44 protein-coding genes (1 of these 44 cut by a window edge) are annotated in these 57671 nt (G+C 37.7%); 4 read left to right on the top strand and 40 right to left on the bottom strand.

The features are described from left to right. The first annotated feature begins 238 nt into the window (after positions 1–238). From JOE23_RS08645 to JOE23_RS08655, 3 genes are all read left to right on the top strand, one after another. Positions 239–715, top strand: coding sequence for a GbsR/MarR family transcriptional regulator (locus JOE23_RS08645; RefSeq protein WP_204437625.1), 477 nt, complete (start codon positions 239–241; stop codon positions 713–715). Between the two features lie 479 nt (positions 716–1194). Further along, positions 1195–2100 (top strand): peptidylprolyl isomerase, encoded by a 906-nt coding sequence (locus JOE23_RS08650; protein ID WP_204437627.1) that lies wholly within the window; start codon positions 1195–1197, stop codon positions 2098–2100. 414 nt (positions 2101–2514) lie between these two features. Then, the gene (locus JOE23_RS08655) at positions 2515–3744 is read left to right on the top strand and encodes a hydrolase (RefSeq protein WP_204437630.1); all 1230 of its coding nucleotides are present in this window, start codon (positions 2515–2517) and stop codon (positions 3742–3744) included. Between the two features lie 134 nt (positions 3745–3878). Here the strand turns inward: JOE23_RS08655 and JOE23_RS08660 are convergent, their stop codons facing one another. From JOE23_RS08660 to JOE23_RS08785, 26 genes are all read right to left on the bottom strand, one after another. After that, the gene (locus JOE23_RS08660) at positions 3879–4436 is read right to left on the bottom strand and encodes a GbsR/MarR family transcriptional regulator (RefSeq protein ID WP_204437632.1); all 558 of its coding nucleotides are present in this window, start codon (positions 4434–4436) and stop codon (positions 3879–3881) included. Between the two features lie 303 nt (positions 4437–4739). Next, positions 4740–7673 (bottom strand): ATP-binding protein, encoded by a 2934-nt coding sequence (locus tag JOE23_RS08665; protein WP_204437634.1) that lies wholly within the window; start codon positions 7671–7673, stop codon positions 4740–4742. Further along, on the bottom strand, positions 7663–8901 hold the full coding sequence (locus JOE23_RS08670) for a metallophosphoesterase family protein (RefSeq protein ID WP_204437637.1): 1239 nt from the start codon (positions 8899–8901) through the stop codon (positions 7663–7665). The genes JOE23_RS08665 and JOE23_RS08670 overlap by 11 nt, the downstream gene beginning before the upstream one ends. A 496-nt stretch (positions 8902–9397) precedes the next feature. Then, entirely contained in the window at positions 9398–10666 is a 1269-nt protein-coding gene (locus JOE23_RS08675) for an ABC transporter permease (RefSeq protein WP_204437639.1), read from the bottom strand. Beyond that, a complete protein-coding gene (locus JOE23_RS08680) occupies positions 10659–11558 on the bottom strand; it encodes an ABC transporter ATP-binding protein (RefSeq protein WP_204437641.1) in 900 nt (299 codons plus the stop codon). The genes JOE23_RS08675 and JOE23_RS08680 overlap by 8 nt, the downstream gene beginning before the upstream one ends. A 391-nt stretch (positions 11559–11949) precedes the next feature. Beyond that, on the bottom strand, positions 11950–12207 hold the full coding sequence (locus JOE23_RS08685) for an HPr family phosphocarrier protein (RefSeq protein ID WP_204437643.1): 258 nt from the start codon (positions 12205–12207) through the stop codon (positions 11950–11952). Between the two features lie 836 nt (positions 12208–13043). Beyond that, on the bottom strand, positions 13044–14009 hold the full coding sequence (gene whiA / locus JOE23_RS08690; protein WP_204437651.1) for a DNA-binding protein WhiA: 966 nt from the start codon (positions 14007–14009) through the stop codon (positions 13044–13046). A gap of 7 nt (positions 14010–14016) precedes the next feature. Continuing rightward, positions 14017–15000: a gluconeogenesis factor YvcK family protein gene (locus tag JOE23_RS08695; RefSeq protein WP_204437658.1), complete on the bottom strand. Its 984-nt coding sequence runs from the start codon at positions 14998–15000 to the stop codon at positions 14017–14019. Positions 15001–15004: 4 nt separating this feature from the next. Continuing rightward, complete coding sequence (gene rapZ, locus JOE23_RS08700; RefSeq protein ID WP_204437663.1) at positions 15005–15886, bottom strand: RNase adapter RapZ; 882 nt, start codon at positions 15884–15886, stop codon at positions 15005–15007. A 21-nt stretch (positions 15887–15907) separates the two neighbouring features. Then, positions 15908–16366 carry an 8-oxo-dGTP diphosphatase gene (locus tag JOE23_RS08705; RefSeq protein WP_204437665.1) on the bottom strand — a complete coding sequence of 153 codons (459 nt, stop codon included), beginning with the start codon at positions 16364–16366 and terminating at the stop codon, positions 15908–15910. A 339-nt stretch (positions 16367–16705) separates the two neighbouring features. Beyond that, positions 16706–17659, bottom strand: a complete 954-nt coding sequence (gene trxB / locus JOE23_RS08710) for a thioredoxin-disulfide reductase (protein ID WP_204437666.1) — start codon at positions 17657–17659, stop codon at positions 16706–16708. 91 nt (positions 17660–17750) lie between these two features. Then, the gene (locus JOE23_RS08715) at positions 17751–18770 is read right to left on the bottom strand and encodes a tetratricopeptide repeat protein (RefSeq protein WP_204437667.1); all 1020 of its coding nucleotides are present in this window, start codon (positions 18768–18770) and stop codon (positions 17751–17753) included. 252 nt (positions 18771–19022) lie between these two features. Continuing rightward, on the bottom strand, positions 19023–20633 hold the full coding sequence (locus tag JOE23_RS08720) for an FAD-dependent oxidoreductase (protein WP_204437669.1): 1611 nt from the start codon (positions 20631–20633) through the stop codon (positions 19023–19025). Positions 20634–20853: 220 nt separating this feature from the next. After that, positions 20854–21372: an acyltransferase gene (locus JOE23_RS08725; RefSeq protein WP_204437670.1), complete on the bottom strand. Its 519-nt coding sequence runs from the start codon at positions 21370–21372 to the stop codon at positions 20854–20856. After that, positions 21373–22014 carry a pyrophosphatase PpaX gene (gene ppaX, locus JOE23_RS08730; RefSeq protein ID WP_204437671.1) on the bottom strand — a complete coding sequence of 214 codons (642 nt, stop codon included), beginning with the start codon at positions 22012–22014 and terminating at the stop codon, positions 21373–21375. Further along, positions 22004–22951, bottom strand: a complete 948-nt coding sequence (locus JOE23_RS08735; RefSeq protein WP_204437672.1) for a nucleoside recognition domain-containing protein — start codon at positions 22949–22951, stop codon at positions 22004–22006. Before JOE23_RS08735 ends, ppaX begins: the two co-directional genes overlap by 11 nt. A gap of 435 nt (positions 22952–23386) precedes the next feature. Continuing rightward, positions 23387–24214, bottom strand: a complete 828-nt coding sequence (lgt, locus tag JOE23_RS08740) for a prolipoprotein diacylglyceryl transferase (RefSeq protein ID WP_204437678.1) — start codon at positions 24212–24214, stop codon at positions 23387–23389. A 193-nt stretch (positions 24215–24407) separates the two neighbouring features. After that, positions 24408–25361 (bottom strand): HPr(Ser) kinase/phosphatase, encoded by a 954-nt coding sequence (gene hprK, locus JOE23_RS08745; protein WP_204437680.1) that lies wholly within the window; start codon positions 25359–25361, stop codon positions 24408–24410. A 314-nt stretch (positions 25362–25675) separates the two neighbouring features. After that, the gene (gene pabB, locus JOE23_RS08750) at positions 25676–27439 is read right to left on the bottom strand and encodes an aminodeoxychorismate synthase component I (RefSeq protein WP_204437683.1); all 1764 of its coding nucleotides are present in this window, start codon (positions 27437–27439) and stop codon (positions 25676–25678) included. Positions 27440–27800: 361 nt separating this feature from the next. Continuing rightward, positions 27801–28163 (bottom strand): phage holin family protein, encoded by a 363-nt coding sequence (locus JOE23_RS08755; RefSeq protein ID WP_204437684.1) that lies wholly within the window; start codon positions 28161–28163, stop codon positions 27801–27803. 2 nt (positions 28164–28165) lie between these two features. Further along, the gene (locus JOE23_RS08760; protein ID WP_204437686.1) at positions 28166–28363 is read right to left on the bottom strand and encodes a PspC domain-containing protein; all 198 of its coding nucleotides are present in this window, start codon (positions 28361–28363) and stop codon (positions 28166–28168) included. A 275-nt stretch (positions 28364–28638) separates the two neighbouring features. Next, complete coding sequence (gene bshB2, locus JOE23_RS08765) at positions 28639–29310, bottom strand: bacillithiol biosynthesis deacetylase BshB2 (protein WP_204437696.1); 672 nt, start codon at positions 29308–29310, stop codon at positions 28639–28641. A gap of 19 nt (positions 29311–29329) precedes the next feature. Beyond that, a complete protein-coding gene (locus tag JOE23_RS08770) occupies positions 29330–29683 on the bottom strand; it encodes a YojF family protein (RefSeq protein WP_204437699.1) in 354 nt (117 codons plus the stop codon). Positions 29684–29685: 2 nt separating this feature from the next. After that, positions 29686–32565 carry an excinuclease ABC subunit UvrA gene (gene uvrA, locus JOE23_RS08775; RefSeq protein WP_204437701.1) on the bottom strand — a complete coding sequence of 960 codons (2880 nt, stop codon included), beginning with the start codon at positions 32563–32565 and terminating at the stop codon, positions 29686–29688. A 6-nt stretch (positions 32566–32571) separates the two neighbouring features. Continuing rightward, positions 32572–34554: an excinuclease ABC subunit UvrB gene (uvrB, locus tag JOE23_RS08780; RefSeq protein ID WP_204437703.1), complete on the bottom strand. Its 1983-nt coding sequence runs from the start codon at positions 34552–34554 to the stop codon at positions 32572–32574. A gap of 307 nt (positions 34555–34861) precedes the next feature. After that, positions 34862–36448 (bottom strand): peptide chain release factor 3, encoded by a 1587-nt coding sequence (locus tag JOE23_RS08785; RefSeq protein WP_204437705.1) that lies wholly within the window; start codon positions 36446–36448, stop codon positions 34862–34864. 200 nt (positions 36449–36648) lie between these two features. On the opposite strand from JOE23_RS08785, the gene JOE23_RS08790 reads away from it, so the two are divergent. Further along, complete coding sequence (locus JOE23_RS08790) at positions 36649–39837, top strand: DEAD/DEAH box helicase (RefSeq protein WP_204437708.1); 3189 nt, start codon at positions 36649–36651, stop codon at positions 39835–39837. Positions 39838–39930: 93 nt separating this feature from the next. Here JOE23_RS08790 and JOE23_RS08795 read toward each other — a convergent pair whose 3' ends face one another. The 14 genes from JOE23_RS08795 to JOE23_RS08860 all read right to left on the bottom strand — a co-directional run. Next, complete coding sequence (locus tag JOE23_RS08795) at positions 39931–41109, bottom strand: PDZ domain-containing protein (RefSeq protein ID WP_204437710.1); 1179 nt, start codon at positions 41107–41109, stop codon at positions 39931–39933. 292 nt (positions 41110–41401) lie between these two features. Further along, positions 41402–42877, bottom strand: a complete 1476-nt coding sequence (locus JOE23_RS08800) for a S41 family peptidase (RefSeq protein ID WP_204437718.1) — start codon at positions 42875–42877, stop codon at positions 41402–41404. Positions 42878–43111: 234 nt separating this feature from the next. Continuing rightward, positions 43112–44479, bottom strand: coding sequence for a murein hydrolase activator EnvC family protein (locus tag JOE23_RS08805; protein ID WP_204437719.1), 1368 nt, complete (start codon positions 44477–44479; stop codon positions 43112–43114). 136 nt (positions 44480–44615) lie between these two features. Further along, complete coding sequence (gene ftsX, locus JOE23_RS08810; RefSeq protein WP_204437720.1) at positions 44616–45512, bottom strand: permease-like cell division protein FtsX; 897 nt, start codon at positions 45510–45512, stop codon at positions 44616–44618. Beyond that, positions 45502–46188 carry a cell division ATP-binding protein FtsE gene (ftsE, locus tag JOE23_RS08815; protein WP_204437721.1) on the bottom strand — a complete coding sequence of 229 codons (687 nt, stop codon included), beginning with the start codon at positions 46186–46188 and terminating at the stop codon, positions 45502–45504. Before ftsE ends, ftsX begins: the two co-directional genes overlap by 11 nt. A 230-nt stretch (positions 46189–46418) precedes the next feature. Continuing rightward, on the bottom strand, positions 46419–47285 hold the full coding sequence (locus JOE23_RS08820) for a YitT family protein (RefSeq protein ID WP_204437722.1): 867 nt from the start codon (positions 47283–47285) through the stop codon (positions 46419–46421). Between the two features lie 269 nt (positions 47286–47554). Further along, positions 47555–48659, bottom strand: a protein-coding gene (prfB, locus tag JOE23_RS08825) for a peptide chain release factor 2 (protein WP_204437723.1) whose coding sequence is annotated in 2 segments (ribosomal slippage) — positions 47555–48586 and positions 48588–48659 — 1104 coding nt in all. Because the reading frame shifts where the segments join, the coding sequence is not laid out codon by codon here. A gap of 394 nt (positions 48660–49053) precedes the next feature. Beyond that, on the bottom strand, positions 49054–51561 hold the full coding sequence (gene secA / locus JOE23_RS08830) for a preprotein translocase subunit SecA (RefSeq protein WP_204437729.1): 2508 nt from the start codon (positions 51559–51561) through the stop codon (positions 49054–49056). 318 nt (positions 51562–51879) lie between these two features. After that, positions 51880–52143, bottom strand: coding sequence for a solute carrier family 23 protein (locus JOE23_RS18080; protein ID WP_275581466.1), 264 nt, complete (start codon positions 52141–52143; stop codon positions 51880–51882). Beyond that, positions 52049–53170 (bottom strand): solute carrier family 23 protein, encoded by a 1122-nt coding sequence (locus tag JOE23_RS08840; protein WP_204437731.1) that lies wholly within the window; start codon positions 53168–53170, stop codon positions 52049–52051. The genes JOE23_RS18080 and JOE23_RS08840 overlap by 95 nt, the downstream gene beginning before the upstream one ends. 40 nt (positions 53171–53210) lie before the next feature. Further along, positions 53211–54461 carry a citrate transporter gene (locus tag JOE23_RS08845; protein WP_204437732.1) on the bottom strand — a complete coding sequence of 417 codons (1251 nt, stop codon included), beginning with the start codon at positions 54459–54461 and terminating at the stop codon, positions 53211–53213. A 106-nt stretch (positions 54462–54567) separates the two neighbouring features. Further along, positions 54568–55677: a cyanuric acid amidohydrolase gene (gene atzD / locus JOE23_RS08850; RefSeq protein ID WP_204437733.1), complete on the bottom strand. Its 1110-nt coding sequence runs from the start codon at positions 55675–55677 to the stop codon at positions 54568–54570. A 299-nt stretch (positions 55678–55976) separates the two neighbouring features. Further along, positions 55977–56912: a carbamate kinase gene (gene arcC / locus JOE23_RS08855; protein WP_204437740.1), complete on the bottom strand. Its 936-nt coding sequence runs from the start codon at positions 56910–56912 to the stop codon at positions 55977–55979. After that, positions 56905–57671: the 3' portion of a YlbE family protein gene (locus JOE23_RS08860; RefSeq protein ID WP_204437741.1), read on the bottom strand. Its footprint extends 664 nt past the window's final position; only the last 767 of its 1431 coding nucleotides appear in the window; its start codon lies off the right edge, out of view; the stop codon is at positions 56905–56907. The genes arcC and JOE23_RS08860 overlap by 8 nt, the downstream gene beginning before the upstream one ends.

The raw sequence follows: 57671 nt of genomic DNA on the forward strand, positions 1-57671 counted from the left end.
CATTTAGCTACTCTAATACTATACCCTGTTTTAACACGATGATTCAAATAATAAAATCACTTGATTTCGGACATATTTTACGTACAGTTTAAACTGTACGAATCATATAAGTTTTTTTCTTAGAATAACGGCAAATAGCTTTAATTTGCTAGTCAATCCCACATTTCCAATTTAAGCAAAACTTGTGTAAGCTATGTTATAAGTTCATCATCTAATCGAGAAGGGAGCAAGATTCACCATGACGTCGGAGCAAACCATCACAGATAACCTTATTCATGAGTTCTCAAAAACAATTGAGATGTTTGGTCTCTCACCCGCAGATGCTCGGTTATTCACCACCCTCTATTTAAACCACCGACCAATGACTTTAGACGAGATGAGTCAAACAACTGGCAAAAGTAAAACTTCTGTAAACACGGGTATCCGTAATTTATCCGATCTAAATTTAGTCAAACAAGTATGGAAAAAAGGGGTCAGAAAAGATCTTTATGCTGCCGAAGACGATCTATTTAATCGCTTTATGCACACGTACCTCGATAAATGGATTGGACACATTAATTTGCAAAAGCGATCCCTTGATCATCTTAAGAAACACGTATATAAGCGTCCACAAGGCGAATTAATAGAAGAGAAATTGGCTAATATGATCACCTTTCACTCTTTAATCGAAAAAACCTTTCATTGTATAAAAGAAGAAACAGATCATATGTTATGAGATCAAAACAAACTTAAGAAAAGCCAACCCATTCGCTCCTCCTTTAGCAAATGGGTTGGCTTTTCTTATACTTGGTACTTAAATTTCAACTTGCTGCCTTTACGCTTTTTTATTAAAATTTCATACTTCTCCTACTGAAATATCAAGGTTAATATATTGAAAGCATATAAACAATAAGTCAATTGATATAACCCGTGATCCATTTATTATTTTGAGCATAGAGATTATAGGGATCACCAGATGATAAAATAAGCCCTTAATCAGCGGGGTTTTACGGACGGTAATCTGCGATAATTTAAATAGACTAGATTGGTGTTTTTTGCTGATTCACCATTGAAGATAACGCTTCTCACTAAAATTATGTAAAAACATAGGAATTTTTAATTTGAATGCTCTATTAGATAAAAAACTATGTTATATTAACATTTGAGAGTAAAATACAAGACAAATGAGTCTGAATAAAGTGGGAGTGTAACAAAATGAAGAAATTAGCTATCGTAGCAACGCTTACAGTTGCATTTATTGGATTAGCTGCATGCTCATCTGATGATTCAGAAGTAGTTGTTGAAATGGATCAAGGTAATATTTCAAAAGAAGAATTTTATGAAGAATTAAAGAGCACAGCCGGTGAGTCGGTCATACAAAACATGGTTTATTTAAAGATATTGGAAGACAGATATGAAATTGATGAATCTGAAATTGACCAAGAAGTCGACAAACTGAAAGAAGAATATGGTGACTCATTTGAAATGGTGCTACAAACGAATAACTTTCAAGATGAAGAGGAGTTCCGAGAAAATCTAAGGTTTCAAATTCTTCAAACAGAAGCTATTACAGAAGATATCGAAGTATCAGATGAAGAAATCGAACAATATTATGAGCGTCTATCAAATGAAATTGAAGCGTCTCATATTCTAGTTGAAGATGAAGAGTTAGCAAATGATTTATATGATCAACTTATGGATGGTGCTGACTTTGCAGAGCTAGCTGAAGAACATTCAACCGATACCCAATCAGCAGCTGAAGGTGGTAACCTTGGTTATTTCTCTGCTGGTCAAATGGTCAGCGATTTTGAAGATAAAGCATATAGTTTAGGCATAGATGAAATTGGTGAACCAGTAAATTCCGATTATGGTTGGCATATCATTAAGGTAACGGATATACGTGAGAGTGAAACTGAGCTACCTGATCTAGAAGATATGCGCGCTTCCATTCGAAGAGATATTGCTACACCAATAGCAATGGCAGATCAAGAGGCCGCAATGAACAAAATGAATGCATTATTAGAAGAAAGTAATATTCAAGTTAATATTGAAGAATTTGAAGCGTTGTTTGAAACAGAACCAGCAATTGAAGTAGAAGAAGAAGAAATAGAAGAAGAATAAACTAAAACTAACTTATATTATTAAAGTTAATTAACCTAGTAAAATCCCTCTTACTGAGGGATTTTATCTTTAACAACAGAGAAAAGGACGCAGCTAATCGCTTTGGTGTAGCACTGTAAAAGGATAATAACCTTATCTTATTTGCATTTGCTTGTCCAAACAAAGCTGTGCCTTTTTCGTTCTATAACCCATTATTGCTCAACAGCGTAGACCATTTGTTAATGCAAGATAAAACGAACCTGTAATCAGGACATTGGCGTCCGTAAACCACCCACCTCAATCGATTTGTTCTACTCTCTATTTTGAAGGGGGGTTTACAGACGGTTATCTGTGATAAACACAAAAATAGGTATTCAATTCAAATTTACTAAGTTACAATGACAATAATGCTAACAAATAAGGAGTGACTTGCCCATGCAAATTCAGTCGCAATATTTTTTTGATGTCATACCGATTCAGATCAATATCGATGATGAGCGCGCGAATAATATATTAAAAAACTTCCCAGCACCTCCTTTACCTAATGGAGAAAAAACCTTTGATATTAATCATCAAAGGGCGGGAGCTAATATTAGCGAACATTTATTACTCAATGACTATGAGGTTAAGCTAACAAGAACGAACAAACAGTTTTTAAAATTATCATTTAGTAATAATAACGGTATCATTTCTGCCAAAATGTGGGATAATCAAGGTGCGATAGAAAAAAACTTGCCACTACTTGAGAAATATGCCGTATTTGAAGTAGAAGGTATAATTGATGCCTATAATGGACAAAAATCAATTACTGTTAATCAATTGACTGCCATCGATGGTGATATGAATCCCTTTAATCTTCTTCCACATACATCAGCATCATATTCGGATTTAACGATCGAACTATTACATTATCTCTATCAATTAAACCAGCCTTATCAGCAATTAGCTGTTGAGACTTTAAAAACATTTTGGCATGATTTCTCTATTGTTCCAGCTGCTAAAAGTCATCATCACAACTATTTAGGGGGATTATTAAAACATACGGTAGGCTTAATGCGTTTTGCTAATTACATTATTAGTTTTGATAAAGGTCATGTTGAAGGGTTATTTGCTTTAATTCAAATTGTCGAAAAAGCATATAAAAAAGAATTATACCTAAATTATAAAGGGGAAAAAGATCCTTATAAACGAGCGACCTGGAATGATACCATTGATCATCTCTATCGGATGACAAAAGGAGCAATGAACTATGAAACCAAACCGAACTACGATATTTTAATATTATCGATATTATTTCATGATATCGGTAAAATGCTTGAATACGATCATGCCGGAAAGTCATATCATGGTTTTGAGCTCCTTTATCCAACTGCCGATAAAACAACTTTACAAAATCGAAAACAAGCAGGGATTACAATGGATCCCTTAGGTGTACTTATTGGTCATATTCCTTATGGCGTTTTACTTTTTAATAAACTTATTGAACAGTTTAATATCACGTTAACGATTGATGCGATACATGAAATCAGTCATTGTATCTTATGCCACCATGGCTTGCCAGAATGGGGGTCTGCCGTTAGAGCTCCATTGACGCTAGACGGTTACCTCATTCATATTGTTGACTACTTAGACAGTCGTTATGAAAATGCAGTTGAACACGAATAGAAGCTAGCAGACTTGATTTCAAGCTAACAGTTCCTCGAAAGATTTCTGAAAACTTTTTGTTCACTATAGCCATTATTCGATGAAATGAGAAAAAACTTGAGTTGTCAGCAACTCAAGTTTTTTTCTTACATTATTTATTGTTTATGATCTTCCTTCGGGACATAGTTAAAGATTTCACCCGATTCGACGACTTGAATAAAACGCATCAACCATCGATAATAATTCTGAGCATAACGCAAACGGTCAATGTCACGCATGATTTTCTGCTGTAGCTCCTGATCTTCAGTTTGGTGATAAAGTCCCTCCAACTCTTGTATCGCCTCATCTGCTTCTTCTATATTCGTTTCTGTATGATGACGCCACCTATTGCCAAATAGAGAAGTGAACGATTTGTACCAATCTTCTTCAGATTTATATAAATCTTTACGTATCCCTTTACGAAAAGCAGGCTCTACCATCTTCATTTCGGATAAAGCTCGAACACCAGTAGACATGCTGGTTTTGCTCATTTCTAATGCATCACGCATATCATCTAGCGTCATTGGCTCTTGATTAAAATAAAGTTTACCATATAAACGCCCGACTGATGGTGCAATCCCATAAAGATTCATATTTTTTGCAATCACTTGAATAAACTTATCAACTGTTTCTTCATATAAATTCCACTCATTTTGACTTGATTGATTATTCATCAAAGTTAAACCCCCGTCACTATCATTAGCAAACTGCACAATTTATAATAAAACGAACCTTCAATCAGAGGGCGGAGGGCTACAGTACATAGGGTTGCCACACGATGTCCGGTTTTAGGCTACGATCTTCCCCGCCCACTGATGATTAGTTAAGTGTATTAAGACATTAGCGTCCGTTATCGTCCGCCTAAATAGATGAGTTCTACTCTCTATTTTGAGGCGGGCGATTTACGGACTACGGACGCTTATCTGTAATAAATCATATCGTACCATTATTTCGGTTAACTTGTGAAGTCCTCTTCTTTATAATGTAATATATTTATCTTCTTTAGCCAATCCCTTATTTATAAAAATATCACTTGACTTTGTAAAAAATATAATTTGATGACTATCTTTCAATTCCTTTATCATTTGATAAATCATCTGGTAACGATGTTGGTCAAAATGAACAAAACCATCATCAATTAAGAAAGGGAGCGTTGCGTGAATAGCTAACCATTCACTAATCGCAAAGCGAATACTGATAAATAACTGATCTAACGTACCCTGCGACAATTCATCCAAGTGATAGCTTACACCTGTAGCTGTTAAAACATGTATTCGCTGCTCCTGATCATCAAAGAATAGGCTTTGATAGTTTTGAGCTGTCACTTTACTAAAATAATAACTGGCTTTTTCTAAGACCGTAGGCAAGTAAGAAATTTGGAATTGTTGCTTTGTTTTTTCAATTTGCTTTAAAGCGACTTGATAGGTAAGCCATTGTTTGGCCTTCCATTCAAAGCTCTCTTTTAAATAATAATAATCATGCTTAACATCAACCAACTGTCTGGATTGCTCTTGTTGCTTTAAAATCGCTTGCTGATCAGCAACTTGTTGACGTAATCGGTTAAGCCGTTCATTTAATGTCTCCAATTTTTCTTGACAGGCAATGATCTCATTTTCAATCGATGATAGCGAGACAGGGGGATCACCTATCTTGAGCCACTCTTTTTGCTGTTCAGGTAAATGCAGTTTAATTTGTTGAGCGAATTGCGTTTGTTTTTCTTTTAATTGATGCCAGTGTTCATATGCTTGAGCTTGTACAATAAAAGCTTCTTCGTCTTCAACAGCAGCTTTTTCTAGTAGTAATTTTATTTCATTTTGAAAGGGGCGCATTTTCGCGGTTAACGTCTTTAACGTTTCCTCTTGATATGTCAAACGTTCCGTCAATGTTTCTTGCTGTTGAAGGAGCTTCTGCTGTTCAATTGAGATTGACTTTAGTATTTCCAGCGCATCAATAAAAGGATAAGACTGAAAATCCAACATACCAGCTAAATCTGTTTTAACCTTCTCCTCAAATTTTTCCTGCTGAGTGATAAGATTTTGCTTCCGTTCCCTTAACTGATCGCGTTTTTCAATCCATTCAATTAAAGTTTGTAATCGATCATAAAGACTTGCCCAACGCTCGGGTGCTAATTGCTTTAGCAATGGGAATAATGACCTTTGTTCATCAATCGACTGATTAAGCATGTGCAATTGTTGCTCGACACGATCCAATTGTTGACTTACCTTTAATTGATCCGTCTGATTCCGTTTGATCGCTTGTTCTAATAACATAAATTGATCACGATACGTATAGTAGTCATTTAATTGATGATCGATCTGCTTTTTCCGTTCTAGATAAGTGTTAATCCCGTTTTGATGTTGATCTTGCCAGTCTTGTGTCATGCTAAAAACGTGACGATCAATCCGTTTGTTATTGATTAACACAGTTGTCCCCAACAAAATAATAATCCCTGATAGCCACCACCAGTCAAAAGAAATGATAAGGGGACTGATTGCAACTAAAATTAAAAATATCGCCACAATATGCTGGACTCTTTTCTGTTTATTTGACAACTGATCAAGTTGTTGTTTAGAAAGCGGTGACTGTGATCGTGTGATTGCATCCATCAACTGGTCTTTTTCATCTTTTAAGGTTTCGAGCTCAAATGATGTTAACATATGGTCTTTCAGTAATTTCCAGTCTTGACTTTGCTCATCGTTCTCTTCTTTCAACTGCGTTAGGTTTTGTTGCAATATCGCCATGTCTTCATTTAATTTAACATGACGCTCGCTAATATGCTGCCATGTTTCTCCCGTTCCATAGCTAAAAGGCAAATTGAGCAATTCTGTCTCTGTAATGGGGAGCCTAAGTTGATTTAATCGTTGGTTAATCTCTTCTGTGTATTCATCGATTTGTTGTTTAAGCTGCTTGATCCACGTTCGTTCTTCTAAATAAGCTTGGCTTTGCTTAAGTATTTGGTTAATTTTTTGTTTGATTTGACTTGTGGTCATCTTGTCTTGAAGCGCATGTAAATCCGTTTTTAGATCTTCTATTTTTTGTGAAGTCACTTCATACTCTGTCTCAAGTGGTTGCAAACCATCCTTTAGCTGTTTAAAACGAACCGCCCCTTGCTCGGGAAATGAAAACGGATCAGGATATGCTTTTAACTGTTCACTGACCAGTTGATAATTCTCTAGTGAAGGATAGAGTCTTTGCTGTTCCTTTAAAGTGACGAGTGAAGAAGTTAAATACTGCAGCTCTTGTTCGGTCTGTTCAACTTGCTTCTGATAGTCCCTTTTTAATTGCTGATGTTGAATATAGATTGGGATATCGTCTTCTAACTGTTTTACCTTGTCTGCTTGGTCAGCTAATGACGCAATCATTTGATTTAATTGTGGCTTTCTACCCTGTGGTTTAAACTGGGTTTGAATCGATTGCTTCAGATTTTTTTCAGCCTGATAAATTCGATCTGAGCCAGTCATACCTACACTAAGTAATACTTGTCCTAACTGGTCTCGCGTTAGTTGCTCCCTTGTTTGTAAGCTAAGTACATCAAAATTAAAAATTTGATCAAAAAGCGCACGCGTCACACCGTTCAATTGCTTGAATAACCAATCCTTAGACAATAATTGCCCGTTTGCGTTGTAGCAAATAGGTTCTGCTTGATTTCGGTCATGGATACGTTCAATCGCATAGTCTTCATTATCAATGATAACGATTAATCGTCCACCTAACGTACCACCTTGTTTAGGCAGATAACGTTGACGCTTCTGTGGAGAGAGACCGAATAAAATAAACAATATAAAAGCTCGTAAAGTCGATTTACCTGTTTCATTATCGCCAATAATAGCTACAAATCCTTTACCTTCAAGATCAATCGACTTATCTTTCCATTTACCAAATCCATATATCTCTATCCGTTTAATCTTCATACGTATCGTTCCCTATCAATTGAAATCTTAATAACTGCTTTGCTTCTTCAGCAATCTGCTGTTTTTCTTCTTCTGTTAGCCCATCAAGGAAACGACGCGCTTTCCTATGGTGCCATAACTCTGACATTGCTTCTTCCCAATCAATCGAATCAAAACCTTGAAGTAATTCCTTCATAAAAGGATCGCGTGCTTCTAATGTTGTGTCGATCGAATCAGCTTGCTTTGTTAACGTCATCTGTTGAATCGATAGCCAATCTGGCTGGTCTTGATATTGCTCATTAAGTACATCAACCAAATCTGTTATTTTCCCTTGATGATAAAGAGATAATAGCGGATCTTGATAATTAAGTAGTTTGATGAATACAATTCGGCGTTGCTTATCTAGCTTCACCAAATGATTAGTAACAAGCTGGTAGAGCTGATCAATCTGTTGACAATGACTCACGTCAATCATTAATTGGTCAAACTGAATCGCATGTAAAGCTTCAAAGTGTACTTGTGCTTTTTTATTTTGATCTAATGATACAAGATAACATCCTTTTTCCCCCAACTCTTTAACTGAACGCCCTTGTGTATTACCCGAATAGACAACAGGCGGATCTTCACTTAAAATGGATCGCTTATGGATATGCCCCAATGCCCAATAATCAAATGGTTTGTTTATTAGATCACTTAGTTGAAAGGGTGCATAATGGTCATGTTCCTTTGATTGTTGGATACTCCCATGAAGCATGGCGATTTGATAAGGTAGATTAGAAACAGGTTGATACTGCTCTGTTTTATTAATTGTGACCGCCCGCTCAAGGTAACTAAAACCATGGATGGCTACTAAAGGTTCACCATCTTTTTCAAAGACTTTAGACGTCACTTGATCGCTATCAAAAAGGTGAACATTATCCGGAAACTGCACAAAGCGTTGTTTTGTTTGATTATAATCATGATTACCAAAAGAAAGATAAATCTCAATACCTGCTTGCTCAAGCTTTTGACAAGCCATTAAAAATTGCATTTCTGCATAAACACTTTGAATCGATTCATCGAATACATCGCCAACGATTAGAATAAAATCAACATTTCTATTAATTGCTAATGCAACTAAGTTATCCAACGCATCAAAAGTGCTCCGCTTTAATTCTTGATATAAATGAGCAGGCAATGTGCTCATGCCTTTAAACGGGCTGTCTAAATGCAAGTCAGCACAATGAATAAAGCTAATCTTCTTTTCCATGAATAGCTCTCCTCGTATACTAGTTTATGGTTGATATTTTGTCTTTTAACTGCTATTAATGTGTTATGATCACTCGGTTACCTTATATACTCTATTTTACCAGACCTTAAAAGCGAATGCACGTTCGTTTTATAAAAAAAACCTTCTATCCGTGGGAATTTTCATTCTTCTCCCACAGATTGTCCGTTGAGTGAATCAGGACATTCGCGTTCGTTGTTTCCCTCCTAAAAATGAGCGCTCCTCTCTATTTTGAGGCGGACGTTTTACGGACGGTTATCTGTGATAAAATAACGCTATTGATTCTAGCTTTTTCAGTCCGTTATAAGAACTTAACTTACTAGACTGCTAGGATCTTAAAAACTGGGATTCACTCCTTTTAGAAATGTGTTAACTTTTCTTATACTATTTGAGTTACCACTTCTTTATTAAAATGCTGTACTTTCTAAAGGCATTATAAAAGCCTGATAATCTATTTAATAGACGATCAGGCTCTTCATTATTTATCTTTTTTTGCTAACTGTAGTGCGCGCTTAAAATCTTTAAGCGAACTTCCTTTTCCGTACATGAGCACTCCACCACGGTATACTTTAGCACCTATATAAGCTAATAGTAGAATCGTCAAGATTAAAATTCCAATACTTAATGCCACTTCCCATACAGGGACCTCTAGTAAACCTACACGCAAAAACATCACCAATGGTGCAAAGAAAGGAATATAAGAAGTAATAGTCACCACACTGGCCTCCGGCATATTGATGCCGAACATGGATAACATAAAGGCAACAACAATCAACAGAATAACCGGCATCATTAATTGATTAACATCTTCCATTCGACTTACGAGTGAACCAAGCATTGCTGATAATGTTGCGTACAATAAGTAGCCGAGTAAAAAGAAGACGACCGCATAGACATAGGTAGATACAGCAATTTCAGAAAAGCCGAATACCTCAAAGAATCCACCGACTAACTCATCTTGTACCCGTTCAATCATATAATAGCCTACTACAAAAAACAAACCGATCTGAGTTAACCCAAGTAAGGCTATACCTATTATTTTAGCAAACATTTGACTGATTGGCGGTGAACTTGAAATTAATATTTCCATCACCCTTGATGATTTTTCATTGGCAATATCCATAGCAATCATATTCCCATAAGTTAAGACGGCGAAATAGAGCACAAATAGCATGACATAGACAAGACCACGAGCCACGCCGATTTCTTCTTCCGATCGAGCCGTACGACCATCTGCTGTTTCTATTGCTATCGTCTCAAATGCTATCGGTTGATAAATGGATTCAATCACTTCTTGATCGATGCCCGCTTCATTTGTGGCTAAAGCTACCTTATATTGTTGTAAATAGTTATCAAGTTGATTTTGAACCGATGGATTGATCAACTGATCAGTGTGATAGTTGGCGATAAAATAATCTTGATCGTCTGCTTGTAATGATAGCAGTCCAACATATTGACCGTCTAAGATATCCGATTCAGCCTGATCGACTGTCCCTTCAAAATCAACTAATTCGAAACCATGTTCACCTTGTTCAACCTGTTCACTTAGCCATGGGTAGATATCTTCTGTCTCATCAATAACCGCTACTTGATCGGCACTTCCATCACCATCAAATAAATTCAAAATGAAATCAAGATTGCCGACAGCCATAATAAAGATTAAAAATAAAGCCGTTGTAATCATAAATGATTTGGATTTCAAACGAGATAAATATGAGTGTAATAAAACGACACCAAATTTACGCATACGATTCACCTACCTTTTCGATAAAAATATCGTTTAAGGATGGTTCCTCTAAAGCAAATTTACGAACAAAACCCTTTTGGTGTAATTGTTCCAAAATAGCTTGAGAAACATCTTCATTTTCAATTTGCAGAATACAACCCTCAGGTGTTAATTTTTGATTGTCTACTCCATCGATCGTTTTTAAGAAGCTTAAATCAAAATCAGCATGAATAAATAAATTCTTTTTACCAAAAGAACGTTTCACCTCTTTTAATGCCCCATGAACGATCGGTTTACCATATTGCATGATACAAAGATATTCGCATAATTCTTCTACTGTTCCCATTTGATGGGAAGAGAAAACAATGGTTGTTCCTTGTTCTTTTAATTCAACCACAGCATTTTTTAGCAACTCAACATTGACAGGATCTAAACCAGTAAAGGGTTCATCAAGAATTAATAATTTAGGTTTATGAATCACCGCTGAAATAAACTGGATTTTTTGTTGATTTCCTTTTGATAACTCTTCTACTTTCTTTTCTAAATAATCAGTAATATTGAAGCGCTCTAGCCATTTATTTAATTCTGTTAGTATCTCCTTTTTGTCCATACCTCTTAAACGACCTAAATAAATAATTTGGTCTTTAACCTTCAATTTAGGATATAAACCACGTTCTTCAGGCAGATAACCAATCTGATCTGTTCGCTGATAATTAATGGGTTCGCCCTCCCAAGTAATCTTACCTTCTGTTGCATCAATCAAACCTAAAATCATTCGAAACGTCGTTGTCTTCCCTGCGCCGTTAGATCCTAAAAAACCAAAAATTTGACCCTCCGGGATGTCAAGGGATAGCTGATCAACAGCTGTAAATTTACCATAACATTTAGTAACATTTTCTATATGTAATGACATCTCCATACTCCCTTCATCATTTTTCCTAAGAAGTCGCCTTCTAATTGATCACTTTGATCATAAAACGTGTTCTTTATCAATCACAGATGATCGACAAAAATAAATGTCATATTGACAACTTTCTTTGTCAATATTGTAACGGATGACAAGAAAAGTTGTCAATAGTTCTGGTCTATATTTTTTGAAAAAATAAAAGCTAACAACTATTAAATCAAGTGGAAATCCAATCGGCGGGATGCTCTGAAGAGCTATCACCCGAAGAGCCTATTCTTAACATTCATATTTGAGACCTTAGCTAAAACTATACGTTATAGAAAACTGCACCCTTCATTGTTAAGTCACTAACAATGAAGGGTGCAGGTGATCTAAAGGTGACTTTGTTTATAGAAAATTACGACGGATTGGATAAAAAATTAGCTAAGACATCAATCGCCTCTTGATCGTCATCTCCATCACTTAGTAATGTAATGGTATCGCCGTTAGTGACGGCTAAGCTTAACAAGCCCATAATACTTTTAGCATTGACACGTCTGTTTGCCTTTTCCAAAAAAATTTCTGAGACATAACTATTTGCCTTTTGTACAAATTCAGATGCGATCCCAGCTTGTAAGCCCGGATTAACAGCAACAACCAATGTTTTTTCTACCATGCCATAAGCTCCTTTCCATTTGACCACTCAAACGATAACAGCATATGTCCCTTGATCGATTTTTATACCTAGCTAATAAGTGTGTAATCCTCCTTTCCGTGCAGATTCTTAACATTAATTTCTACCCCTTTATCACAGATAACCGTCCGTAAAATGCCTAGCTCAAAATATAGATTACAATTAAATCTATTTAAATGGGCGATAACGGACGCGAATCTCCTGATTCACTCAACGACCAATCCGTGGGAGAAGAACGAAAACGCTCACGGATTATACTGAACCCCAAAAGTTAGACTAATTACTCAACTTTCGCACACTGAGAATAGTCATTCAACCTTGATCGTGTTCAATAGACGCGGTATTCAATAGGCTTGTTGACTTTACTTCTGCATGGATGGATGTGCCGCATACGTTTAGAATGTTATGTCGTTCCGAAAAGCAAGGGATTCGCTTTTCGCGGGGCTGGCTTCAGCTAACTTTAGAAGCTAAGAGCGCTTCTAAAGTGGATCTTCAGCTCATCCTATTCCCGCAGAAGTCTCACCTCTTGCTTATCTCCACTAAGACTGGGTGGGGGCCGATGTCTTCATGATCTACATGTGTAAATCTGACGCCCACGGCTAGGGAGACACTGCGTTTACCAAGATGTCTCCCTTGTGCTTGGGAGAGTGAAAGCGGAACATAGCTCACCTGCGCCTCTAAAACGAAAGGTTTATAATCAATCGAAAATCTATATTCAAAGGCAACGCCTATTTTTAATATTAGGTCTACCCTTATGCTATCTTGGCTGAACCTGAAAATTTAGATGAGAAAGTTGAGTAATTATTTAACCGTTCCAATCAAGATTGTTGTGTAGAATTACTTAACATATGATGCTCAGCTCTTAACTGTTCAGCAAATTGGTCGATTTTTTTCAAGCGATGATTAATTCCTGATTTACTAATCTTCGTTCCACTAACAAGTTCACCTAATTCTTTTAATGAGACATCTTGATGCTCGATCCGTAGTCTCGCTATCTCTTGTAATTTATCAGGTAATGCTTCTATACCTACTACTTTCTCAATAAACTTAATATTTTCAACTTGTCTAAAAGCTGCACCAATCGTTTTATTTAAATTTGCAGTCTCACAATTAACAAGGCGGTTAACAGAGTTGCGCATATCTCGCATGATACGGACATCTTCAAACTTTAACAATGCTTGGTGTGCACCTGTATAATTTAAGAATTCAGTGATTTTCTCCGCTTCTTTTATATAAGTGATATAACCGTTACGTCGTTCAAGAATACGGGCATGTAACCCAAACGCATTCATTAATTGGCATAAAGAATCATTATGTTCTTGATAAGCATTGGCTATTTCTAAATGATAAGAAGATGTCTCAGGATTGTTTATTGAGCCACCCGCTAAAAACGCCCCTCTTAAGTACGCACGTTTACAACATTCTTTCTTTAAATACTTGTCAGAAATCGTTCTAATTAATGAAATGGGTTCAGATAAGATCGCTAAATCATTTAATAACGCTTTAGCTCCTTCTTCAATCCGTACAATGTAAACATTATTTTTTTTTAATTTCATTTTTTTCCGAACCAATAACTTAATGGGATAAGGATACAATGATCGAATTAATGTGTACATACGCCGGGCAATAGCAGCATTTTCAGTTTGAACATCTAATAGATAAGATCGTTTAGCAATCGATATCGCACCATTCATTCGTATAAGCGCTGCTAATTCTGCTTGTTGACAACACGGTTTATTATCAATCTGTGTCATTTCCTTTTTAATTTCTGATGCAAAAGACATGGCTTACTCACCTTTCTTTATCATGCTCAGTTTTAGTGATATCAATCAACGAACAGAGTAATTGGGCGACTTTATTGTTATCATGACGTAATAATCGTTTATGGTCATCAATAATGTCAGCTTCAATAATTTCCATACCTAGAAGATCAAGGCGTTCTCGATCATAATCTACAGGCGTTGCATTTTCTTCTGCATATTTGATCCGCATTGACTCCGTAATGTCTTGATTATGAACCAAGATCTTATCGATACACCCTTCACCAACATGATCAATAATAGCCTGAGCATGGTCAGCGGCTGAATAATCATCAGTTTCTCCCGCCTGTGTCATAACGTTACACACGTAGACAACTTTTCCTTCTGCTTCTCTTAATGCATCAGCAATTTGAGGCACAACAAGGTTCGGTAATGTGCTGGTATACAAGCTTCCTGGTGATATAACAACTAAATCAGCTTCTCTTACTGCTTTGACCGCTTCAGGCAAAGGTTCAACAGCTTCAGGTTCAATAAATACGCGCTTAATTCTTTTCTTAGCTAAAGGAATTTTTGATTCACCAGAAACAATTTCACCATCTAACATTTCAGCATGTAAAAACATATTTTGATTGGCAATCGGATAAATTCGCCCTTTCACATTAAAGACACGGGCTATCTCCTTGATTCCATTATAGAAATCTCCGGTTACCGCAGTCATTGCGGCCAAGATTAAATTGCCCATTGTATGTCCCATTAGACCATTACCATTTTGAAAACGGTGTTGGAAAAATTGTTCCATTATCGGCTCAACTTCTGCTAGCGCTGCAATTACATTTCGGATGTCACCAGGTGCGGGCATCGCCATTTCTGTTCTTAGCCGACCAGAGCTTCCCCCGTCATCTGCTACCGTTACAATAGCAGATAAATGGATTGGATAATGCTTTAACCCCCGTAAAAGGACAGGCATCCCAGTGCCTCCACCTAGTACAGCAACTGTTTTTTTATCTACTTGCATTTATCTAATGTCCCTTTCTTTTATCAATGTCACGATGTGCAACATGGGTAATATATTGATTGGAGAAATGTTTAGCAATGTGCTCCGCTAAGGCGACGGATCGATGTTGTCCTCCTGTACAGCCAATTGCAATAACGAGCTGAGACTTTCCTTCTTTCTTATATTGAGGAAGCATAAAAGCAAGCAAATCAAGTAGCTTTTCAATAAATTTCTGTGTTTCCGTCCATTTAAATACATAATCTACGACATCCTTTGTTAACCCAGTTAATGGTTGAAGATGCTCAACATAGTGAGGGTTCGGTAAAAATCGGACATCAAAGACGAGATCAGCATCAATCGGCATGCCATATTTAAAACCAAATGACAGTGTATGAATCGAAAAGATCTGTTGTTCTTCTTCCCCGTATTTCTGCACAATTTTTTCCCTAAGTGCTTTCGGTTTTAAAGTTGTCGTATCAATAAAATGTTGAGCCCGACCCCTTAATTCACTTAATATTCTTCGCTCCTGTTGGATACCTTCTAACGGTAATCCTTCAGGTGCTAACGGGTGTTGACGTCTCGTTTCTTTATATCGTGATACAAGTACTTTATCTTGAGCATCGAGAAACAGGATATGTTCTTCTAACCATGACGAATCTGTTAAATGATCAAGGGCATCAAATAAAGAGTCAAAGAATTCTCTACCTCTTAAGTCCATAACAAGTGCTACTTTGTTAATATTATTCGTTGCATCCTTCATCAACTCTAAAAATTTAGGTAATAAAGCAGGGGGCAAATTATCAACACAGTAATAGCCTAAATCTTCGAAACTTTGAACAGCAACCGTTTTCCCTGCACCTGACATTCCTGTAATAATAACGAGTTTCGTCTCATCTTTTCCAATCATTTCATCACTTCCTGTCTTTAATTAACTTTGATTAACACGATAGTTAATTAATTGATCATGTTGATCTAATGCAAAGCTTGCAAAGATCTGTTGATTAAGTTCAATCACAGCTCTATGGATGACTTTATCACTTGGGGCAGTGGGAATGGTAGCTAATTCAGCGATATCAATCCATTCAAGCTCCCCTTCTGAGCACTCTTCCACTAACTCACCAGAAAACTGATCCGCTTTAAAAGTAAACATCATCCACTCATTTGTAGGAGACTGCGCTGATTCTTTTATCATCGTTGCGACACTGTATAGTTTAGGGTTAATCAAGAGCAACCCTGTTTCTTCTCTAACTTCTCTAATCACAGCTTCTTGAATCGATTCACCAACTTCCATCTTTCCACCTGGCATCGCATACCAACCGTAGCGTGGCTTTTTCAATAAGAGAACCTGATGATTATTCATAATTAAGCAATTGGTGACACGCTGCAAATCTATTCACTCTCTTCGTTTATATTCATCATTCATTATACTATAACCGTTAGACGCTGACTAGTGAACATGCTTTAACATGATGCGAGTATTTCCTGCTACTTGAGAATAAATACTCACAAATCATTTAACCATATATTCCTATCTTAAAATACAAAAAAAAGACACAGACCATGTCTGTGCGTCAATTCATATATTTAAAAAAGGGGGTTAATTAATTATTTATAGTATACCCCATTCGTGTTTCATCCGTGTTACAGTGGCATTAAGTTCAAGTAAAGATTGGTTAATTTACACTTAAACGCTACTTTCACTCATTTAATCTTATTACAACAAGAATTATGAGTTAACTTTTGCTAATTTTTCTTCTAATTCTTCAATAAATGCTTGTGCACTTTGAGCAGCTATACTGCCATCACCAGTTGCTGTTACAATTTGGCGTAATTCCTTCTCGCGAATATCGCCAGCTGCGTATATACCCGGGATCTGTGTCTCCATCTTTTCATTTGTTGGAATGTAGCCATCTTCATTCGTAATACCTAATGATTTAAAAGGATCACTTAGTGGTTCTAACCCTATATAGATAAATGTTCCATCAGCAGGGTGATCATATGTTTCTTTCGTTTTAACATGCTCTAAAGTAACCGAACCGACTTTACCATCCTTGCCATTGATGGCTTTAACAACACTATCCCAAATAAAGTCAACTTTATCATTTTTGAAAGCTCGATCTTGCAGTATCTTTTGGGCGCGGAGTTCATCACGTCGGTGAACAATCGTTACTTTGCTAGCATAGCGTGTTAAATAGACACCCTCTTCAACTGCGGAGTCTCCTCCACCAACAACAATCAATTCCTTATCTTTAAAGAATGCTCCATCACATACCGCACAGTAGGACACCCCTCGTCCGGACAGTTCTGCTTCTCCTGGTACGCCTAACTTTTTATACTTAGCACCGGTTGCAATAATAATCGCTTTCGTTTTATACGTTTTATCTCCAGCCTTAATGATTTTGTAGGCTTCGCCATCAATGACTTCTGTAATGTCACCGTATCCATATTCCGCTCCGAATTTTTTAGCATGTTCAAACATTTTATTTGATAGGTCAGGGCCTAAAATGCTCTCATAGCCCGGGTAATTTTCTACATCTTCTGTGTTTGCCATTTGACCACCTGGGATACCTCTTTCGATCATTAATGTATCTAAATTCGCGCGGGAGGTATAAACAGCAGCTGTCATTCCTGCGGGGCCAGCGCCAATAATAATAACATCATATATCCGTTCATTTGTCATTTTATTATCATTCCTTTACTCATTTTTTCATAATTGCAATGGTCACTATACCCATTATCGTATTTTTCAAACAAATCGTCTATTTATCTGCTCATGGATTTTGGATCTTAAACCATGGGACGTTTTCTTTAGCTAATTCAGGGTGAAGTTGACAACCTTCTAACCAGATCTGATTTGCATAATCTCTATTATTATTTAAATATGCAACTTTAGCAAAAGCACGAAAGTAATCCAAATGATGGGTTAACTTGGATTTTGTTAATGATTTGAAACGCTGATAAGCTTGGGTCAAATACGTGGTATAAGATAAAGCAATCGCAATCCGTAATGATTGTTCGACTTGCACCGGATATACATTAATTAAGGCTTTTTTAAATGCTTCTACTATATTAATATGCCCTTGTTCTGCATGAAAAATCAATAAATTAGTTTTTGACAAAATCGACGTGGGTTCATTTTGATAAAGTGCTTCAGCTAAACGAATCGCCTCGTGACGTTCCCCGGAAAAGAATAGTGCATAGTGATACTGATGTTCTGCCATCGTATAACTAGGAAATCTCGTCATCATTTCTTGTAAAATCGACAATGCTGAGATCCACTCATGACGTTGGAGATGGTAAAAAGCTGTTTCTTGATAGATCAGCCATTCATCTTCCTCAACAAATGGTTCATCACTTTCTTCATCTTCTAAACTTAGTTCTAACAATGTTAATAATTGTTCTGTTTCATCGCGAAACTCGCCATCGGGATCTTTTTCTAAATAAAGCGAGGCATATTTATGGGCATCTTTTAATAAGCCCAAATGCGCATAATTATTTGCAATCAGATAATAACAATCAAAATAGGATTCACCATGTTCTTTAATGATTGTAGTTAACACTTGATTAGCCGCATGATAAGCACCAATTTCTGTGTATATAATCGACATTTGCGCTTGATACAAGGCTTCTTTCGGATCAGTTTCAGCTGCTTTTTTTAGCCATTTTAGTGCAATATCAAACTTTCTTTTATAAAAAGCGTCTACACCTTTAGCGAAATAAAATTCACCTTCTGGAATAAACGGGATCACATTTTTATTTGGTTGATTTTCATAATTGTGCGTTCTCGACATGTGTTTCCCCTTTATACAGGTTTTATAAAACGAACCTTCACTCAGTGGGGGTTGCGTTTTTTGACCATTGAGTGTTAGTTGAGTGAATCAGGACATTAGCGTCCGTTAGGCTCACGCCCCCCTAAATAGATTTACCTTTGAGGTGGCGGTTTGCGGACGGTTATCTGTGATAATAACGCAAGCAGTATAACATATTTTACTGCTTCTTGACAGTTTTATTATCATTTTGTTGTGATAAGCATACGTTAAAATCTATAATTCTAAGCTGGCTTGGTGTGCATTCAACCAGAGACGACATTCACGTTCATAGTAGGAACATTCCTCTTTTGTCCACGCGAGCGCACTAGCTAGCTGTTGTAAAAATGGCTTCAATTGTTGTTGCATGTCAAAAGGTCTGTATAATTGATACCTCAATCTTCTCGATAAGAAATCAATCGGTTTATAAATCCCTTCATGATCTAAAGCATAGCGAAGAAGGAGCGAAAGCATCGGCTCTAGCGGATCATTCTTACTGGTTTTCCCCATTTCATCAAGGTAAGGAAGGAATTGTGATACTTGATTACCATAGCGTGCTAAAATAAACGCGATGTCTTTATCAGAAAGCTGTGTGCTAGATAAATAAGATTTAAAATTTAGTTGATCGCCTTGATCATCTATTATTATTGCCATCGATTTTGTCTCTGATTTAGAATAAAGAATATTATCGGTTCTTTTTAAATCTTTAGCAATCCGATCCACGACTTGGCTAGCATATGATCGATAAAATACAATTGGTGCACCAATTGCTGTTATTAACCCTGACGTGGAAGTAATAATATCGCCTGTTCCCCGACTGTCTTGATTGATTAGATAGGCAACGTGTTGCTCAATGACCTGACTTTTATCCAAGCAAAGATGAGGTATAACACGTTTCAGTGCACGAACAATATGTGTAAACTCATCTTCTGAAACCGTCTTTTGTTGCAAAATTGAAGATGTCGGTTCAGATACCGTTAGCATGGTAAAGTGTTGGTAGGGTGTCAGTGTTATCATTTGCTGACTAACGACATCTGTAAATGAAATCGTATGGTCAATTGCTAAATCTGATTGATTGAAAAAAAGTTGGATTCTTTTTCTATATTGAGCGACAGATTTCAATAAATCATCTGATTTATCTAATTGACTTACCGATTCAACCTGACTTCCTGTAGCATTAACGATCTTACTCGCATAAATAGCCGACACTTCTCCTGTTACTTGATCTTCCGCTAAAACACCCGTTACTTGTTGTTCATCATTATATATGAACTGAACCAGTTTAAGATAGTTGATCATATTTGTACCAAACCGGTAAGCTTTCTTTAATATCTCAATCGTCATTAAGCACTGATCGATAACGCCATCTTGATGACTAAAACCATACTTTAACTTTCTCTCACTAACATTGGCTTCAATCATTTGGACTTCTTTTTTAGAAAGTAACTTTAAGTGTTTTGGAAAATAAGAAGAAATTAAAGATTCAGACAACGTGTGCCGTAACTTACTCAATAATTTTTGTTTTATTTCATGATCGTATACTAACGTTAACATATTGACTGGTTTATAAAATGGTGAGAGATGTTCAGCTAATAACTGCTTTTCAGTGTATGCTTGATGCCAAATTTTCTTCGTTGGGAAATGATGTGTACTTAATAGTGGAGCAAACTGAGCTGATGCTCCATTGCCGTAGTCTTTTTGCTCTATTAAAGCTACCTTCATCCCTCTAGAACTCGCATCTAAGGCAATGCTAGCACCTGTCAAGCCACCTCCAATCACTAATAAATCGTAATCTTGATTTGTTAATTGGCGGTGTGATTCTTCTCGATTTCGATTAGATATCCCCATCCTATCTCCCCCTACCATGATGTGAAATCTATACACTACTATAACTCACTCTAACAAAATACACGGCACTAGCACGCTCAATTTTTTTAAACAGCCACCTTAGCGTGAATCAGGACATTAGCGTCCGTTATCACCCACCTGCTCTACTCCCTATTTTGAGGGGGATACGGACAGTTTTCTGTGATAAAGCGAGGGCTTTAAATCTGTGTATAGTCAGTTGTCAGTTTAAGTCTTTCCTTTTTCTACTTTTCATTTCTTCAGCTGAATAAATCACACGCATCGGATTACCTGCAACGAAACTTCCCGGCTCAACATCCTTATTAACGATCGTACCCGCAGCAACGACTGCTCGATCACCTATTGTCACTCCTGGTAACACTGTACTATTGGCACCAATCATCACTTCATTACCAATATCAAGATGCCCAAGTCGATATTCGTCGATAAGATACTCATGTGTCAGTAACGTGGTGTTATAGCCAATAACAGAATTGTCTCCAACACTAATTCGCTCAGGGAACATTAAATCAACCATAACCATAAGGGCAAAGGCAGTCTTATCCCCAACTGTCATCTTCAACAAATGTCGATAAAGCCAATTTTTTATTGATAAAAAAGGGGTATAGCGTGCAATTTGAATCACAATAAAGTTTTTAACTACTTTAAAGAAAGACACCGTGCGATAGAGTTGCCATAATGAATTAGCACCTTCGACAGGAAAACGATCTGTCTTTCGCATTTATTCCACCTCTAATATCGTTAATAAATCAGACATATGTTCTAGCATATAATCCGGCTGTAATTTAGCTAAAGACTCCCTACCTTTTATCGTCCAGGACACCCCAGCTGTTTGAGTTCCAGCATTTTGTCCCGCTTCAATATCATGATAGTTGTCACCAATCATTATCGCGTCAACTGGCGTACGGTCAAGGGCATGCAATGCTTTTATAATCGGTTCAGGATGTGGCTTAGCGTGCTCAACTTCATCTAAACCAATAATCACATCAAAATAAGGAGCTAAGCCCGTTATTTCAAGTCCTAATTTTGCAGTAGCGGTGATTTTTGTTGTCACAATACCAAGCTTATAACCCTGTTGATGTAATCTCTTAATTGTTTCAACTACAGTAGGATAAGCCTTCACATAAGCATCATGATTCGCCAAGTTATGCTCTCGATATGTATCCATCATCTCCTGAGCCCTCTCTGGATTAACATGCCGCATGGTATCAATGAGTGGCGGTCCAATAAAAGGTAATATCTCTTCCTCTGAATAGTCACGACCTGTATGTTTTTTAAAAGTATGACGAAAAGAATCGATAATCAATCCATTTGTGTCAATTAACGTTCCATCTAGATCAAACAAAAGTGTTTTAATTCCCATAATTAACCTGTTCCTTTCTCTGTTTTATCTCTGCTCTATTCCATAAAAATGCGATGGTAGCGGTGAGAGCAATCGCTGTTGTTAAACGAATGATCAATAGGGGCCAAACTGGTATACCTAAGGGGATAAAAATTAGTGTATCTTCGATGACAGCATGGCAAGCAACAAGGAAAATAAAGGATAAGTACATATCTTTCTTTGCCACCCCGTCTTGTCTTACTGCTTGAACCATCACACCCGCTCCGAACGCTAGACCTATCGTTAAACCCGCCACAAGCGTCATCGATGCATTTGATTTAATACCTAGTAACCTTGTGAACGGGCTTAGTAATAAAGAGATTTTGGCCATCCAACCTAGCTCTCTAAAGTATTGCATAATTACCATTAACGGGATCACAATCGCACCAAGTTGAAAAATACTACTAGTCGCCGTTCGTATACCCTCAATACCAATTTCAATCATACCAGAAGGAGAAGCTTGCGTGGACTGCATAAATCCATATTGTGCAAGTTCCTCGCCACCTGACCAAATCAAGTGAATCAGCAATGCTGAAATACCTGCAAGGGCCAACCTAACACCGATGACAATTGGCCAACGCACACCAACTTTTAACGCAACGGTTGACTCTACAAATAAATTATGTGAAAAAGATAGCATCACAGCCATAATAAAGACTTCTTTTACAGTAAAGTCAAATGAAACAATGGCGGCAATACCCGCATACAAGTTCAATGAATTACCTAGAACTAGCGGCACAGCAGCTTCGCCTGATAGGCCAAAGATCCGCATCACTGGAGAAATCGCTTCAATCAACCACGGTAAAATCGGTGTATATTGGAGAATAGTTACAATTACTGTGATTGGAAAAATAACTTTACTTAATGTCCAAGCCACATGTAAGCCTTGCTTTAACCCTCGAATAAATGTAGCTTTCAAACCAACATCCCCACTTCGTTTTTTTATTTCTAAACTTTCAGCGTCTGTGACGCATGTTAAGGTTGGAAAAGGATACTGCAATTGACACACACATGATCTTAACAAAAGGATTCGCTTCTCTTTCGTTCCAATCATGATACTTAGATAACATGTTGCTACGATAGCTTTACTTTTGCATGGATATGCCGCATACGTTTAGCACGTTATTTCGTTCCGAAAAGCAATGGATTCGCTTTTCGCGGGGATGGCTTCAGCTCATCCTATTCCCGCAGAAGTCTTACCCCTTGCTTATCTCCACTCAGAGGGGTGGTTCATACTGAATGTGATTTCTCCATTTTACGTGCAATCGCGGATTCATGCGATTTCCTGAGTAAGCCTAACCGAACGAAATAAAGCGAAGAAGATGTGACACGACTAGAAAGTTGAGTTATTTACTTATAGCTTCTTGCCATTATAAGCAACATTTACTTGTTTAGCTTTACGTCGATAAATGATTAAAGCGATACTGACAATAATTAATACAATTGATATGACTTGCGCTGTCCTTAACAGACCTAGGATATAAAGGCTGTCCGTCCGTAATCCTTCAATAAAGAAACGTCCAACAGAATACCAAATTACATAATTAAGGAACACTTCACCACGTAAAGGATTTCTTCTTCTTAACCATAATAATCCGACAAAAACAAGTAGATTCCAAATCGACTCATACAAAAATGTAGGATGATAAAGGATCCCATCAATCACCATATGGTTTTCAATGAAGTTAGGCAAATATTGAATAAAATTCTCATAAACTGCATCTGAGACTGGTCCACCGTGGGCTTCTTGATTCATAAAATTACCCCACCGTCCAATCGCTTGACCAATAATAATACTTGGAGCTGCCACATCAGCAACTTTCCAAAAAGGGACATCTCGTTTTTCACTAAATATGTAAGCTGTTATGACAGATCCAATTAAAGCGCCATGAATAGCAATACCACCTTCCCAAACGGCAAATATCTTCCATAATGGTTGCCCGATAAAACGTTGCCACTCAAAGACGACATAGTACAATCGAGCCGAAATAATGGCAATGGGTAACGCCCACATGAGCAAATCGGTATACAATTCTTTTGAAAATCCCAATCGAACCCCTTCTTTTGTTGCTAGCCAAAGCCCAATGACGACACCGGTTACGATAATAACCGCATACCAATAAATAGTTATAGGACCTATCTCGATGAAAATCGGATCTAATGTTGTATTAAGAACTGACACAATATCTCTCCTCGTGAATAAGTTTTAGCTACTACCTGAGCCTTAAAGGTGATATAGTTTTTTTACAAACCCTTCGTGATTTCGTCATCTGTAAATACTTCGCTTTCTGCCGGAACAACCTTATGACTATAGGGTGTAGAGCGGTTAGACGTGATAATATGCGACGGGTTTGTCTAACTAAGCGTCTTTTCTATTAATCATAATCAACGCCTTTATCTATATTGGCTTTTTCCTGATCAATCATCTTCGTTAATCTGGTCGAAAATTCCTCTGCAGCATTAACACCTAATCGCTTCAAACGGAAATTCATTGCAGCCACCTCAATAATGACTGCTAAATTTCTACCCGGCCGTACGGGTAAAGTAGCTTTAGGTACATCAACATCAATAATTCGAATCGTTTCTTCTTCCATACCAATCCGATCATATTGCTTCTTATCGTTCCAATTTTCTAAATTAATCACATAATCAATTTTTTTATGTGATCGAACAGCACTGGCACCAAACAAAGTCATGACATTTATAATACCAAGCCCTCTAATTTCAAGCAAATGCTCGATCAACTCAGGAGAAGACCCTATTAATCGATCATAATCCTCTTGCCGAATCTCGACACTGTCATCAGCGACTAAACGATGTCCCCGTTTAACTAATTCTAAAGCTGTTTCACTTTTACCAACACCACTTTGCCCCGTAATTAACACACCGACACCATGAATATCGACAAGGACACCGTGCATAGCTGTAAATGGCGCAAATTTCGCTTCAAGAAAATTTGTTACTCGACTAACTACTCGCGTTGTTTTGTAAGGCGAGCGTAATAAAGGGACATGCGCTTGATCACAAGCATCAATTAATGGTCTCGGGATATCTAAGCCCCTTGAAATCACAATACACGGGGTAACATCCGTACATAATTTTTCCGAGCGATCTCTTTGCTCAGCTTCTGACAATTCACTAAAAAAAGATAATTCCGTTTTGCCAAGCACTTGAAGTCTTGCTTTAGGATAGTAACGGAAGTATCCTGTTAATTCAATACCTGGCCGAGAAATATCACTCATAATAAACTCTCGTTCTAAACCTTCTTTACCTGCAATAAGTTCCAATTTGAATTGTTCTAATAAATCTTTTGTTTGCACCCTAGCCATTAGGATTCCCTCCATCTATCATCTTCTCTAATTCTCCTATACACGTATAACTATTGTAGCATTTTTTTTAAAGTGTGGCACGATAACAGGTATTTAACGACTGTCTTTCTTAGTTTTCTAAGTAAAACAATTCGAAAAAGACTAAATCTTTATCATCCGTTCACCATTCTAATATAGCTTAAATCATTTCAAAGTTAATAAACCCTAGCAAATCGATTGAGGTGGGTGATAACAGGCGCTAATATCCTGATTTAGTTAACGAACCTGCAACCAGCGGGCAAAGAACGAAAGCACCCACTGTTTGCAGGTTCGTTTTATTCAGGTAAATCAATAACATTATCAACCTTAACCCATCCACGTACGGCATTAATTAGCCAAATACAATCCGCACGATGCAAGTCATTTTTATAGAGTACTTTTTCGGTTATTGTCCCTTTTTCGAGTAAATGACCTCGAAATACTCCCGGTAGCAATCCGGATTTAGTCGGAGGGGTGACAAACTGCTGATCAAATTGTAAAACAAGATTACCAATCGTAAATTCTGTCAGCTCTTCTCTTTCATTCCATAACAACGTTGAAAAATTGTCAGATGCATCAATCTTTAAACGGTCATATAAATCACGGTATGTTGTTTTGTGATAATAAAAACGGTTTTCTACATCAATGGGTTGTTTAGCTAAATAGCTATTAACAGGTTGATCGATCTGCTTTACCGGTATCGATTCTAGCTTGATATTTCCCGGCTGTGTTAAACGCAATCGCACTTTATATACGCCCTTTGGATATTGATTTTTCAATGCAATTAATTGCTCTGTACATACTGCTCGATCAAAGACGAAATTAAAATAAGTAGCAGATTGCTCAAGGCGGTCGATATGATATGAAAGAAGTGGTAAATCTCCATTTGATAATAGCATTGACTCAAGCAAATCAAAAGTTGGATAACCCGTCGTTAACAAGCTAGCCTTTGCTTCCATTTCTTGATATTCACTAGCAGTAACCGAATCCCACGTAATACCGCCTCCTACACCATAACTCGCTTGTTCTTGGTCTTGATCAACAACGACTGTTCGAATCGGAACATTAAATATTGCCTTATTATCTGGTGTTAAATAGCCAATCGTTCCACAGTAAACACCTCGTGCTGTTGTTTCTAACTGTTCGATATAGGACATTGTATTTATTTTAGGTGCCCCTGTAATTGAACCACAAGGAAATAATGCTGAAAACCAATCGACTAATTGGCTCTCTTCTTTGAGTGTTGCTTTAACCGTGGAGGTCATTTGGTGTACAGTCGGATATGTTTCAACTGTCAACAATTCTGGAACATGAACCGTTCCTGGTTTAGCTATTTTACCAAGATCATTTCTTAACAAATCAACGATCATCAAATTCTCCGCTCGCTCTTTTTCTGACTGCGTTAAATAGTGTTTGTTTACTTGATCATCAGCATATGTTAAACCACGTTTGCTAGTACCTTTCATTGGTTTTGTTGTGATTTCATCTTGTTCAACTGCAAAGAACAGCTCTGGAGATGCTGATAGAATTTGAAATCGACCGATATCTAAATAAGCGCTATAAGAGGCTTGTTGATTGTTTTTCAGCATATAATAGAAGGCTTCGGGATCTTGATGAAAAGCTGTCGTCAAGCGTGTTGTATAATTAACTTGATAGGTATCCCCGATTCGTATGGCGTCTTTTATTGCTTCTATACTCGTTTGATAATCCGAATAAGAAGTCGTTTGCTTCCAAGTTAATGACTGATCAATGGACGTTGCTTGCTTATCGTTTTCCACCTGGTCAGGCTGAGTAAAACTAGCAAACCATAAAAGAGGCATTGTCGTTTGGACCTTCGTTCGATAGCGCTTTTCAAATGCTGGGGCTGCTTCATAAGACAAGTATCCCGCTATGTATCTTCCTTTTTTTCTCTCTGTCTCTATCTCACGCAATAATGGTTTAACTTGATCGATATGATAAGTCGAGAACACTTTGATCGGTTCCGAAAAATAGAGACGATCAAGCGATCCATCCTGACTTTTAAAATCAAATTTTAGTGCAATGTCTCCGATTGTACTCACCTCAATTCTGTTATCATAAAGAATAGCGAAGCAAAACGTTAGAAAAACTCACATTCACTCGACCTTTAGCTCATACGTTCGTTTTTCTTATACTAAGCTCTTTAAAATCTTAGCTTCACCACTTCGTATTTATTTGACCCAATGTCCTTTCCTAAGTATAAAACGAACCTTCAATCAGTCGGCATTTTCGTTCCTCTCCTACTGTGGATCGTTGAGTGAATCAGGACATCAGCGTCCGTTAGCGCCTATCTAAATAGGTTTAACTCTGTTCTCTATATTGAGAGGGCTGTCGTTTCACGGCCGGTCGGTTATCTGTGTTTAAACAGAACAAGCATGGAGATCATCCCCATGCTTGTTGATCCTACTTACTCAATAATATCGTATCCTTTACCAATTTGTTGAGAAATAAATTAATAATTGAGATTACCACTGCTGCAACAACGGCTAAACCAAAGGTCTCGATAACAAAATCCGCACCTATAATTGATTGTGTTAACATAAGGGTAATCGCATTAATAACAAACAGAAATAGCCCAAGTGATAATACTGTAATCGGTAAAGTTAACACAATAAGAATCGGTTTAATCAAAACATTTAGAATTGACAAAATCAAGCTCGCTACAATGGCCATGCCAAATGTCGCAATGTGAAAACCATCAAATAATTGTGCAACCACAATTAAAGCAACTGCATCTAAAATTAATGATAAAATCCATTTTGTCATGGTTAGTACACATCACTTTTTGGGATAATAATGGCTGCTATAATATAAAACAATATAAAAGGAAAACCCGACGTGAAAATAGCTAAAAGGACATATACCAATCGCAATAATGTTGGATCAACATTCAAGTGTTCGCCCAGACCCCCAAGAACGCCGGACACCATTACATCTTGATTTGAACGGGTTAATTTCTTTGTCATTAATGACCCTCCTTGTGAATTGCTTTCTTAGTTATAATTATTCCTCTTTTTTAAAAAATAAAACAAACCTTCAATCAGTGAGCGTTGAGTGAATCAGAATATTAACGTCCGTTAGCGCCCACCTAAATAGTTGAGTTCCACTCTCTATTTTGTTGCGGGCGGTTATCTGTGATAAAACTTAAGCTAAATTATTGATGTTTACTAATGATTCTATTTACTAAGTGCATGCTGAAAATTCGGGTAAAAGAACGACTTAGATTATCACGATTGATCCATCACACTTCATTAAAAGACCATTGATAAAATGCTTCATGTGATAACTTATCTTTAACAATTTGGTCTAAGCTTGCCGGTCCTTGGTTTAAACCACCCAAAATACCCGAAGCTTGTGATTTATGTGCGACAATGGCCGCTAATTTATCCTCGAATGTGTCGGTTATATCAAATTGGAGATCTGCTTCACCCAAATCTTTTTCTTTATCCTTTTTAATCGCCAATGCCCACACCTCTGGTCTTTGATTCGGCTCAAAGCGGTTAACAGCTTCGATTGCAGCTGCTCCAAATGCATCATGATCTGGATGGACAGCATAGCCTGGATAGTGTGTAATAACCAATGTTGGTTTAATTTTTTCAAGATAACGAAATAGATGTGTTGCTAGACGATCTTGATCTTCAAATTCTAGTGTTTTATCGCGATAACCTAACTGTTCGAGATTGATATCTAGAGATCGACAAGCATTCATTAATTCTTGTTGACGTATCTCGGGAAGTGTTTCTCTTGTTGCAAACGTAGGGTTACCCATGTTTCTTCCCATCTCACCTAAAGTACCACATAAATAGGTGACGGGTACGCCTTGCTTTCGAAAACGTGCTATCGTGCCAGCAGCCCCAAATGCTTCATCATCTGGGTGCGGAAAGATAACCACTACATGTTCATCCTTTTTCATACAATTGCCCCCTTTGCATCTAATTCGTAAATGGTTGTAAACTTAATTCAAGCGTAACCAATAACCTGCCTTGGTCATCATGGCCTGCCAAGAGTAAACGTTTATGTTGATCGATCTGGTAATCCCTTAAACCTTCTGCATAAACCCAACCGTTTCCGGTCTTTAGGCCGACACGGTAACTCTTTTCATCTCCACTTATTTTCGCCTGAGAAAAAGTGACTTGAGCATTACGAATAAACGCTCCTACATTATAAGCTTCTCGATTATGATGCGTTGCATAGGCACCATTTGTCGTTTCTAAATGAATATAAACAGGTCGATCAACAAATTGATTAAGATAATCTTGAATCAGACGAGCTTTTATTTTCTCCATCTTTACACCTCTACCTCAGTTATTGAGCTTTTATTAACAACTTCCGTCATTCTTGCATGATCACGGTCTAAAATGGGCTTAAGGTAATGACCCGTATAAGAACCGGAAACAGAAGCAATTTCTTCAGGGGTTCCGGTAGCTACAATTGTACCTCCACGATCGCCACCTTCAGGTCCTAAATCAATAATATAGTCAGCTGCTTTAATGACATCTAAATTATGTTCAATTATAACAACAGTATCTCCATTTTCAACCAAACGTTGCAGGACGATCAAGAGACGTCCAATATCATCTACATGCAGGCCAGTTGTTGGTTCATCAAGGATATAAAGCGACTTACCATTTGACCGACGGTGCAGTTCACTAGCTAGCTTAACCCGTTGTGCTTCACCTCCAGATAACGTTGTTGCGGGTTGACCTAAGCGAATGTAACCCAAACCAACATCAAGGACGGTTTGCAATTTCCTATTAATCTTTGGGATATTTTTAAAAAACACTAACGCTTCTTCAATGGTCATATCTAAAATATCGGCTATATTCTTCCCTTTATATTTTACTTCTAATGTTTCTCTATTATAACGTTTGCCATGACAAACTTCACAGGGGACATAAACATCAGGTAAAAAGTGCATCTCTATTTTTATAATACCATCACCACGACACGCTTCACAACGCCCACCTTTTACATTAAAGCTAAATCGCCCTTTTTTATAGCCGCGTATTTTCGCTTCATTGGTTTGAGCGAATACATCACGAATATCATCAAATACCCCTGTATAAGTAGCAGGATTCGAACGTGGCGTCCTTCCGATCGGTGATTGATCAATATCAATGATTTTGTCTAAATGTTCACTGCCCTTGATTGCTTTATGCTTGCCCGGTTTTTGTTTGGCGCGATTGAGCAACATCGCTAGCTTTTTATGAACAATTTCATTGATGAGCGTACTTTTCCCTGATCCCGATACCCCAGTAACAGTCGTCATTAAACCGATCGGTATTTTGACATTAACGTTCTTCAAGTTGTTCTCACTAGCGCCTTCCACTTCGATAAAGCGACCATCTGATTGGCGACGTTCAGCAGGTAATGGTATAAATTTCTTACCAAGTAAATACTGTCCTGTTAGTGATTTCTTCTGACGCATCACCTGTTTCGGCGTGCCACTCGCAATAATTTCACCACCATGTTCACCCGCGCCAGGCCCAATATCAATCAACCAGTCTGCTGCTAGCATCGTATCTTCATCATGCTCAACTACAATTAAAGTATTACCTAAATCTCGCATTTGTTGAAGAGTATGAATTAATCGGTCATTATCACGTTGATGTAAACCAATAGAAGGTTCATCAAGTACATACAAAACACCGGTGAGTGCTGAACCAATTTGAGTCGCCAAACGAATACGTTGGGCTTCACCACCAGACAACGTCCCTGCTTTTCTCGATAATGTTAAATAATCAAGTCCGACATTTGTTAAAAATGTTAGCCGGCTTTCTAATTCTTTTAAGATCATTTTAGCAATTTGTTGTTCTTTAGCAGAAAGCTCTAAATGACTCAATAATTCATTAGCTTCAGTAACAGACAACTGTGTAACTTGACCAATATGAAGACCATTGATCAAGACAGACATTGCTTCTTTGTTTAAACGGAAGCCCTGACAGGTTGGACAATCTTTTTGCGCCATGTATTTTTCCATCTGCTCTCGAATATAATCTGAACTCGTTTCTCGATATCTTCGCGCAATGTTATTTAAGACACCTTCAAATTCAATCTCAGTATCGCGCTTCATACCGTAATCATTTTCATAACTAAAATGGATCTTTTCTTTGCCACTGCCCTGTAGAATTCTGTCTAATTGCTTTTTAGGTAATTGACTAACTGGTGTGTCCATATCAATTCCATAGTGTTTGCAAACACTTGCTAGTAATTGTGGATAATATTGTGAGCTCGTTGGTTGCCAAGCAACAATAGCCCCTTCATTTAAAGTAAGCGCCTTGTTCGGTATCACGAGATCGACGTCGACTTCTAATTTACTTCCTAAACCATCACACTGCTGACAAGCACCATGTGGTGCATTAAATGAAAATAACCGCGGTTCTAATTCTCCTATTGAGAATCCACAAATCGGACAAGCGTGGTGTTCACTAAATAGCAATTCTTCTTCTCCAATAACATCTACAATGACCTGTCCCTCACTCAATTTAAGTGCAGTTTCCAGCGAATCACTCAGTCTAGCAGATACACCGTCTTTAACCACAATTCGGTCAACAACCACTTCAATGTTATGCTTATTATTTTTCTCAAGCTTTATCTGATCACCTATTTCCATCATTTCACCATCAACACGTAATCGAATATAACCTTCTTGTTTAAGCTTTTCCAATAATTTAACATGCTCGCCTTTTCGCCCTGATACAACAGGTGCAAGAATTTGTAGCTTTGTTCGTTCAGGATAAGCCAGAATACGGTCTACCATTTGCTCGACAGTTTGGGAAGTAATTTCATTACCGTGAGTTGGACAAGTCGGATGGCCAACCCGTGCATATAAAAGCCTTAAATAATCATAAATCTCAGTTACCGTTGCGACAGTTGATCTCGGATTTTTACTTGTCGTTTTTTGATCAATCGAGATCGCAGGTGACAATCCCTCAATTGTATCAACATCAGGCTTATCCATCTGTCCTAAAAATTGACGTGCATATGCTGATAATGATTCAACATAACGTCTTTGTCCCTCTGCATAAATAGTGTCGAATGCCAATGATGATTTTCCAGAACCTGATAACCCTGTCAGGACAACGAGCTTATCTTTTGGGATATCAATGTCAACATTTTTTAAATTATGGGCTCGAGCACCCTTAATTGTGATTTTCTTTTTTACCATCTATGCTCATCCTTCCGCTTTCAATTCAAGAACGAGATCACGCAGTTCAGCTGCCTTTTCAAAATTCAATTCTCGCGCGGCCTGCTTCATCTCTTGTTCCATTTCTTCAATTAGTTTCGCCCGTTCTTTTTGCGTCATTTCTGATAATTTCGGACGATCTGCTTGATAATCAGCTTGATCTTCAGCTGCTATCGTTGCTCGGATCACGTCACGGACCTCTTTATTAATTGTCTTAGGCGTTATACCATGTGCTTTATTATAGGCTTCTTGCTTCTCACGCCGCCTCTGCGTCTCATCAATCGCTCGTCTCATCGAATCCGTGATCCGGTCAGCGTACATAATGACTTGTCCTTCTTCGTTTCGAGCGGCACGTCCCATCGTCTGGATCAATGACCGATCCGAACGTAAAAATCCTTCTTTATCGGCATCTAAAATAGCGACAAGAGAGACTTCAGGAATATCTAAGCCTTCTCGTAACAAGTTAATCCCGACAAGGACATCATATTTGCCCACCCTTAAATCGCGGATGATTTCAATTCGGTCCAACGTTTTAATCTCAGAATGCAAATAAGCAACTTTCATGCCGATTTCTTTCAAATAATCGGTTAAGTCTTCTGACATTTTTTTCGTTAATGTTGTGATAAGCACCCGTTGATCTTTTTTAATTCTTTTGTTAATTTCACCAATAAGATCATCGATTTGACCATCAATCGGGCGAACATCAACTTCTGGATCAAGCAATCCGGTTGGCCGAATGATCTGTTCCGTCATCTTTGGCGTATGCTCTAGCTCATAAGGGCCAGGCGTAGCTGAAACAAAAATAAACTGATTCGCTTTTTCTTCAAATTCAGTAAAGGTCAATGGTCGGTTATCTAGGGCAGAAGGTAATCTAAAACCATGATCTACAAGCACTTGTTTACGTGCTTTATCACCATTAAACATACCACGCACTTGGGGCAATGTTACATGTGATTCATCAATAACAATGATAAAATCATCAGGAAAGTAATCGATTAACGTATAAGGTGTTGAACCCGCTTCACGAAGTGTTAGATGACGAGAGTAGTTCTCAATCCCTGAACAAAAACCCATTTCAGCCATCATTTCTAGATCATAGCGTGTCCGTTGTTCAATACGCTGCGCTTCTAATAATTTATTATTTTCGCGAAAATACTTGAGCTGTTGCTCTAACTCAGCCTCGATATTTTTCATCGCAATCTTTAATTTATCTTCACCGGTAACAAAGTGAGAAGCCGGAAAGATCGCAATATGTTCACGATCGCCAATAATTTCTCCGGTTAATGCGTCAACTTCACGAATCCGATCAATTTCATCACCGAAAAATTCAACACGAACGCAGTGCTCTTCACGTGAAGCAGGGATAATTTCTACTGAATCGCCACGAACGCGAAATGTCCCACGTTGAAAGTCAATATCATTACGGGCATATTGTATATTTACCAAATTTCTAAGCAATTGATCGCGATCTTTTTCCATACCAACCCGAAGTGATAGCACTTGTTTACGATATTCTTCCGGGGAACCCAATCCGTAAATACAGGATACACTCGCAACAATCAGGACATCTTCCCGTTCAAACAACGCCGAGGTCGCTGAGTGTCTTAACTTATCAATTTCATCATTAATACTAGCATCTTTTTCAATAAAGGTATCCGTGGAAGGCACATAGGCTTCAGGCTGATAATAGTCATAATAACTTACAAAATATTCAACCGCATTATTTGGAAAGAATTCCTTAAACTCACTATAAAGTTGACCAGCCAATGTTTTATTATGTGCCATAACAAGTGTCGGTTTCTTTACTTCTTTAATGACATTTGAAATCGTAAATGTCTTTCCTGTTCCAGTCGCACCAAGCAATGTTTGAGCATGTTTTTTACGATTTATACCGTCAACGAGTTCAGCGATCGCTTTAGGTTGATCACCCTCTGGTTTATATTTCGATACTAATTCAAAAGCTTGTCCCATCGCTTATTCCTCCGATCTGTCTATCTACCTTTTTTCCCAACCCATTTATAGCTAAACCTATTATACACAATTTACTTTAAAAATGCGAACGAATATTCGCTTTTTTTAAAAAAGTAACTTATTGTTTCTTAACCCTGTACAATCCAACTAAACCACGAACAACCGTCATTCATTAGTGTACAGTCTTTCTTCCTGTAGCGAATTTGTTTGCTTTCCATAAAACATTTTAGCTTTGACGCTTAAATATTAACACCTAACTAACGTAGGACAAAAAACTTGAGGAAAAATGCTTCCCTCAAGTTTTGATTTAATAAGATTGATCGTATTGATTAACTTCAAATAGATCAATTAACTTTATATCTTTATGTTTATCCGTGAACCAACGTAGTGCAAAATCATTTTTAAATAAGATTAAAAAAGCACCTTCACGATCTTTTACTAATAAGTTTCGTTCATCAAACAAGCTCGTATCAACTTGTTCTTGCTCAAGCCAACGTGGAATTCTTTCACCAATCGATTCTAAGTTTACTTCTACATTATACTCGTGTTTCATACGATGTTCAAATACTTGATACTGAAGTTCACCGACAGCACCAATAATATATTGTTCAAATGGATAGCCCGTAAACAATTGAATCGCACCCTCTTGCACAAGCTGTTCTAATCCTTTCTTGAATTGTTTAGCTTTCATTACATTTTTAGCCGTTACGCGTTTAAACAATTCTGGTGGAAACTGTGGTAATTCATCATATTGAAAGGTATCTTTTCCTGCTAATAATGTATCACCAATCCGATATATACCTGGATCATAAATGCCGATAATATCACCCGGAAAAGCGCGGTCAACGGTATCACGTGATGACGCGACAAATTGTTGGGTTTGCGTCAATTTAATTGTTTTATTCAGTCGTGGTAATTTAACTGTCATTCCACGCTCAAATTCACCCGAGCATACTCTTAAAAAAGCAACGCGGTCACGATGAGCAGGATTCATATTCGCTTGAATTTTAAAAATAAATCCAGAGAATGCTTCATTTTCCGGCTGAACTAGACCCTCTGTTGTTTTTCGTGGCTTTGGATTTGGTGCCATCTCAATAAACGTATCAAAAAAGGTTTGGACACCAAAAGGGGCGAGTGCACTCCCAAAGAAGACAGGCGTTTGATCTCCTTTTAAAACTGACCCTAAAGAAAAAGCATCACCAGCTTCATCGAGTAAAGCAAGCTCATCTACTGCTTCTTGGTATGTCGGGTCTTCTGTTAATTCCGGATGACTTCCCTGTTCAAGTACAGAATAAGGGATATGATTTTCTTCTTCATTCCCATTGAACTGAACGAATTGTTGGTGATAACGATCAAAAATACCTAAAAAACGCTTGCCCATTCCAACTGGCCAATTGATTGGATACGTTTCAATCTCAAGTACTTGTTCAATTTGTTCTAATAATGCTAAAGGATCACGACCCTCTCGATCCATTTTATTAATAAAGGTAAAGATCGGAATACCACGCATTTTACAAACTTTAAATAACTTAATCGTTTGCGCCTCAATCCCTTTCGTTGCATCAATAATCATTACCACACTATCAACTGCCGTTAAGGTCCTATAGGTGTCTTCACTAAAGTCCTCATGGCCCGGTGTATCAAGAATATTGACATGGTAATCTTTATAGGGAAAATTCATCACACTTGATGTCACCGAGATCCCACGTTGTTTCTCAATTTCCATCCAATCAGAAGTCGCGAACTTTCCCGATTTCTTTCCTTTTACCGTCCCGGCTGACCGAATCAACTGACCGAACAGCAATAGTTTCTCCGTTAATGTCGTTTTCCCCGCATCCGGGTGTGAAATAATTGCAAATGTTTTTCGCTTCTTTACTTCTGTTTCAATTGTCATCTGACTACCTTCCATCTGTATTATATATTTTAATAACATTAAACCAATACATGCGTTAAGTTTTTGATATCCGTTTAGAAGTTAGCACACCTTTGTTGATAAAGTCAATTATTAATTGTTCACCTTAAACGGTTAATTTTAGAACAAAATTTGTTATAATAAAGAGATACACATTTATTGTAGTTAATGAGGAGTTTATTATGTCACATTTATTTCTTGAAACAAAAGATATTATAAATATTACCGGGCAGAGATTTTATAAACGAGGGCTAGACTATTTTAATAAAGGACGTGTCAACAGCTTAAGTTATAATCCAACTATTCATTCATGGAGTGCTGTGGTGAAGGGGGCAAACCACTATAATGTGAGAATCTTTTTCTTTGAAAATGATGATTTAGAAGCAACATGTAATTGCCCAGCATACGAAACGCATTATACATGTAAACATATCGCAGCTGTGTTACTTGCCGTCACCAATAAGCAACAACCTGCTCAAATTATTAATGACGAGGCGACAGCCAACGGTACAGACCCCTTTCCCCTAAGGATGATTGACGCCTTTAGTGAGCCTGTTGATCCAACAGTTACTGAGACAGAACGTTTAAAAATTGATTTTATTTTAAATGAAACACGACATAGCGCCAGTCAAGATCCTTTCTTTAAACTAAGTTTAAAAGTAGGCGAACAACAACTGTTTATCGTTAAAGACCTGCAAGGTTTTATTCAAGCCATTGAGTACAAGCAATCGATTAAGATTACCAACAACTTCGCATATCAGCCACAACGCCATGAAATCAATTCAGCTGATATCCACGTGTTAAATTTACTTAAAACGGTGATTGCTCATGCAAATATTTATGCCCACGACTATTTAGACATCGATAAACGCGAGGTTGTTCTACCACCATTTCTATTTGAGTCATTTATAAAACGATTAACTCTGTGCTCATTTCAATTAACGAAGGAAACAGGTGAAGCAACAAATACGCTTACAATCATTGATCAGCTACCTGAGATCAGCTTTGCTATTGATTTAAAAACTGAACAAACATATACCATCGATTTTAGCCAACTTTTTGGTTATCAATTTTCACGTTACTATAACTATTTATATCGCGATCAACACTTCTATTTACTCACGGACGAGCAAAAAGATACACTAACACAAATTTACGCCATTCTGCCCTACCAACAAAAAAAAGTTTACCAAATTAGTAAAGATAAAATGACTTACTTTGTTGGCCATGTCTTACCACATATAAAGCGTTTGGGGACGATTAAGTACAGCAATGAAGCACAAGTAACTATTAAACAATTTCCACTAGAAGTGAAGTTATATATCGAAGAAATTAAACAAGCTTTAAGTGTTACGGTCATCTTTCAATACGGCGACAAACAAATCAATCCATTCGAGAAGCAAAACCCTAATGATACCGTCTTAATCCGAGCTTTTAAAAAAGAACAGCACATTATTGATCTATTGAAAAAATCAGGCTTTCATTACTTAAATCAACGCTTCCAACTGTTCAGTTATGAACGCATTTATCAATTTATCCATGAACAGCTTCCTTTGTTACAAAATGAAGCAACTGTATATCTATCTGAACAAGCCAAAACGCTAAAAGCCGAACAGCAGCCATCATTGGCTACTACTGTTGATCATAATGCTTTTACCGGGATGCTAGATGTCCATTTTAATATCGACGGTATTTCAGATGATGAAATTAAAAATGTATTAAAAGCACTAGTCGAACGAAAGAAATATTATCGACTTAACAATGGTCCGTTAATCAAACTTAGCGATGATGCCTTCCAAGCTTTTCAAACATTTGCTGATCAACTTCAGTTAAAACAGTCAGAGTTACTCGATACACATCTGCAATTAAATACCGCCCAAAGCATTCAAGTTGATCAAGCATTAGCCGGTTATCAACCGAACTATTCGGACACTTTTCATCAATTACTTGAAGCGATTCAACAACCTCAAGCGATTAACTATCGATTGCCGGCAGCACTCCAAGCTGAACTGCGAGATTATCAAAAAGTCGGTTACCAATGGTTTAAAGCACTGGCCCAATATCAGCTTGGTGGCATTTTAGCGGACGAAATGGGATTAGGAAAAACAGTTCAAGCGATCAGCTTCATTGTTAGCGAGAAAGAAACGGACAATAGACAACCTTCACTCGTGATCGCGCCAGCATCATTAATCTATAATTGGAAGTACGAATTTGAAAAATTCGCACCAACATTAGCAGTCGAAGTAGTCGCAGGAAGTAAGCAAGAGCGTCAAAGCTTATTCCAATCAGAAAATACACCAGATGTTTTAATTACATCATACCCTTTAATTAGGAAAGACATAAAAAACTATCAAGCACTTAACTTTGATATCATGATTCTAGATGAAGCACAAGCAATTAAGAATCATTTAACACAAACAGCTAAAGCAACCAAAGCGATCCAAGCTAAGCAACGTTTTGCATTAAGCGGCACACCGATTGAAAATCGGTTAGACGAATTATGGTCGATTTTCCAAACCATCTCTCCTGGATTTCTCGGACCGAAAAGGCAATTTCTACAACATGATAAAGATTATATTCAACAAATAACACGTCCGTTTATCCTGCGCAGACTTAAAAGAGATGTTTTACCAGAGTTGCCTGAAAAAATTGAAATAGAACAGTATACTGAGCTTACTAAAGAACAAAAGCAAGTCTACCTTGCCTATCTCCAACGGATTCAACAACACGTCGACACCGCCATCGAAAATAATCAATTTGAGCAAGGCAAATTAGAAATCTTGGCTGGTTTAACCCGTTTACGACAAATTTGTTGTCATCCAGGCTTGTTCTTAGACAACTATCATGGCCAATCTGGTAAGCTTGATTTATTGCTGACGATTATCGAACAATTACGCGAACAAGACAGACGAATCCTGATCTTCTCTCAATTTTCCAGTATGCTTAAAATGATTGCCCAGCAGGTCAATAAGCATGACTATCAAGCTTTTTACTTAGATGGTCAAACACCCGTTAAAGATCGGGTAACAATGGCAGACCAATTCAACAATGGTGAGAGGGAGCTGTTTCTGATTTCACTAAAAGCTGGCGGAACTGGCTTAAACCTAACAGGCGCAGACACCGTTATCTTATATGATCTTTGGTGGAACCCAGCTGTTGAAGCACAGGCCGCGGGGCGAGCCCACCGGATTGGACAAAAAAACAATGTTGAAGTCATTCGTTTAATTACGAAAGGAACAATCGAAGAGAAAATATTTCAACTACAAGAAAAGAAACGTGAACTGGTTGACGAAATCATCCAACCTGGTGAAACGTTGCTATCCTCACTAGATAAAGAAGAAGTCAAAGCTTTATTAAGCTTTGACCGCTAAAAACAACACGTCTATTTCCTGGGAAATAGACGTGTTGTTTGATTTGAAAAATGAAGCTTAATTAAGATTAGAAGACTCTTTTTAATGGTTCACTCAATTTGCTAACCAGTCTTGATGATCGATCGTAAAAACAAGTCCTAGTTGGTAATGTTCATGTTCATAAAGTGCCCGTTGAACAAAGCGAATTTCGCCTCTTTCATCGATAACATCCAACTTACAAAACGCTCGATTACTTTGCAACGCCTGATAAAAATCATTTGGATCTATTATCGGAACACCATTGACTTTAACAACAGTATCTCCAACAACTAAACCTAAATCAACTGCCGGTGAACCCGGTAATATCGCCAACACCTTTACCCCTTTTTTAGTCGGATTAAACAAAGCCGGGAGTTGCTGATCTTTCATTTTAAAACGATACGCTAACCATTCTCGACCAACTAATGCAATAATGACACTTACAAGTGAAAATAAGCCAATATAATAACCTAATAATGCGGCCGCGATAACAACTAAACCTAAAATAAATAAGTATTGACTAAAACGCTTGGCCGCCTTCGTTGGTAAAGACGCACGAATAACATGTTCAAAACCAATCACAAAGGGAAAGATCATCAAACCATAGCTTGTCCCATTTAATTCAATCACCGGCCACCAATCAGTAGCAAATTCTAAAGTACCGACAGGCCAGAACATGATAATAGGAATCAGGGCAATACGTTTTAAACGATGCTGTCCAATCACTTTACCACGCGCACCCCTGAAAATTTCAGGGAAGGTTTGATCATGTTCAATCGAACGCATCATTAGGGCTTCAATAACAATAAACAGCCCCATGATGGTCGTAAAGGTTACCCAATCTAAAGTCGTTATCTCATCTTGAAGGAAATGAGGTAAGAAATCATGATAATAGGGAGAAAACAAAAGTATAATGGCAGTAAATCCAAATGTATAAGCACTTGATAACCAAGTAAATTTTTTATTTATTGAAAATAACATGGTGAAAAAGATAATAGCTAATAACATGAGATTTGGTAAACTTAACCCTAGCAACATGATAGCAATGGAAATAATAAGACCAAATAAAATACCTTTCAAACGTTGACCATACATTTCATCGAAAATTGGATAAATTTTACTTCCAAATGACTGCCGTTCCTCTTTAATTCGTGTCAGGGAAGCTAATGCTGTTATAATAATAAACCAATATAATAATGGATTTAATAAAAAGCGACCTAGCGCCTTTGCGATCTCGATAAACCATAATTCCATCCTTCTACCCCCACTTCTTTGCTGATGATGTCTTTTATAAAACGGACCTTCAATCCGTGGGCTTTTTCGTTCTTCGCCCACGGATTGGTCGTTGAGTGAATCAGGACATGAGCATCCGTTATCTCCCGCCTAAACAGATGAGCTCTACTCGCTATTTTGTGACGAGTTTTTTACAGATGGTTATCTGTGATTAAATAAACTTCTACTATATAATATAGCATAGATTAGCGAATAGAAGTTTTTAAGATCGAAAAAAATGTAATGAATAAAAAAACCGCCGTTTGGCGGTTTTTTATTCAAATAGTGCTTCTAAAGCTGCTTCCATTTGTAAATCATCTTCATTGTTGCGAATCCGCTCAATAATATCATAAGCTAATAATTCGGCGGTTTCTTCATTAAGCTCTCCTGTTACTGATAAATCGCGATCAGTTTGATATTGCGAAATAGCATCTTCTGTTGCTTCACTAAAGTAACCGTCCTCTCGATCAACATCATAGCCTAATCCGTCCAACATAATCTGAGCAAACTTGATATTATCATCACTGTCATCATAAGATAAAGTCTGATCAAGCTGAATCGGAGCGGTATAATAATAATCTGGTTGAGCCACTTCTCTTGTTGGTGCTACACCAACCTCATCAACAGAATTGCCTTCTGGAGATAACCACTTCAAAATCGTTAACTTAAGCGAACTTCCATCTCCCATTGGAATCGTACTTTGAACCGTTCCCTTTCCAAAACTGTTCATCCCAATAATTTCAGCATCAATCGTTTCTTTTAATGAGATGGCCAATATTTCTGAAGCAGATGCACTCCCTTCATCAATCAACACACTGATCGGATAATCTTTTGGCTCGTCTAAATTGGAGAAAAAGCGTTCGACATTATCTTTACCGTCAGCAATTTGCATATAAGGTTGGTCACTTGAGACGAACAATTTTAGTATATCTTCAATTACTGGCAGCAAACCACCTGGATTCCCACGAACATCAATCACTAAGCCGTCTATCCCCTGCGCTTCTAAATCAGCTAATTGTTCTTGAAAATCCTCAGCCGTATGTTCAGAGAAAGAAGTTAATTGAATCACCCCTGCTTGCTGATCAGTAAGCTCCACCATTTCTGAATAAACGGTTTCTAATGGAATGGTGTCACGAACTAACGTATAAGTAATCGGATCAGATACGCCCGGTCTTTCAATCTCTAATGAAACTTCTGAACCTTTTTCACCTCTAATTTTGGAAACAGCTTCAAATAAATCTAAACCATCTAAACTCTCATCATCGACTGATACCACTTGATCATTTGGCCTTAAACCCGCTTTCTCTGCTGGGGAATCTTTAATCGGTGCAATAATCGTCACTTTACCATCAACCATACTAACTTCTGCACCAATTCCCTCAAAAGATGATTCAATCTGTTCATTAAATTGTTCCATTGTTTCCTGATCCATATATTCACTGTATGGGTCATCGAGTGTGGCCAACATACCGCGAACCGCACCTTCAATGAGTTGCTGATCAGATACTTCATTTAAGTAATTTTCCTGAATCGCACTAAACGCTTGCGTCACTTTTGGCAAAGGAATCGAATCAGATAAATCTTCAAGCATTTCTTTATATTCTTCTTCTGTCATAGACTGTGCTGACTGCTCAGTTAATGGATTAGCTTGATCACTGGCGGTTAAATCAATAACAAAATAGGTTCCAAAACCGCCAATAGCAATAGCTAATGTAAGCAGCAACGCTAGCATACTTTTGTTTACATGCACATGCTTCACCTCAATAAATAATCTTGTTTATACAGTGTACCATAAAATGACCAATCAGTGGGCATTGAGTGAATTAGTGGGCATTATCTTCCGTTAACGCCCACCTCAATCAATTGGTCTCTGCCATCTTGGGCTGTTTACGGACGGTTATCTGTGGTAAAAGTGTGTAGAAAAGGCACCACAACGTAACGTGCGATGCCTTTGATAATATAATATGAAATTTTCAGATCGATATTACGGTAAATACGGAATTGGGTCAATACCATTACCTTGACTCCACTGACCATTATGAACTTCAAAATGTAGATGATCACCAAATGATCTGCCCGTATTACCCATTGTTCCAATTTGTTGACCTTGACTAACGGTTTGACCTAAACTAACTCCTAATGTATGAAGATGAGCATAAACCGTTGACATATTAATATCAGGGTGATAAATGTAAATAACATTTCCATAAGACTGCGAATATGCCGACCGTGTCACTCGACCAGAAGCAGCAGCATAAATTGGCGTGCCTTCTTCATTGGCAATATCAATCCCGTTATGAAAGCCTCCCCCATTAAAATCTCTCCAACCATGACCGGAACTTAATCTACCCTGAGCTGGCCAAATAAACGGAGCACTTCCTCCACCACCACCGGTTTGAGGTGAATTATTTGAAGAATTATCTTCATCAGCTAATTGTTCAGCTTGACGTTCCTCTTTTTCACGTTCTTCCATTAATTGGCTTATCACTGCTTCTTGATCAGCTAAAGCTTGACGCTCTTCCTCTATAGACATAGTAAGTTCTTCTAAATGGTTATGTTCATCTTCTAACTCTGAAGCAACTTCCATTTGCTCGTTCCGCTGTTGATTTAATTGTGCTTGTAATGTTGACAATTCTTCTTCTTGGCTAACAAGAATAGAACGTTGTCCCTCCAATTCAGCTCTTTCGCTGTCTAACTTTTCTTTATCAGCAACAAGCTGTTCTTGCTTCTCCTCAACTGTCGTACGTTTTGCTTCAAGATCTTCTTTATCCGCTTGTTGTGCTTCCATAATATGACGATCAGAGTCCATAATTTTATTTACTGCAGTCGCGCGGTTAATAAAATCACCAAAGTTTTGTGCGCCAAATAGCACTTGTAAGTAGTTAATATTACCACCATTATGTTGAATCGAACGTAAACGCTCCTTAATCAGCTCATCTCGATTGGCAATTCGATCTAACAAATCCTCAATCTCTTCACCTAATACATCGATTTCATCTTCTGTTTCTTCAATATTTCCCTCTGTTTCAGTAATAGATGTTTCAATTCTATTAATCTCTTCATTTGTCAAACTAATTTCATTCTGTTTATCTACTAGGCTGTCTTCTGTAACCTCTAAATCCTCATCAATCTCAGCTATCCTATCTGATACTTCACCTTGACGACGTTCATTTTCTGCAATTTTTTCTTCGGCATCGCTAGCATTCTCATCAATACTTTGTCTTTCTTGCTCAAGTTCTTCAAGTTCAGCTTCTAATTCAGAAATGCTTTGTGCTGAAATAGATTCAGACAGCGACAAAAATAATCCAATAGATAACAGAAAAGCAATTATATAGACCATTAACCTTTTCATGGTAAAACCCTCCACTTCAGCTTAAAAATAATGCATTGATTTATGTAAGAAAGACAGCTATCGAGCTATCCTTCATGCTATTTACCTTTAAGTTTTATATTCTATTTAAAAAGTGAAGTCTCTTAATTTAAGAGACTTACACCTTAAGAAATTTACGGACACTCATTACACTACCCCAAACACCAATAACAGCACCTATTAGTAAAATTAAACCAGCTAGTTGCCATACAAATGGCGTGAAAGGTAACAATTGAATAAAGTCAAATTGATTAACAGCACCCATGTTTTGATCAATATAATAGTAGCCTGTAAACAACACTGCAATCGGAAGAATACTTCCGAGAATACCTAATAACAGCCCCTCAACAAAGAACGGCCATCTAATAAACCAGTTCGTTGCACCCACGAGTTTCATAATTTCGATTTCTTTACGGCGGGCAATAATCGTAATTTTAATCGTATTCGAAATTAAGAAAATGGCGGTAAAGACAAGGGCAACAATAAGCACCGCACCTACAATTCGTGCATAATTGTTAAAGGTAAACAAATTTTGCACAACATCTTGTCCATAGTTAACACGATCTACATAATCAAAATCTTCGATGATCACATCAGCAATTGCCACCGTATCTTGTGGTTCCTCAGCAGTGACAACAAACGCATCATTTAATGGATTATCTTGTTCAAACAACCCCCATGCTTCACCTTGTTCGCCCATACTCGTCATTAAATCTTGTAACTCTTCATCTCGAGAAGAGAAGACAACAGATTCGACATTATCCAAACCATCCAATGCTTCACCAAGTTCTTCTATTTCTTCCTCATTAGCTGTTTGATCCACAAGTACTTTAATTTGTACATCTTCTTCAAGACCAGATGCAATATAATTTAAGTTAAGCACTAATGCTAAAAATACAGCCACAAGAATCAAGGTTGTAGTAACCGCTGCAACTGACGCTAAGGTCATCCAACTGTTTCGCCAACTGTTTTTTAAACCTTCTTTAAAATGCCTTTTTAATGTTCTAAACTTCATAGCCATACTCACCTCTGTGCTGGTCACGAACAATTAAGCCACCTTCAATGGCAATAACGCGACGTTTAATCGTGTTGACAATTTCTTTACTGTGGGTAGCCATGATTATGGTCGTACCTGTTCCATTAATTTCTTCTAATATTTTCATAATTTCCCAAGACGTATCTGGATCTAGATTTCCGGTCGGTTCATCTGCAATTAATAGTTTTGGATAGTTAGCCATCGCTCGAGCAATTGCCACACGCTGTTGCTCTCCCCCTGATAATTCATCAGGAATAAAACGGGCCTTATTCTTTAGGCCGACTTGATCAAGTACCTCCATGACACGTTTTCGAATTTGACGTGGTGACTCTTCAACCACCTCTAGGGCAAAAGCAACATTCTCATAGACCGTCATTTTTGGTAGTAATTTAAAATCTTGATAAACCACACCAATCTCACGACGTAATAAGGGCACATCACGCCATTTCATTTCTAGCAAATCTTTATTATTGACGCGAATTTGACCACTTGAAGCCATTTCTTCACGAAAAATCAGCTTGATGAAAGTTGATTTACCTGCACCGCTTTGTCCAACTAAATAGACAAATTCTCCTGGGTCAATATTTATATCGATACCATTTAAGGCAGTTACACCATTGGGGTAAGTCTTTTTGACTTGTTGCATCTCTATCATAAGTTTAATCACCTTTAAATTATTATTAGATTCTACATGTTCTACATGGATTCAATCACCAAATGTCGAATCAGTGAATCTATTACATTATAACATCTATATCGACTTTTTTTACTGTTTTTTTTATTACATTTTTATTTCAAAACGTGCTATAATTTGCTTATCTATCAGTAGAAGTAAGTATATAGGCCCATTTTATACCATTTCTTTTTACCTAAAAAAAGAAGGGCTCAGCTTCTGCTAAACCCTTCACCAATCACTTCACTTGCATTCATAACAACGATAAACGCGTTAGGATCGATTCTTTTGATCAGTTGCGTCGTTTTACTAAATTCACTTTGATTAACGACACACATGACCATTTTCCTTTTTTCTTTTGTATAACCACCTTCAGCCTGCCAAACCGTTAACCCACGATCAACTTCGTTTAATAACACTCCTCTAACTTCTTCAACAAAATCTGTGATAACCATAATGCTCTTCGATGTATTTAGGCCGACTTGGACCAAATCAATCGTTCGACTCGTCACAAACAAGCCGACTAATGCATATAAACCTTGTTCAACTGAAAAAACAAAAGTAGCTGCCAAAACGATAATTCCATCAAAAAGAGCGATACATATTCCAAAAGGTAACGGAACAAACTTGTGTAAAATTTGTGCAGCTAAGTCGATGCCACCTGTTGAACCCTTACCTCTAAAAACAATACCAATTCCTAGTCCGCAAGCCATACCGCCGAAGATGGCTCCTAACAACGGGTCAGGGGTTGCTGGCTGCCATTGACTCGTTAGCGAAACGAAGAACGGCATCATAATCGTACCAACAAATGTTTTCAGTCCAAACTTCTTTCCTAATATAATCGTACCTATTATAAACAATGGTATGTTTATTGACCATTGAACAATGGAAGGTTGCCAATTAAATAATGCCCTTAAAATCGTACTAATACCTGCTACACCACCAGATGCAATATCATTTGGTAGCAAAAACAAATTAAATCCGCTCGCAATAAAAAAAGCACCTAACAAAACAAGTCCATATTCGAGCACGAGGACTAACTTAGTCGGCAACGGTTTTCGTCGATATCTAGCTATCATCCGATCCACCTCTATTCTCTTTTGTTTAGCCTTATGGAGTATACCATGATCGTGATCAGACGACAACTGTCTTTAACCCTTTAGCACATTAAAACGAACCTTCAATCAGTGGGATTTTGTCGTTGAGTTGGTGTTGTTCTATAACAATAGGACGAGTTGTTCGTGAGTAAGTCGATTTTACTCGGGAGTGAAAAGTTTCTATTTGTAAGTATCTATAGCACTAAAGAAATCGAACGGTCAATGACCCTTCGATTTCTTTTTATGCCCCATTAGTTATTCATTTGTTGGCGCAGGTAAGCGTCAATAAATGGATCGAGATCGCCATCTATAACGCCTTGTGTATTACCCACTTCAAGATTGGTACGATGATCCTTAATCATTGAATAGGGATGAAACACGTAAGAGCGAATTTGACTGCCCCAACCAATTTCTTTTTGTTCACCACGTAATGCATTTATTTCTGCTTGTTGCTTATCTATTTCTAATTGATAAAGTTTAGCCCTTAACATCTTCATCGCTTGATCACGATTTTTTATTTGCGATCGTTCGGATTGACAAGTAACAACAGTGTTTGTTGGGATATGTGTAATACGTACAGCTGAATCAGTGGTATTTACGTGTTGTCCGCCTGCTCCACTGGCACGGTAAGTGTCTATTTTTAGATCTTCTTGATTCACCTCAGTATCAATATCATCATCCATCTCCGGCATCACATCACATGAAACAAATGATGTATGGCGTCGACCTGAAGAATCAAAAGGTGAAATCCGCACTAAGCGATGGACACCTTTCTCAGCTTTCAAATAACCATACGCATTGTGGCCTTTAATCAATAAAGTCACACTCTTTACTCCTGCCTCGTCCCCAGGCAAGTAATCGAGTGTCTCGACTTTAAAGTTTTTCTTTTCTGCCCAGCGTGTATACATACGTAATAGCATACTTGCCCAATCCTGCGATTCCGTTCCACCAGCACCCGGATGCAGTTCCAAAATGGCATTGCTCTTATCATACGGTTCACTGAGTAAAATAAACAGCTCGAATTGATTTAGTTTTGCAGAAAGATCTGTTAATTCAGCTTCTAATTCAGCTTTTAGGTCTGGATCAGCTTCTTCTTTTACTAATTCATAACTCACTTCAGCGTTTTCTAGCGCCTCAACATGCTCGTCAAAAGTATGAACCAATTCCTTAATGCCGTTCGCTTCACTAATTATTTTTTGTGCGGCTTGTTGATCATTCCAAAAATCCGGATCGGCCATTTCAGCTTCTAATTCAGCAATGCGTGTACGTTTCTCTTCTAAGTCAAAGAGACCCCCTAAAATCCGCGATTCGTTTATTAAATTTCTCTAACTCTTGCTTGATTTCAACTAATTCCATTTGCTCACCTCATATAAATATATTGACAATGTTAGAATGAGCCTGGGACAAAAGCGTCATTAGAAAAGTAAAATCCGAACATTCATACCTGAGGACATATGACGCTTCGGCAAAATACTTCGCTTTCCGCGGGCACGCTTAGGATGTAGGTCAATTAGATGTTGTCACGGGTTTAGTCTAATATTCCACTGTGTGAAGAAGGACGCTTCACACAGTGGATCTTCAGCTTGTGCTATTCCCACAGGATAAGGAAAGCCTCATTGGTCATACATCGCACGAAGAAAATCGTTCTTTATTTTCGAGGAGTCTTCGTATTTTTCCTGCACTTTGTCCATATTGTTCGGATTTTCATTACTTCTGTTTAGTTTTGTACCAACCTCAAAATAAGTTATTATTAGCGGCCATGACATTGCTTATACTTTTTGCCGCTGCCACAAGGACAAGGATCATTTCTTCCAACATGATCCGTTTTAACGATCGGTGCCTTTTTCTTTTGCTTCTTACTTTGATCACCAGATACAGCTGTTGCGTTTTTAGCGACTTCTTGACGCTTTAAATTTTCACGGACTTGTGCTTTCATCACATAGCGGGAAACATCTTCATTAATCGATGCTACCATCGCTTCAAACATCGCAAAACCTTCCATTTGGTATTCGCGTAATGGGTCATTTTGTCCGTAGGCTCTTAAGTGAATGCCTTGTCTCAATTGATCCATTTGATCAATATGATCCATCCACTTCGTATCAACTGTACGCAGAAGGATAACTTTTTCAAATTCACGCATTTGTTCTGAACCCATATCCGCTTCCTTAGCGTCATATTTCTCAAGAACTTTTGCCATAATCAGCTCAATCATTTGTTCAGAATCTTTTCCTTTTAGATCCACTTCTGCTAGATAATTTTCTTCTATTAAATTGGCATGTGCATAATCAATGATCGCATGTAAATCCCAAAGGGTATCGTCATCATCCTGGGTATGTGCTTCAACCATTTCTCTTACAACCGTTTCTATCATTTTAACAACAATATCACGTAAATTTTCAGAGGTAATCACATCATAACGCTGTTGATAAATAATTTCTCGTTGCTCACGTAACACATCATCGTAAGATAATATATTTTTACGTGCATCAAAATTATTACCTTCTACCCGTTTTTGAGCTGATTCTACAGCTTTTGATACCATTTTACTTTGAATCGGCTGGGAATCATCCATCTTAAAGCGATCCATCATCGCCTTCATATTGTCTGAACCAAAACGACGCATCAAGTCATCTTCCATTGAAAGATAGAATTGTGTCACACCTGGATCACCTTGACGACCTGAACGACCTCTTAACTGGTTATCAATCCGACGTGATTCGTGACGCTCCGTACCAATAACAGCAAGACCACCTAATTCAACGACGCCATTGCCTAACTTGATATCCGTACCACGTCCAGCCATATTGGTTGCAATCGTAACCGCACCGCTTTGCCCAGCATCTTCAATAATTTCTGCCTCTCGATAATGATTTTTCGCATTCAAAACATTGTGTTTGACACCCGATTTTTTTAAGAGTTGGGAAATCAACTCAGACGTTTCAACAGCCACAGTCCCTACCAATACAGGCTGCCCTTGTTGATGACGTTCTTTAATTTCTGCTACTAACGCTTTAAATTTCCCTTCCATGGTTTTAAAAATTAAATCCGGCTTGTCATCACGAACGATCGGTTTATTCGTTGGAATCGCCACAACATCCATATTATAGATATTTCGGAATTCTTCTTCCTCTGTTTTAGCCGTCCCGGTCATCCCTGCTAACTTCTCATACATGCGGAAGAAGTTTTGAAAAGTGATCGAAGCAAGTGTCATGCTTTCATTTTGAATTTGCAAGCCCTCTTTCGCTTCAATAGCTTGATGAAGACCATCACTATAACGGCGACCTTTCATCAGACGACCGGTAAATTGATCCACAATCACGACTTCGCCCTCTTCAACAACGTAATCCGTATCACGATGCATCGAGGCATGTGCTTTTAATGCTTGATTGACATGATGCGTTAACGTCACGTGATTTAAATCAAATAAATTCTCTACACTAAAGAAGTACTCGGCTTTGGTGATTCCCTCTTCCGTTAACTGAACCCCTTTTGTTTTTTCATCATATGAATAATCTGCATCTTTTCTCAATGTTCGAACAAACGAATTAGCCTGTTGATAAAGTGATGCCGATTTACGAGCTGAACCCGAAATAATTAAAGGTGTTCTTGCCTCATCGATTAGAATCGAGTCGACCTCATCAATAATTGCAAAGTGCAATGGGCGTTGAACCATCTGCTCTTTATATAGCACCATATTATCTCTTAAATAGTCAAAACCAAATTCATTATTCGTTCCGTAAGTAATGTCTGCTTCATATGCTTTACGTTTTTCTTCTTTAGACAAACTATTGACATTTAACCCGACCGTTAGACCAAGAAATTCAAACAGTTGTCCCATTTCACGCGCATCACGATCAGCTAAGTACTCATTGACAGTGATAATATGCACGCCTTTACCAGAAAGGGCATTTAAATAAGCCGGCATTGTCGATGCTAATGTCTTTCCTTCACCTGTTTTCATTTCGGCAATATTACCTTCGTGTAAAACAGTTGCACCTATTAATTGGACAGGAAATGGTCGCATCTTCAAAACACGTTTCGAACCTTCGCGAACAACAGCATATGCTTCTACTAGCAAATCATCAAGCGATTCTCCATCTTGATAACGTTGTTTAAATGCTTCCGTTTTTGCTCTTAATTCTGAATCAGATAATTGCTCATATTCAGACTCTAATGCTTCAATTTGATCAACTGTCGTCTGAATCTGATTCAATTGACGTTGATTACCGTCAAACACTTTTTTTAATAATCCACGCATGCTCTACGCTCCTCTATTTCATAAAGATAGCTCTTTAAAAAAGCCCATTTGTCTAATTTTTATCATAACACTTGCGATTGTCAAAAACAAGAATCAAGCTATAAAGATAATCAAGTGGATAGCTTTAACGATAAATTCGTTAATGATCAGTATAAAACGAACATTAGCGTCCGTTATCACTGACCTAAATTAATTTGCTCTACTCTCTAATTTGAGTGGAGTTTACGAATGGTTATCTGTGATAAAAAGCTAAAAACCTCGCCACAAAAGACGAGGTTTTTAGTTAAACCATTAAAGACAATTAGAATAAGCGTACATCTATTTGTCTGGCAACAATAAGTTCAATATAATACTTAATAATGCAGCGGGAACAACTCCTGATGTCAACACTATTTGAACATTAAAGGGTAGTTGTTGAGTCGCTTCCGGTACAAGACTTAAGCCCACCCCTACGCCTAATGATACAGCTATAATTAACATATTCCGACTATTCATTTTTATTTGTTGCATAAGATTTAAACCTGAGACGGCGACCATTGAAAACATGGCAATAGCCGCACCACCTAACACCGGTTCGGGCATAACTGATACGATTGTGGAGAACTTCGGGACTAAAGCAAGTAAAATAAGGAGCATCCCCCCCTACTTTCACTATATGTTTGCTGAATACGCCTGTTATATTGACCACACCAACATTTTGTGTGTAAGAGGTGTTTGGAAATGCATTAAACAATGCAGCAATGCTACTCGATAAACCATCCGCCATAATTGCTCCACTCATCTCTTTATCAGTTGGTTCACGCCCTTCAGCCCCTTTGGTTAGAGCTGCCACATCACCTAAGGTTTCTATTGAAGTAGCCAAATACATAAGCACCATGGATATAATAGCAACCGGCTCAAAAGACCAACGATATTGAAGTGGCTGTGGAAATGACACCCAATTACTATTGGCTACTTCTGAAAGATCAACAAGCCCCCACAAAAACGAAATAAGATAACCAATCACAATCCCAAATAATATCGAAGAAGATTTCAAAAATTTATATTTACTCTGGTGAAAGAAGATAATAGCTGTTAACACCATACTCGCTATCGAAAGATTCTTAATACTACCTGTATCGACGCTCCCTGCCGCTTGCTCGATTCCAACTGGAATTAGTGTTATACCAATTGTTAGGACAACAATAGCCCCTATAAGAGGTGGAAAGAGCTTGTGTAATAACTTAAGGTTTTTACCAATGATAAATTCAAGCATTCCGCCGATAAAAGCCGCTCCAAAAACGGCACCAATTCCAAAATCAGCTGCAATGGCTAAGCTTGTCGATATAAAAGCATTGCTTGTCCCCATCACAATTGGAAGACCTGAGCCCACGCTTTTTATACGAACGACTTGAATAATCGTGGTTACGCCCGAAATGAATAAAGCTGATTGAATTAATACTGTTGTTTCTTGAGCTGATAATTCTAGCAAAGCGGCCATAAGTAAAGGTAGCGTAGCATTTGCTGCAAACATAGCTAATATGTGTTGGAAAGCTAGCGGTATGCTCTTTTTTATCGAAGGTTTATCTTTCATTCCATAGATTATATCTAATTCTGGTTGTCCCTTCACGTGATCATCACCTAACGTAAGTTATGAATTTTTAGAATAATCAGACAAAAATGACGGCTATTATAATAACAAGACCTAACATGCCAACGACGTACTTAGCTTGGGATTTTATCACGTCAATGATTTCAAGGTTAAATCCTTTAGCTAAAGCGGCAACATTAATTTGAACGGGACTAACTTGAGTACCTAGTCCTGTCGCAATAGCGACAAATCCCATTGCTTCAGAAGGAAGACCCAATACAGCAAGGGTTGGTAGTATTAATGTTAATACACCTGCGGCAAAAGCACCAGAAGGAATTGCTATTAAAAATGCCAATATCATCGCAACTGGCAATACAAGCGGTGTTGGAACTTGACTAGCTAACGCAGCAACTTGTTCAAACAATCCTAATTCAGCAATCATATTGATAAAGCCTAAGAATATACCAACAGAGAACAGCGTCGTTAGTATAAATTTAGATCCATCTATTAGCGCTTCACTGGTTTCATTAGCAGTGAGCGGTGTTAAGACAACTGTTAACAACGCCGTAAATATAATAGTAGTAGCAGGTGTAATTAAAGTAACACCTAGTAAACTATTGATATTTCCACCAAATACAACCATGATTAATAGGGCGATAGCAGGCAAAGCATATTGGATTAGCTTCATATTTGATGTGTCGTTAATATTATTCTGATTAGCCTCTTTATTACTAAATGCCCCTCGTTTATGGACACCATAAATGGCTAACCCTATTGCAAGTAAGTAAAATACAATAACAAAAGGAAACATTGACGAGGCATGTGCCGTTACTTCACGGGTAGCACTCTCAGCCGTTAACGCTGTTTCCGTTGAGGCAGGTGATGTTGTAAACCCAATTGCTGATATAATAGCCATTGCTGCAATTACCTCAGGTACCGCTCCAATAGCCGCAGCCATTAATGGCGCTGTTACCATTGTATTGCCTGCACCCATACCAGCCATATACGTAGCTAACCCTTGGATTAACACAATAATTCCAGCTAATATGCTAATTTTACCTTTCAATGTTCTTCTTGCTAACTCTATTAAAGCTTGAATACTTCCAGCTCTTGAAACCATTACTGCTGCTGAAGCATATAGAATAGGTATAGTAATACTTAACATATTTGCAATTCCATCTAAAAATATGTCTGAAGCTTGGGCAATACTTATTCCGCCAATAACCATTGCTGTTGCACCACCTATAATTCCAGCAACAAGCATATGTTTCTTAATAAACAATAAGATTAATATTAAAATAACGGGAATTAAATGAATAAATAGATCCATATTTATCACTCCACTTTATAGATTTAACATTTCTTTTAACATTTTTAGAACGGTTAGAGTTTAAAAAATCAAGAGAGATGCCCTTACCCTCCTGATCTTTTAATTTTTAGCGCTTTGCAATAACTGCGATTGGACCACCACCTGCCGGTCCTTGGTGCTCAGCCCCTCCCGATACGTACACCATTGGATCTCCTACAACACTTGCAATCACACCATTTACAACAGAACGAGCCTGACGCGTATGATTAATATCAGAATCAGTTAGCATTGTATTTCGTCTATTTCTAACAAGACCACTTGGATCTGCTTCTGCTTTCGCTAACACATTTACAATGCGATCCTTTTCCATTTCAGATGGTAAACCATTAATTTCTACGCCACTATTTTTAATCGCTAGAAGGACATTGTCTATATCAATGGCATCATTCATAACACTATGACCAATCTTATATGGGCTTATGGAAGCCGTTGAATTCCCCATCACTATAATCTCACAGTTCATCAGTTCAACACCTGCCGATGTCGACGCTACCCCGGAAAACAGTGAAAAATCTGACAATATAGAGTCACTACTTACATCTGCTTTGTCAACCTCTCCTAAGGCAACAGCTACACCAAGAGCTGAAGCACCCCGAGAATATCCCATTGACTTGTATGTGTCCTCAACAACAACCTCTTTTCCCCGCAACTTGGCTTCCTGGATTCGTTCTGACGTTAATAATGGGCATTTAATTTGGACAAAGTGGACATCCTCTTTATTTTCAATTCCAGAATCAAGAATGAGCTGATTAACTGTTTGATGGACTTCTTCTACCATAACCGTCGTTCCAATCTCCTCAGGTAGAAATGCTCTTGTAAATCCTACATTAACGGCTAGCGCTTTATCGATCTGCTCTTGATGACTTAAATCTATTTCTTTTTTAGTGAAAATCATCGCGTGGGGAGACATTACACCTTCTGTCCCACCTGACATAACAAAAGCTACCTTGTCAGCAATTTCTTCTTCTGACAGTTTTAATTGATCAGCCAAGTATTTTTTAAAGACAGTGGTGGAAAATCCTCTAGTAAAATCATTAACACAACCATTACCCTCTGTTTTTGCTAATATGGCGATAATTTCTTTTGGATTAATCTTTTTTTCAACAACATACTTTTTAAGCTGTGAGATATCATCAGGGGATCCCATCGGAATTTTATAAACTTGAATATCCATCATCTGCTTTTTCCTCCTTCATTTAGTAGTGTTAAGTACTAAGTAAATCACCATTTAAGAAAGCGATTACTTATAGTTTCCTCTTCATTATTATTTATAGCTTATCACGAGCTCAAGTCTAAATCATTGTTAACACTAGCCAAAACAATAGTCTGTTTCTTAGCACAATACCACTAATTTAAATCTAGTTTTTTCAAAAAAGAAGTCAAATTGGTTGATACCCGTTAATTTTTATATAAATAGTAAAAACAAACCTTATTTATTTAGGGGATGATATAAAAAGTATGCTTTAATGTAAAGAATTACCGATGTATAACTGTACCCGTTTGACCCAAGACAGCTTCTTTTGCACGTTCTAATGATGAAATAATAGCTTTCCTTTCTTTTTTCGATTCGACAAACTTTATTGCTGCTTGAACTTTTGGTAACATGCTACCAGATGGAAACTGTCCTTCTTCAATATATTTTTTCGCTTCACTTACAGAGATTGCATCTAATACTCTTTGATTAGGTTGACCAAAATTAATTGCCACTTGATCAACCGCAGTAAGGATGAATAAGAAATCAGCATCCAAGCCTTCAGCAAGACATTCACTAGCTAGGTCTTTATCAATGACCGCTTCAATACCTACAAGACGATTATCGCTATCTCGAATAACAGGAATACCACCACCACCAGCACCAATAACAATATGCCCAGATCTAATTAAATCTTTCATAACATCTTGTTCAACAACTTCAATGGGAGCAGGAGATGGAATAACTTTACGATAACCCCGCCCAGCATCTTCTATATAAATATCGCCAGATTTAGCCATTAAGGCTTCAGCTTCTTGTTTTGAATAAAAAGGACCAACGGGCTTTGAGGGATTATCAAAAGCCGGATCAGCAGGATCAACAATAACTTGACTTACGATTGAAGCAACCGATTTATGAATGCCTCGATTGGAAAGCTCTTCCCGTAAGGCATTTTGCAAATGATAACCGATGTAACCTTGACTCATTGCTCCTGATTCAGCAAAAGGCATGCGGGTCTCTGGACCCTTTTCTTCAGCATACTTTCCAAACGCTAGGTGAATGGCACCAACTTGTGGTCCATTGCCATGAGAGATAATGACATCGTGTCCTTGTTCAACCATGTCCACAATGGGTTTTGCTGCATATTTCGCCAATTCATGTTGTTCTTTCGCATGATTACCCAGTGCATTACCGCCTAGTGCAATTAATATTTTACTCATTACGATCACCCCGATACGTTTTCACAAAAGCTAGCAATGCTTTTTCAAAACAAGCTAATGGAGGATGTACAATTCCAGCACCAACTTGACCAACCCCAGCTTCTCTATGAGCCATACCTGTATTAATAACGGGAAGTATATTCGTATCAATTACTTTTCTAATATCAATACCATAGGCGCCACCTCTGAAATTGAGTGTAGGAATAGAATAATTTGTATTTTCTCCTGTTGTAATTTCATACATTTGTTCACTGTAAGCAATAGCGTCCTCTACCTCACCACCAACAAATTGAACAATAGCTGGTGAACCGCCCATGGCAAAACCACCAATCCCCATTGTTTCTGTTATAGTGCTGTCCCCCAAATCTGGAGCAGCATCCCCTTCTTTATAACCGGGGAAAAACAAGCCTTTTACAAAATTAGCTGGTGCGGTAAACCACTGGTTTTCGTTAAGACCGCTAACACGAATACCAAAATCGACGCCGTTTCTTGCCATTGTTGTCACAACTGTTGAATAGGGGATACCTTGTCCTGCATCTAAGGCAGATTTGCAAGCTGGCATCGATAAATTTAAAAAGTAGTGTTCATTATCTTTAATAAATCGAATGACTTCTCGCAGTGTATGCTTATCTAAATCCGTTTGTAAGAAATACTCGATGATCTCACGGTAAAATAAGCTCGTGGAAGCTTTATTCCGATTATGACACTCATCGCCCATGTGCAAAGCCTGAGAGGTAATTGACTTAAGATCAATCCCAT

Origin of the sequence: Amphibacillus cookii, from assembly GCF_016908375.1 — a bacterium.
GTDB lineage: Bacteria > Bacillota > Bacilli > Bacillales > Amphibacillaceae > Amphibacillus_C > Amphibacillus_C cookii.

Coding starts and splice junctions, on each gene's coding strand:
- JOE23_RS08645 (WP_204437625.1), top strand. CDS start 239: ATGACGTCGGAGCAAACCATCACAGATAACCTTATTCATGAGTTCTCA.
- JOE23_RS08650 (WP_204437627.1), top strand. CDS start 1,195: ATGAAGAAATTAGCTATCGTAGCAACGCTTACAGTTGCATTTATTGGA.
- JOE23_RS08655 (WP_204437630.1), top strand. CDS start 2,515: ATGCAAATTCAGTCGCAATATTTTTTTGATGTCATACCGATTCAGATC.
- JOE23_RS08660 (WP_204437632.1), bottom strand. CDS start 4,436: ATGAATAATCAATCAAGTCAAAATGAGTGGAATTTATATGAAGAAACA.
- JOE23_RS08665 (WP_204437634.1), bottom strand. CDS start 7,673: ATGAAGATTAAACGGATAGAGATATATGGATTTGGTAAATGGAAAGAT.
- JOE23_RS08670 (WP_204437637.1), bottom strand. CDS start 8,901: ATGGAAAAGAAGATTAGCTTTATTCATTGTGCTGACTTGCATTTAGAC.
- JOE23_RS08675 (WP_204437639.1), bottom strand. CDS start 10,666: ATGCGTAAATTTGGTGTCGTTTTATTACACTCATATTTATCTCGTTTG.
- JOE23_RS08680 (WP_204437641.1), bottom strand. CDS start 11,558: ATGTCATTACATATAGAAAATGTTACTAAATGTTATGGTAAATTTACA.
- JOE23_RS08685 (WP_204437643.1), bottom strand. CDS start 12,207: ATGGTAGAAAAAACATTGGTTGTTGCTGTTAATCCGGGCTTACAAGCT.
- whiA (WP_204437651.1), bottom strand. CDS start 14,009: ATGTCTTTTGCATCAGAAATTAAAAAGGAAATGACACAGATTGATAAT.
- JOE23_RS08695 (WP_204437658.1), bottom strand. CDS start 15,000: ATGCAAGTAGATAAAAAAACAGTTGCTGTACTAGGTGGAGGCACTGGG.
- rapZ (WP_204437663.1), bottom strand. CDS start 15,886: ATGATTGGAAAAGATGAGACGAAACTCGTTATTATTACAGGAATGTCA.
- trxB (WP_204437666.1), bottom strand. CDS start 17,659: ATGACAAATGAACGGATATATGATGTTATTATTATTGGCGCTGGCCCC.
- JOE23_RS08715 (WP_204437667.1), bottom strand. CDS start 18,770: ATGTCGAGAACGCACAATTATGAAAATCAACCAAATAAAAATGTGATC.
- JOE23_RS08720 (WP_204437669.1), bottom strand. CDS start 20,633: ATGGGGATATCTAATCGAAATCGAGAAGAATCACACCGCCAATTAACA.
- JOE23_RS08725 (WP_204437670.1), bottom strand. CDS start 21,372: ATGCGAAAGACAGATCGTTTTCCTGTCGAAGGTGCTAATTCATTATGG.
- ppaX (WP_204437671.1), bottom strand. CDS start 22,014: ATGGGAATTAAAACACTTTTGTTTGATCTAGATGGAACGTTAATTGAC.
- hprK (WP_204437680.1), bottom strand. CDS start 25,361: ATGGCTAGGGTGCAAACAAAAGATTTATTAGAACAATTCAAATTGGAA.
- JOE23_RS08755 (WP_204437684.1), bottom strand. CDS start 28,163: ATGACAAAATGGATTTTATCATTAATTTTAGATGCAGTTGCTTTAATT.
- JOE23_RS08760 (WP_204437686.1), bottom strand. CDS start 28,363: ATGACAAAGAAATTAACCCGTTCAAATCAAGATGTAATGGTGTCCGGC.
- bshB2 (WP_204437696.1), bottom strand. CDS start 29,310: ATGAAAAAGGATGAACATGTAGTGGTTATCTTTCCGCACCCAGATGAT.
- JOE23_RS08770 (WP_204437699.1), bottom strand. CDS start 29,683: ATGGAGAAAATAAAAGCTCGTCTGATTCAAGATTATCTTAATCAATTT.
- uvrA (WP_204437701.1), bottom strand. CDS start 32,565: ATGGTAAAAAAGAAAATCACAATTAAGGGTGCTCGAGCCCATAATTTA.
- uvrB (WP_204437703.1), bottom strand. CDS start 34,554: ATGGGACAAGCTTTTGAATTAGTATCGAAATATAAACCAGAGGGTGAT.
- JOE23_RS08785 (WP_204437705.1), bottom strand. CDS start 36,448: ATGACAATTGAAACAGAAGTAAAGAAGCGAAAAACATTTGCAATTATT.
- JOE23_RS08790 (WP_204437708.1), top strand. CDS start 36,649: ATGTCACATTTATTTCTTGAAACAAAAGATATTATAAATATTACCGGG.
- JOE23_RS08795 (WP_204437710.1), bottom strand. CDS start 41,109: ATGGAATTATGGTTTATCGAGATCGCAAAGGCGCTAGGTCGCTTTTTA.
- JOE23_RS08805 (WP_204437719.1), bottom strand. CDS start 44,479: ATGAAAAGGTTAATGGTCTATATAATTGCTTTTCTGTTATCTATTGGA.
- ftsX (WP_204437720.1), bottom strand. CDS start 45,512: ATGAAGTTTAGAACATTAAAAAGGCATTTTAAAGAAGGTTTAAAAAAC.
- ftsE (WP_204437721.1), bottom strand. CDS start 46,188: ATGATAGAGATGCAACAAGTCAAAAAGACTTACCCCAATGGTGTAACT.
- JOE23_RS08820 (WP_204437722.1), bottom strand. CDS start 47,285: ATGATAGCTAGATATCGACGAAAACCGTTGCCGACTAAGTTAGTCCTC.
- secA (WP_204437729.1), bottom strand. CDS start 51,561: ATGCGTGGATTATTAAAAAAAGTGTTTGACGGTAATCAACGTCAATTG.
- JOE23_RS18080 (WP_275581466.1), bottom strand. CDS start 52,143: ATGCCCGAACCGGTGTTAGGTGGTGCGGCTATTGCCATGTTTTCAATG.
- JOE23_RS08845 (WP_204437732.1), bottom strand. CDS start 54,461: ATGGATCTATTTATTCATTTAATTCCCGTTATTTTAATATTAATCTTA.
- atzD (WP_204437733.1), bottom strand. CDS start 55,677: ATGATGGATATTCAAGTTTATAAAATTCCGATGGGATCCCCTGATGAT.
- arcC (WP_204437740.1), bottom strand. CDS start 56,912: ATGAGTAAAATATTAATTGCACTAGGCGGTAATGCACTGGGTAATCAT.